Consider the following 50344-nt stretch of genomic DNA (forward strand, 5'->3'; position numbering starts at 1 on the left):
TCCTTCAGGCCGGGGAACATTCCCCAGGCTGAAGGCTTGACCTCACCGACGCTTCGCGCAAGTGCTCGGCTGCACAGACGCCATGCAAAACGCGGTGACCAACGGTGTGCGCCGGTCACCGCGTCAGCGGTTTAGTTCAACAAGTTGTAGGGAGACGGACGCTGCCGCCTACCATCGATGCGTGTGCCCTAACTCGGCCAAGACCAAGGCGCTCATGCGCTTGATTCATACGGGAAATTCTCCCGGTCAGCTGGTCATTCATCCAGCACCATAAATCCGACAAAAGCGGCGCACCGTGACAAGTCCTCCAGGGCCTGGCGCCGCGATGGCGGCCATGATGCCAGCGCCGTGCGCCCAACTGAACCGGCACAGGACCGAAGCGAACAGAAACCGCTTGTGCTCAACGCCTAAGCGGCGCTAAAGTGATATCACTTTGATGCCAACTTGGAGACCCCAATGAGCACCCCCGCGAGCCCCAACAACAAGCCCGCCCTGCAAGAGAAGCGCGCCTGGTCGGCCGACGGCTACCTGATGATCGTGGTCGGTTTGGCGCTGCTGGGCCTGGCCGTCGTCAGCCTGCGCGGCGGCGCCCCGCTGGTGGCCATCCCGGCGCTGATCCTGGGGATCATTGCCCTGGCCGGCCTGTACATGCTGCACCCCAACCAGGCGGCCGTGCTCACCCTGTTCGGCGCCTACACCGGCAGCGACCGCAATGCTGGCCTGCGCTGGGCCAACCCGCTGGCCATCAAGAAGAAGATCTCGCTGCGCGACCGCAACCTGAACGCCCCGGTGCTAAAGGTCAACGACCAGCGCGGCAACCCCATCGAAATCAGCGCAGTGGTGGTGTGGCGCGTGCGCGATTCGGCGCAGGCCATGTTCCAGGTGGACGACTACGAGGCCTACGTGCGCGTGCAGGCCGAAGCCGCCATTCGCCACCTGGCCACCTGCTACGCCTACGACGAGGGCGAGGACATCGATGCCGGCGCCATCACCCTGCGTGGCGGCCAAGAGGCCGTGGCCGAGGCCCTGAAGCAAGAGTTGCAAGCCCGCTTTGGCGACGCCGGCGTGGACGTGCTGGACGCCAAGATCAGCCACCTGGCCTACGCGCCGGAAATCGCCCAGGTGATGCTGCGCCGCCAGCAGGCCGAGGCCATCATCAGTGCACGGGCCAAGATCGTCCAGGGCGCGGTGAGCATGGTGGAGGCCGCGCTGAAGGGCTTGAGCGAGCGCGAGATCGTCACCCTGGACGACGAGCGCAAGGCCGCGATGGTGAGCAACCTCTTGGTGGTGCTGTGCTCCGACCGCGAGACGCAGCCGGTGGTGAACACGGGCACGCTGTACACCTGACATGCGGCGCGCCTTCAGTTTGGGCTGGGCACTGGCGATGCTCGGCCTTCTGCTGAGCTACCCCTTGCTGCCTCCCATGGTGGGTGACCCAGGGAAAGAAGCACCGCGCGCGCTCTATATGGGCATCATGGTGTTCGTCTTGGCACAGACATGGCTTTGCAGCCATCGCTTCATCGCATGGATCGGTCACACCTCTCCCGACCTGCTGAACCTGCCGCACAAGGCCTACTGGATGCACCCCGACCGGCGCCACGATTCCGTCGAACGCATGGCCACCCACGTCAGCGGGCTGGGTTTGCAGGTGCTGACGCTCATGGCAGGGATGCACCTCTACGTTCTCTTCCAAAGCCAGCCCAGTGGGCCGCAAGTGCCGATCGAGGTTTGGTTGGGGTGCGCCGCTCTGCTGGGGCTGGCGTTTGCGGCGTGGATCTGGCGTGCCTTGGCGATGTTTCCCGCGCCGCCCAAAGAGCCAGTCGCCCCGACGGTTCCTCGTCGCCCTCGTCGACCTGGCGAGACGCACTAAGGCGAAGCCATGGCCAGCCCCGAAAAAAAAGCCTTTGCCCTGCGCGTGGACCCCGCGCTGTGGGCCGAGGTCGAACGCCTCGCGGCGCAGGAGCTGCGCAGCGCCAACGCCCAGGCGGAGGTGCTGCTGCGCGAGGCTTTGGCCAAGCGCGGCATCAAGCTCGGCGCCCCCAAGGCACGCCCAGCGCCGACCCAAGCCCCTGCGCAGAACCCGTCGCCCGATTCGGAGTCGTCATGAACCGCACCGCCCTCTCCCGTCGCCGCCTGGTGCAAGCCGGCGCATTGCTTCCCTGCATGCACCTTTCCGCCGTGGTGGCCGCCGTGTCGACGGAAGACATCACCCGCCTGCTGCAGCAGCGCGTGCGCCTCGAGGGCATGGGACTGGCAGTGGCCCGCTTTGACGCCACTGCCATGGATTTGGCCGCCGCCGGCCTGATCCGCCTGGGGGGCGAAGCCATCGACCCGGCGCGACACCGCTTCGAGATCGGGTCGATCACCAAGACCATGGTGGGTGTGCTGCTCGCCGATGCCGTGCTGCGTGGCGAGGTCGCCTTGGATCAAACCGTCGAAAGCCTGTTGCCGGACGGGCTGCGCTTGCGCGACAGCGCCGATGCGCCGATCCGCCTCGTCGACCTGGCCACGCACCGCAGCGGCTTGCCAAGGCTGCCAGGCAACCTCGACCCCACGGCCGTGCCCAACCCGGCCGACCCTTACGCGCATTACGACTCCGCTGCACTGCTGAAGGCGGTGCGCCAGTACCAGCCCACACGGGCGCGCGACGCGCAGTGGGAGTACAGCAACTTTGGCTATGGCCTGCTGGCCTGGGTGCTGGCACGCCAAGCGCAACTGAGCGTGGCCGATTGGTTCCGGCAGCGCTTGTTCAACCCCTTGGGCCTGCAAGGCATGGAGGTGGCCACGCCGAGTGCGGCGGCGGCCGAAGCAACCCAGGGTCACAACCCGTTGGGTCAACCCGTGCCCGGTTGGCATTTCTTGGCGCTGGCAGGTGCGGGCGCGGTGCGTGCCAGCGCGGCGGAGTTGGCCCGCTACGGCCAAGCCGCCTTGGGGGGCTTTGAGCACCCGCTGCTTGCGGCGTTCTCTCTAGCGCTGCAGGTGCACAGCGACCTGGGCCCCGCGCCCAACGCCCGCATGGGCTTGGGGTGGATGCTGGTGCCCAGCCTGAACCTGGCCACGCACGATGGCGGCACTTACGGGTTTTCGTCCTCTTTGTGGCTGAACCTCATAGAGCGCCGTGGCGCGCTGGCGCTGGCCAATGCCATGGTGGTGGTGAACGACTTGGCGCGGCACCTGCTCAACCCCAGCCAGCCCCTGCGCGATGTGGCCGCCGAAAAGCAAGCCCAAGTCGCCGCCCTGCAGCAGCCCGCTGTGACCATCGCGCCCGAAGCCCTGGCCGCCTTGGCGGGCGTGTATGCGCTCAACCCACGTTTCAAGCTCACGGTGCGCGCGCGAGGCGCCGAGCTGTTGGCACAAGCCACGGGCCAGGGCGAATTCGCCCTGTTTGCCAAGGCGCCCAGGGTGTTTTTCGCCCGGGTCACGCCGCTGGAGATCGAATTCGAGGGCGCCGAAGGCCCGGCCCCGGCGCTGGTGTTGCGCCAGGGTGGGCAGGTGCTCCGTTTCGCCAAGGAGTGATCGGCCCCACCGGGCGGGTCTCCGCGCGGTCTGCCCCCGTGGCTTTCAGGGCGACGGCCTCGGCTGCGGCAACATGCGCCCCATGGCCTCCTCTGCTGCATCCTTGTCCTCCGAACGCCCCAAAGCCCAAAGCCCGCGTGCTTTGCGCGGTTTGTTGCCCTTCCTGCGCCCTTACCGGGGGCGCATCGCCATGGCCGGCGTCTTCCTGGTGCTGGCCGCCCTGACCACGCTGCTGTTCCCTGCCGTGCTGGGCCGCCTGATCGACGCCGGACTGCTGCCCCAGAACCGCGAAGACCAGTTGATGGCCTTGCGCCACCACTTCGGGCTGCTGATGGGCGTTGGGGTGGCCATGGGGGTGCTCAGCGCCAGCCGCTATTACATGGTCACGTGGCTGGGTGAGCGCATCACGGCCGATGTGCGCAGCGCCGTTTATGCCCGCGTGATCGGTCACAGTCCAGGCTTCTTCGAGACCACCCGCACAGGGGAAGTGCTCAGCCGCCTGACCACCGACACCACCCTGGTGCAAACCGTGGTCGGGTCGTCTTTGAGCATGGGGCTGCGCAACGCGCTGATGGCCCTGGGTGCCCTGGTGATGCTGATCGCCACCAACCCGGTGGTGATGGGTCAAGTCCTGGGCGTGCTGGCCCTGGTGCTGGCCCCGACGCTGATTTGGAGCCGGCGCGTACGGTCCTTGAGTCGCGACAGCCAGGATAAGGTGGCCGATGCCTCGGCCATCGCCGGCGAAGTGCTCAACGCCATCCCGGTGGTCCAGAGCTACACGCAAGAGGCCCGCGAGGCGGCTCGCTTCAGTCAAGCCACCGAGGCTGCCTTCGACACCGCCAAACGCCGGGCCAAGGTGCGCGGCCTGCTCATCGCCTTCGTCATCGTGGCCAACTTTGCCGCCATGCTGTGGGGGCTTTACCAGGGCACGCAGGCTGTGCTGGCCGGCACCATCAGCGCCGGGCACCTGGCCCAAACCGTGGTGTACGTGGTGCTGCTGCTGGGCAGCGTGGCCGTGCTGGCCGAGGTCTGGGGCGACCTGCTGCGCGCGGCCGGCGCCACGGAGCGCCTGGTGGAGCTCTTGGAAAGCCAGTCGCCTGTGGCCGAGGCCACGCACCCCCAAACACCACCACCCGCAGGGGCGGGCGCCACGCTGCGCGTGCGGGGGGTGAACTTCCGCTACCCCTCGCGCCCGAACACGCTGGCTTTGGCGGACTTCTGTTTGGACCTGGCTCCCGGGGAAACCGTGGCCCTGGTGGGCAGCAGTGGTGCGGGCAAGACCACCGTTTTCCAGCTGCTGCAGCGCTTTTACGAGCCCGAGTCCGGCGCCATCGAACTGGATGGCCTGCCCATCGCTGCGCTGAGCCTGCAGGACCTGCGAGCGCGCATCGGCTTTGTGCCGCAGGAAAGCGTCTTGTTCAGCACCAACGCCCTGGAAAACATCCGCTACGGCCGGCCCGATGCGACCGAAGCCGAGGTCATCGCCGCCGCCCAGGCCGCCCACGCCCACGACTTCATCACCGCCTTGCCCGAGGGCTACAACACCTTCCTGGGCGAGCGCGGCGTGCGGCTCTCAGGCGGCCAGCGCCAGCGCATCGCCATCGCCCGCGCCATGCTGAAGAACCCACCGCTGCTGCTGCTGGACGAGGCCACCAGCGCGCTGGATGCCGAAAGCGAGCGCCTTGTGCAGCAGGCCTTGGACGCCGCGATGCGCGGCCGCAGCACCCTGGTGATCGCCCACCGCCTGGCCACCGTGCAGCACGCCGACCGCATCGTGGTGTTGGAGCACGGCCGCGTGGTGGAGGTGGGCACGCACGCCGAGCTGGTGGCCCGGGGCGGGGCTTACGCGCAGCTGGCGGCCTTGCAGTTCAGCGCTTGAAGGGGGCCGGCGCGCGGCCGGCCTCGATGTCGCGCATCAGGCTGGCGCGCGCCGCCTCGGCGTCGGGCTCGGCGCTGTGCACCTTGCGCGCCAACAGATCGATGCGGATGGCATCCTGGTCGGGCTGTCCATCCTTGCGCGCCACGCTGCGCTCGACACTGGCTTCAATTCCGTTACCTGTCACCAGCCGCGGCTTGGCCAGCACCTCGCCGGTGCTCAAATTGACCACGCCAATCGTCATCTGGATGGAATCCTTGGGGAAGCGCGTCTCGTCGGCAGGCAGGCCGCGCAGTTCCAGCTCCAGCTCCTGACCGTTGGGCATCGTGAAGCGGCGCTTGCTGCTCTTGTCAAAGGCCTCCAGCAACACGACTTCTTCCAGGGCCTGACCGCCGATCGTTAGCTTCACGTCGGTGCGCAGCAAGGGCTGGGATGGCGGCGGCGCTGCGTCTGCGGGCGGTGTTAGCGCCGTCAAAGCCGGCACGGCGGGCGGCGCCTTCGCTTTGGGGCTGGGCCTTGCCGGCGCCGGCTTGGGTGCCGCGGCCGGCAGCACCGGCGTGGCAGCGCTGGGAGCTGCCGGCGCGGCGGCGACCTGCAGGGTGGACACGGCGGGCACGGCAGGCGTCACGGCCGGCTTGGCCGCATAGGCAAAACCGGCCGACACGGCGATCAGCGCGGTAACGCACCAGCGGCGCGGGGTCTGCAGGGAATGCAAGGGCAGCATGCTCAGCCTTTCAAACAGGGGATGGGAGGAGCAGGGGGTGGCGCTCAGGGGCAAACGCGCCGCGAAGCCTTCGGCGCGCAGCAGGGCCTGGCGGTACCTCTTCAATTGCCCGGGATGGCGGCGCAGCAGGGCCGCATCGCAGGCCAATTCCATGTCGGCACGCAGACGGCGCAGCGCCCACCAGGCCAGGGGGTTGAACCATTGCAGCGCCAGCAGGCTGAGCGCGAGCAGCAGCCAGCGCGTGTCGCCGCGCTCGGCGTGCAGGCGCTCGTGCAGCAGGATCAGGCGCCTCTCAGGCGCCGGGAAGCGGCTGCGGAAGTCGGTCGGCAGACGCAGGCGCGGGCGCCAGGCGCCGACCAGGGCGGCGCTGCCCCCCGCGGCCAGGCGAGGCGCGCGCAGCAGACGGCGCTGGCCCTGGCTCCAGACGGCTGCGCAGACCAGGGCGCCGAGCAGCCAGGCGCCCAGCAGCAGGAGCGGCAGCAGCGGCACCGAGGGCTCGGCCAGTGGTGCGGCGGCGGCGACCGGTTCGACCACCGCCGTCAGCGGCGCCGACCAGTCGGCCTCGGGCAGATCGATCTGCCAGCGCAGCGGCCGCTGCGGCTGCAGGGCCGCCAGACCGGCGGCAAGCAGCACGGCCGGCACGAGCAGCCAGAGCTGGTACTGCGCCTGCGCGCCTGCCAGGCGGCGCAAGGGCCAGCGCAGCAGGGCCACCAGCAGCAGGGCCGCGCTCAGCAGCAGCGTGCCCAGGACCAGGCCGTTCAGTAGAAGCAGAAGCAGTAGCTCAGTCATCGCCCTGCTCCCTCAGCAGCTTCTCCAAGGCCGCGCGGTCCTCCGGCGTCAGCTTGCGCTGGCTCGAAAACTGCACCACCAGCGGCGCCAATTGCCCGCCAAACAGGCGGTCCAGCAGGCTGCCCGATTGCTGCGCCACCCAGTCGGCGCGCTGCAGCAGCGGTCGGTACAAAAAGCGCCGGCCGTCTTTGTCGGCCGCCACGGCCTGCTTGCCCATCAGGCGGCCCAGCAAAGTCTTGACGGTGCTGAGTTGCCAATCGGGCGCGTCGGGGCGTTGGGCCAGCCGGTCGGCCACCTCGTCGGCCGACAAGGGCTGCTCCTGCCACAGCACCTCCATCACTTGCGCTTCGGCGTCGCTGATCATGGTTTGACTACGCTTGTAAACAAAATTGCATTTACGAATGTAGTCGACTCCAATACAGCCCCGGGATTCCCCCAACTCGGCAGCAACCCACATAATCCATGCGCATGTTTGCTGGAGGTTTGCCATGCTCCGATTCGACGACGGCCCCAAGCGCGCTACCAACCTGACCCTCAACGCCAAGGTGCTGGACACCGCCAAAGAACTCGGCATGAACATCTCGGCCACCGTGGACGAGTTGCTGGCCGCCGAGGTGCAGCGCCGCTATTGGCAACGCTGGAACGAGGACAACCGCGAGGCGATTGCCGACTACAACGCGCGCATCGAACGCGAAGGCCTGCCCTTGGCGCAGTACCGCAGCTTCGCCAAGGGGCTGTGAGTGGCGCGTTACGACGTCTACCCCAACCCCGAGCCCGGCGAGCGTGCTGTCACGCCCTTCCTGCTGGACCTGCAAAACGACTACATCAGCGGACTGGGCACGCGCGTGATGGCGCCGCTGCGCGCTGAAGGCCTGTTCGGCAAGCCGGCACGCGGCCTGAACCCCATCTTCCTGATCGGCGACACCGCCGTGGTGCTCGACACCGCCGCCATCGGCGCCTTGCCTGTGCAGCTGCTGCGCCAACCGGTGGTGAGCCTGCGCGCGCAGGCCACCGTGATTTCCAACGCCCTCGACACCTTGTTTGGTGGTTTCTGATGACCCGTCTCACCCGCACCACCTTCGAAGACTTCATGCGCTACGTGCACACCACCGGCGTGCCCAAGGGCGACCGCACCGGCACCGGCACCAAGTCGGTGTTCGGCTACCAAATGCGATTCCCGCTGAACGAGGGCTTTCCGCTGGTCACCACCAAGAAGGTGCACTGGAAGAGCATCGTGCTGGAGTTGCTGTGGTTCCTGCGCGGCGACAGCAACGTGAAGTGGCTGCAAGAGCGCGGCTGCACCATCTGGGACGAGTGGGCGCGCGAAGACGGCGAGCTCGGCCCCGTGTACGGCGTGCAATGGCGCAGCTGGCCCACACCAGGCGGCGGTCACATCGACCAGATCAGCGACCTGATCCAGCAAATCAAAGCCAACCCCGACAGCCGCCGCCTGATCGTCAGCGCCTGGAACGTGGCCGAGTTGCCGCAGATGGCCCTGATGCCCTGCCACGCGCTGTTCCAGTTCTACGTGGCCGACGGCAAGCTCAGCTGCCAGCTGTACCAGCGCAGCGCCGACATCTTTTTGGGCGTGCCCTTCAACATCGCCAGCTACGCGCTGCTGACCCACATGCTGGCCCAGCAGTGCGACCTGGACGTGGGCGACTTCATTTGGACGGGTGGCGACTGCCACCTCTACAGCAACCACACCGAGCAGGTAGAAACCCAACTGGCCCGTACGCCCTACCCCTTCCCCACGCTGCGCATCAAGCGCCGCCCCGCCAGCTTGTTCGATTACGAACTCGACGACTTCGAGCTGGTGGACTACCAGCACCACCCCTTGATCAAAGCACCGGTGGCCGTATGACCGAGCTTCGTCTCATCGCGGCCATGGGCCGCCAGCGCGAGGTGGGCGCGGGCAACGCCCTTCTGTGGCACCTGCCTGAGGACCTGGCCCACTTCAAGGCGACCACCCTGGGCCAGCCGGTGCTGATGGGCCGCAAGACCTGGGAGAGCCTGCCCGAGCGCTTCCGTCCCCTGCCGGGCCGGCGCAACCTGGTGATGACGCGGGGCGACGCCGTGCCCGGCGCTGAAACAGCGCGCTCCCTGAGCGACGCCCTGGCCTTGTGTGCCGCGGAGCCCGTGTTGTGGGTCATCGGCGGCGCCGAGCTGTGGCGCTTGGCGCTGCCTCACGCCAGCCAGATCGTGCTGACCGAAGTGGACGAGGTGTATCCGCAGGCCGACACCCACTTCCCTCCGCTGGGCCCAGGGTGGCGGGTCAACGGGCCCGAGGTCTGGCAAACCAGCCGGACGGGGCTGCGCTACCGCATCCGGTCTTGGGTGGCCACCGAGGGCGACACCCACCGCGCGGCGTGAGTCAGGAAGACGCCGATCAGGCGACTTCGTTCAACTGGGTACCCAACGTGCCCGAGGTAGCCAGGGGCGGCGGCGAGGGCAAGGCCTGGATCAACTGAACAGCGCCCGCCGCTTGCATGTCCAGGGACTTGCGCAGAACCATCAGCGCGGCAGCGCCCTGAACGGTGCCGCTGACGGCCGAAGACGCGCTGTTGACCGTGCTGGCGCTGACGGAGGCGATGGAGGACATGGCGAACCTTTCGACGGACGACACCCGTATATCGGTCGGTCTTCCGCCAACTTGAGGCGGTCGGCCTTACCTTGACGGCTCAGGGTTCAACACCTTCGGCACGGCATTGGGCCGCAGGCGGAAGGCGTCGGGCATGCCCGAGCCCAGCAGCGGCCTCAAGTACAGGCGAAAGGCGTCGGTCACGTCGGTGCCGCAGGCAGCGATGAACTCGTCCTCCATGGTGCGCGTCTTGCCGGCCACGGCCTCCAAGGGCAGCAGCTCGTAGTCGGCCGAATAAAAGCCCGTGCGCTTGATGGCCACGGAGCCATCGCGGTCGCCCCACATGGCGAACTGCACGGCCTTCTCTCCCACTTCGCGGGCCTCGCGCTGGTCGACGTCGCTGACGCAGCCCACGAAGCTGCGTTGCAGGTAGCCAAAGGTGTCGCCGCGCACGCGCTTGATCTTCAGCTTGGCCTTGATCTCCTCGCACAGCAGGTCGGCCAGCGCGCCGGTGCCGCTGAGCTGCACGTTGCCGTGCGCGTCGCGCTCCAAGTCCTTGGCCAGCTTGACGAGCATGGGCGTGCCGCTGGCGTCGTGGATGCCCTCGCTCACCGCCACCACGCAGCGGCCGTAGCGCTCCATCGTCGCTTTCACGTCCAGCAAGAAGCGCTCGATGTCGAACACGCGTTCGGGCAGGTAGATGAGGTGCGGGCCGTCGTCGGGGAACTTCTTGCCCAGGGCGCTGGCGGCCGTGAGGAAGCCGGCGTGCCGCCCCATCACCACGCCCACGTACACACCGGGCAGGGCGGCGTTGTCCAGGTTGGCGCCAGCAAAGGCCTGGGCCACGAAGCGCGCGGCGCTGGGGAAACCCGGCGTGTGGTCGTTCAGCACCAGGTCGTTGTCGATGGTCTTGGGAATGTGGATGCAGCGCAGCGGGTAGCCGGCGGCTCGGGCTTCCTCGGCCACGATGCGCACGGTGTCCGACGAGTCGTTGCCACCGATGTTGAAAAAGTGCTCGATCTGGTGCGCGCGCAGCACCTTGAACATCTCACGGCAGTAGGCCAGATCGGGCTTGTCGCGCGTGCTACCCAGCGCGGCCGCGGGCGTGCCGGCCACCAGCTCGATGTTGTGGCTGGTTTCCTGCGTCAAGTCGACGAAGTCTTCGTTGACGATGCCCCGCACCCCATGCCGGGCGCCGTAAACGCGCTGGATGCCGTGGTGTCGGCGGGCTTCGAGCACCACGCCGGCCAGGCTTTGGTTGATGACGGCGGTGGGGCCACCGCCTTGGGCGACGAGGATCTTGCCGGACGACATGGCGGGCTCCTTGGCAGGTTCAGGGCAGGTTCAGGGCAGGTTCAGGGCAATTCGCGGCCACGGGCCGCCTCGAAAAGCGCATACCAGTCTTCGCGGCTCAGCGTCCAACCCGCGGCCTGGGCGCAGGCGCGGATGCGAGCCGGGTCCGCCGTCCCGATGACCGGCTGGATCTGGGCCGGGTGGCGCATCAGCCAAGCCAGCGGCACGGCCTCTGGCGCCACGCCCTCTCGTTGGGCGATGGCCGACACCAGGGCCGCGGCGCGAGCTTGCGCGGGCGTGGCGTCCGCCGAGGCGCGGCCGCTGAAGCGGCCCTGCGCCAGCGCGCCCCAGGCCTGCAACTGGATGCCGGCGCCTTGGCAATGCGCCAAGGTGCCCGGCCATGCCGCGGCGCCCGGGGAGGCAGCGCCTTGTGGGTCGTTGAAGGTGACGTCTGCCTCCAGCCAGTCCAACCGCAGCAGGCTCATCTCCAGTTGGTTGGCCACCAGCGGCAGCCCGAGGTGCTGGCTCAACCCTTGCATTTGCGCTGCATGCATGTTGGAAACGCCAAAGAAACGCACCTTGCCGGCCTGGTGCAAGCGCTGGCAGACCTCGGCCACCTCGGCCGGATGCATCAGCGGGTCGGGCCGGTGGAGCAACAAGAGGTCCAGTCGGTCCGTGTGCAAGCGGGCCAAGCTCGACTCCACGCTGCGCTCGATGTGCGCGCCCGACAGGTCGTAGCGCTTGGGGGCCGACGCATCGGCAAACCGAATGCCGCACTTGCTTTGCAACACCACCCGCTCGCGCAACGAGGGTTGGCGCCGGAACAGCGCGCCAAACGCCTGCTCGGCCTTGCCGAAGGTGTAGATGTCGGCGTGGTCTAGCACCGTGATGCCGGCCTCCAGCGCTGCATCCAAGGCCGCCGCGGCGCGGTCGATGTCGGCTGCCGCCAACGAATCCTGGTTCCAGCCGCCCCCGAAACCCATGCACCCCAGCACCAAGCGGCTGGCGAAGGGCAGGTGAGCTTGTAGCGGGAAGGTCAGCACGCTTGCCCCACTGACAGGCCCCGCAAGAACGCACGCCGCGCCTCGCCCGCCTCGATGGCACGGGCGACGCGCCGCTCTTGGCGCTCGGCCCCGCTGAGCTTGCGCACCCACCCGCGGAAGGGAACCGCCCCTTCCGCCGCGCGCTGCAGCGCTTTGCCCACCTCGGCTTGCCCCTTGTCGGCCGTGCTGGCCGGATCGGCTGGCGGTGCATCCCAGTCAGGCCCCAAAACCTCGTTGAGCTCCTGCACGGCTTGTCGAAGGGCCTCGCAGCGGCGGTCCTCGGGCAGGGCGTAGGGGGCCTGCTGCGCCTTCAGCAGCACCGGAGGCACATCCGCTTTGACGACGTTGAGGTCGCGCAGGGGGGTGGTGGCGGCATCGCCAACGGTGCTGGCCGTGCTGGAGCACGCCGTCAGCAGCAACATTCCGACCAGCATGCTGACGGTGGATGGGAGATGGACAGTCATGCGGCCAGCATACCGGGGGCTTGAGGGATGCCAACCAGCGCGACACGGGCGTGTCGACAATCCTGAGGCACCCGCCGTTGTCGCATCGACACCGACACTGCGCTCACGCTTGTTGCCAGGGAGATTGACATGCACATCACCTTCATCGGCGCCGCGCGCCAAGTCACCGGCTCGTGCTTCTTGGTGGAAAGCAACGAGCTGCGTTTCTTGGTCGATTGCGGCATGTTCCAAGGCGGGCGCGAGGCCCATCAACAGAACCTGCAGGCCTGGCCTTTCGACCCCCGCGAGCTCGACTTCGTCTTGCTCACCCACGGCCACATCGACCACAGCGGCCTGCTGCCCCGGCTGTGCGCCCTGGGGTTCAAGGGTCCTATCCACACCACCCACGCCACGGCCGACTTGCTGGAGGTGATGCTGCTGGACTCCGCCTACATCCAGGAAACCACCTGGGCCCGGGCCCAGCGACGGCAAGAGCGCCGCGCCTTGCCCCTGCTTTACACCGTGGCCCAGGCCCAAGCCAGCTTGCAACAGCTGGAAGGCCACGCCTACGACGAGCCCTTCCAGCCCCATCCCCGCTTGCGGTGCACCCTGCGCGATGCTGGCCACATCCTGGGCTCGGCCATCCTCGAGTTGAGCCTCACCGAGGGGCGCCGCACCCGCACCTTGGTGTTCAGCGGCGACCTGGGCCAGCCGCACCGGCCGATCGTGCGCGACCCCACCCCCATCCGGCACGCCGACGTGCTGCTTGTCGAGTCCACCTACGGCAACCGCCTGCACCGCCCGATGGACGAGACCGTGGACGAACTCACCGAGGTCATCACCGACACCCTGCAGCGCCGCAAAGGCAACGTCATCATCCCGGCCTTCGCGCTGGGGCGGACCCAAGAGCTGCTGCAACTGCTGGCCGAACTGGTGCGCGAGCACCGCCTGCCGCGCTTGCAGGTGTTTGTCGATTCGCCCATGGCCAACAAGGTGACGGCGATCACCTGGAAACACCGCGAGTTGCTGGACGATGCCGCCCGCCAGTTGCTGGACGGTGGCCAAGGCCTGTCCCGCTGGCTGGACCTGCGCTTCACCCAATCGGTGGACGAATCCATGGCCCTGAATCGCATCAAGGCCGGGGCCATCATCGTGTCGGCCAGTGGCATGTGCGACGCCGGCCGCATCCAGCATCACTTGCGCCACCACCTGGACCGTCCGGCCAGTGCCATCGTGATCATTGGCTACCAGGCCGAGGGCACCCTGGGCCGGCGTCTGGTGGACGGCGCCAAGCGGGTGCGCCTGCTGGGCGAAGACCACCGCGTGCGAGCCAGCATCCACACCATCGGGGGCCTGTCCGCCCACGCCGATCGCGACGCGCTGCTCGGCTGGTTGCGCGGGTTCGAGCAAGCGCCCGCCCGCACCTTCGTCGTTCATGGTGAAACCAGCACGGCCCAGGGCTTCGCCAGCACGCTGCAACAAGAGCTGGGCTGGAAGGCCGAGGCTCCAGAGCCCGGCCAGCGCGTGAGTTGGTGAGGTCACGATGGCGCTGCCCCAACCACCCAGCCCGCCCATAGCGCCACCCACAACCCGCGACTGGCACGCGCGCTCAAGCACCCAAGCGCTGAAGGCGCTGGACAGCCATCTCCACGGCCTGTCCGGCGTTCTTGCGCGACACCGACTGGAGCAGCACGGCCCCAACCGAATGCCCGAGGCCCCTGCGCCCAGCGCTTGGCGGCGCCTTGCGCGCCAGTTCAACAACCTGCTGCTGATGGTGTTGATCGCCGCAGCGGCCATCACGGCGCTGATGGGGCACACGCTGGACAGCGCGGTCATCGCCGCCGTTGTGTTGCTCAACGCGGTGATCGGCTTCGCGCAAGAGGGCAAGGCCGAGCGTGCCCTGCAGGCCATCCACCACATGCTGGCACCCCATGCCGTGGTGCTGCGAGACGGCCATCAGCACGACGTGGATGCGTCCGAACTGGTGCCGGGCGACGTCGTGCTCCTGACTTCCGGCGACCGCGTGCCCGCGGACCTTCGGCTGCTGCATGCCAGGAACCTGCGCGTGGACGAATCGGCCCTCACGGGCGAATCGGGTCCGGTCGACAAGCACACCGAGGCCGTGGACGCTGGGGCTGCCATCGGAGACCGCAGCTGTTTGGCCCACGCCGGCACCCTGGTCATCCAAGGGCAAGCCAAGGGCGTGGTGGTGGCCACCGGCGAGCACACCGAGATCGGGCGCATCGGTCATTTGCTCGCCACCGTAGGGCCCGGCACCACGCCGCTGCTGCAGCAGATGGACGCCTTCGGTCGTCGCCTCACCCTGATCATCCTGACCACCGCCGCCTTGCTGTTCGCGTTTGGCACCAGCGTGCGCGGCCTGTCCACGCCCGATGCTTTCCTGGCCGCCATCGGATTGGCGGTGGCCGCCATCCCCGAGGGATTGCCAGCCATCCTGACCATCACCCTGGCCATCGGGGTGCAGCGCATGGCCCGCCGACACGCCGTCGTCCGGCGGCTGCCGGCCGTAGAGACCCTGGGCTCGGTCACGGTCATCTGCTCCGACAAGACCGGAACCCTCACCCGCAACGAAATGACCGTACAAGGGGTGGTGACGGCGGCCGGCTCCATCGAGGTAGACGGTGCCGGCTATGCACCTCAAGGGGCCTTGCGCATGGCCGGGCGGGCGCTGGACCCCAATACCCTGGCTCATCAACACCCGGTGCTGCGGCGCTTGGTTGAGGCCGGCGCCTTGTGCAACGACGCCAGCCTGCATGACACGGACGACGGCTGGGTGCTGGCTGGCGATCCCACCGAAGGCGCCCTGCTCACCCTGGCGCTGAAGGCTGGCCTCAGCTCGACTGCCCTGAACCTGGAACAACCCCGACGAGACGTCATCCCGTTCGAGTCGGAGCACCGATTCATGGCCACGCTGCACCAAGCGCGAGAGGGGCGGGTGTTCGTCAAAGGAGCGCCTGAGCGTGTGTTGGCCATGTGTCACTGGCAGGCCACTGCGCATGGCCCCGAGCCGCTGGAGTCACAAAGGTGGCAAGCGGCGGTGGAGGCTCAGGCCCGAGACGGGCGTCGCGTGCTGGCCCTGGCCGAGCTCGCTTGGCCCCATGAGCGCAGCGACTTGCAACACGCCGACATCGATCAGGGGCTGACCTTGCTCGGCATCGTGGGCATCATCGATCCGTCTCGCGACGAGGCCCGCACAGCCGTGGCACGCTGCCAAGCGGCCGGCATCCGCGTGGTGATGATCACGGGCGACCATGCCGTGACCGCGCGCGCCATCGCCAAGTCCCTGTGTCTGCTGGGCCCCGACGCGACCGACGACGATGCTGCTGTCGTTTCCGGGCCGGATCTCGATCGCTTGGACGATGCTGACTTGCAAGTGCTGCTGCGCCAAGCCCGGGTTTTTGCTCGCGCCAGCCCCGAGCACAAGCTGCGCTTGGTTCGGGCCCTGCAGGCCGGCGGCGAGGTGGTGGCCATGACAGGCGATGGCGTGAACGACGCCCCAGCGCTCAAACAGGCCGACGTCGGCGTGGCCATGGGACGCAAAGGTACCGATGCCGCGCGTCAGAGCGGCGCTGTGGTGCTGGCCGATGACAACTTTGCCTCCATCGCGCACGCCGTCGAAGAGGGCCGCACGGCCTACGACAACCTGCGCAAAACGGTGACTTTTCTGCTGCCCGTCAACGGCGGCGAGTCGCTCACGCTCTTGGTGGCGGTGCTGCTGGGCGTGGCGCTTCCCATCTTGCCCGCCCAGGTGCTGTGGGTGAACATGGTCAGCTCTGTGGCCTTGGCCATGGTGCTGGCCTTTGAGCCCACCGAGAACGATGTCATGCGGCGCCCACCGCGCCCCCCGAAACAGGCCCTGCTGTCGACCTTCCTGGTTTGGCGCATCGCCCTCGTCTCGACCCTGTTCCTGCTGGGCATTTTCGGGACGTACGAATGGGCCTTGCGGCAGGGTGCCAGCACAGAGGCAGCCCGCACTCTGGCTGTCAACACCTTGGTTTGCATGGAAGTGGCTTACCTGTTCAGCGTTCGCTACCTCAAGGCTCCCGCCTTCACGTGGCGGGGTGTTCGGGGCACCCCCCGTGTGTTGGCGGCGGTGGCTGGCGTGCTGCTGCTGCAAGCCCTCTTCACTTGGGCCCCGCCCTTGCAAAGGCTCTTTCAGACCGAGGGCCTGCCGCTGACGTGGACCGTCTTGATCGGCGCTGTGGGCCTGGCCGTGTTGCTGCTGCTGGAGGCCGAGAAAGCGCTGTTGCGACGGTACGAGCGGGCAAAATTCAGGGCTTGATCTTGGGCCCACATGCCGGAAGCCGCCTTGAAACTCGCCACCTGGAACGTCAATTCGCTGGCCGTGCGCCTGCCCCAAGTCCTGGACTGGCTGCAGGCCCAGCCGGTTGACGCCCTGGTGCTGCAAGAGACCAAGCTCACCGACGACAAATTTCCGCTGGCCGACCTGGAAGCCGCTGGCTACGCGGTCAGCTTTTTCGGCCAGAAGACCTACAACGGCGTGGCCCTGCTCAGCCGCGAGCCGCACGACGACGTCGTGATGAACATCCCTGGCTTCAACGACGACCAGGCTCGCGTCATCACGGGCTCGGTGCAGGGCCTGCGCGTCATCGGCGCTTATTTCCCGAATGGCCAAGCCCCCGACAGCGACAAGTTTGTCTACAAGATGGCATGGCTGGAGGCCCTGCGCGCCTTCGTGGCCAGCGAAATGGCCCAGCACCCGCGTTTGGTGCTGATGGGCGACTTCAACATCGCCCCCGAGGATCGAGACGTCCACGACCCCCAGGCATGGGCGGGCCAGATCCACTGCACCGATGCCGAGCGCGCTCAGTTCCAAGCCCTGCTCGGCTTGGGGCTGGTGGACGCCTTCCGACTGTTCGAGCAAGCGCCCAAGAGTTGGAGCTGGTGGGACTACCGCAACCTCGCCTTCCGCAAGAACCAGGGTCTGCGCATCGATCACATCCTCGTCAGCGAGACTTTGCGTGGCGTGGTCACGGCCTGCGAGATCGACAAAACCCCGCGCAAGAACGAACGCCCCAGCGACCACGCCCCCGTGATCGTCACCCTGGACGCCTGACATGCCCACCCCCAGCACCGACACCCTGGCCGACCCCTTGCTGCAATGGTTGGCGGACGAGGAAGCCGTCCGCCAACGCCACCGTGCCCACGCCCAACCCAGCATGGGTGGCGTGGCCTTGCCAGAACAAGTCGCGGGACAAACGGGGCTGGAGGTGCTTGAGGCCATGTTGGCAGGCCGCCTGCCGGCGCCGCCCATCGCGCACACGATGGACTTCATCCTGGTCGACGTGGCCGAAGGGCGGGCGGTGTTTCAAGGCGAGCCGCTGTTCCACCACTACAACCCCTTGGGCACGGTGCACGGCGGCTGGTACGCCACCTTGCTCGACTCAGCGCTGGGCTGTGCGGTGCACAGCACCATGCAGGCCAATGAGAGCTACACGACCTTGGAACTCAAGGTCAATCTCGTGAAGGCGCTGAAGGCCGAGAAGCCGCTGCGCGTGCGCGCCATCGCGCAAGTGCGCCATCGCGGTCGACAGATGGCCACCGCCGAGGCCGATTTGGTGGGCCCCGACGGTGTCTTGTACGCCCACGCGAGCACCACCTGCTTGGTGTTCGCTCGCTGATCGGGCCCCAGGGCGCTCCCTAGAATCGCCGCTTCTCGCGCTCAGCCCCTGTTTGGGGCGCGCCCTGACGCTGCCTGCCATGACCGAACTCGCCAAATCCTTCGAACCCGCCGCCTTGGAGGCCCACTGGGGCCCGCTGTGGGAGCGCGAAGGCCTCTACGCCCCCACGCTGGACGCCAGCAAGCCCTCGTTCTGCATCCAGCTGCCGCCGCCCAACGTCACGGGTACGCTGCACATGGGGCACGCGTTCAACCAGACCATCATGGACACGCTGACCCGCTACCACCGCATGCGGGGGCACAACACCCTGTGGGTGCCGGGCACCGACCACGCGGGCATCGCCACGCAAATCGTGGTCGAGCGCCAGTTGCAGGGGCAAGGCGTCAGCCGCCACGACCTGGGCCGCAAGAACTTCGTCGCCCGCGTGTGGGACTGGAAGCAAGAGAGCGGCAACACCATCACGCAGCAGATGCGCCGCATGGGCGACAGCGTGAGCTGGGACCACGAGTACTTCACGATGGACGAGAAGCTCTCGACCGTCGTGACCGAAACCTTCGTGCGCCTGTACGAGGAAGGCCTGATCTACCGCGGCAAGCGCCTCGTGAGCTGGGACCCGGTCCTCAAGTCCGCCGTGTCCGACCTCGAGGTGGAAAGCGAAGAGGAAGACGGCCACCTCTGGCACATCCGCTACCCGGTGGACGGGTCCACCGAGTCGCTGGTTGTGGCCACCACGCGCCCGGAAACCATGCTGGGCGACACCGCGGTGATGGTGCACCCCGAAGACGAGCGCTACAGCCACTTGATCGGCAAGCAGGTCAAGCTGCCGCTGACGGGCCGCTTGGTGCCGGTGATCGCCGACGCCTACGTGGACAAGGCCTTCGGCACCGGCGTGGTCAAGGTCACGCCGGCGCACGACACCAACGACTACCAGGTAGGCGTGCGCCACGGCCTGCCCATGCTGACCATCTTCGACCTGGACGCCAAGGTCAGCGCCGCCGAGGCCGACGACATCCCTGAGGCCTACCGCGGCCTGGACCGCTTCAAGGCGCGCAAGCAAATCGTGGCCGACCTGGAAGCCCAAGGCCTGCTGGTCGAGGTCAAGAAGCACAAGCTCATGGTGCCTCGCTGCGCGCGCACGGGCCAGGTCATCGAGCCCATGCTGACCGACCAGTGGTTCGTGGCCACCACCAAGCCCGGCAAGAGCGGCAAGAGCATCGCCGACGGCGCCATCGAGGCCGTGGCCTCGGGCGAGGTCAAGTTCGTCCCCGAAAACTGGGTCAACACCTACAACCAGTGGATGAAGAACCTGCAGGACTGGTGCATCTCGCGCCAGCTCTGGTGGGGCCACCAAATCCCGGCGTGGTACGACGATGACGGCCAGGTCTACGTGGCCCGCAACGAGGCCGAGGCCCAAGCGCAAGCCCCGGGCAAGACCTTGCGCCGCGACGAGGACGTGCTCGACACCTGGTACAGCTCGGCCCTGGTGCCCTTCTCCACCCTGGGCTGGCCGGCCAAGACCATCGAACAAGACCTGTTCCTGCCCAGCTCGGTGCTGGTCACCGGCTACGACATCATCTTCTTCTGGGTCGCCCGGATGATCATGATGACGAAACACTTCACGGGCAAAGTGCCGTTCCGTCACGTCTACATCCACGGCCTGGTGCTCGACGCCCAGGGCAAAAAGATGAGCAAGTCGGAAGGCAACGTGCTGGACCCGGTCGACCTGATCGACGGCATCGCCCTGGCCCCGCTGCTGGACAAGCGCACGCAAGGCCTGCGCAAGCCCGAGACCGCGCCCAAGGTCCGCACCGCCACCGAGAAGGAATTCCCCGAGGGCATTCCCGGCTACGGCGCCGATGCGCTGCGCTTCACCTTCGCGGCCATGGCCACGCTGGGCCGCAGCGTCAACTTCGACAGCAAGCGCTGCGAGGGCTACCGCAACTTCTGCAACAAGCTGTGGAACGCCACGCGCTTTGTGCTGATGAACACCGAGGGCGAAGACTGCGGCTTGGTCGAAGGCAGCTGCCCGCCTGGGCACAACCGCTTCAGCCAGGCCGACCGGTGGATCGCCAGCGAGCTGCAGCGCGTGGAAGCCGCCGTGGCCCAAGGCTTCGCTGATTACCGGCTGGACCTGGCCGCCAACGCCGTTTACAGCTTCGTGTGGGACGAGTACTGCGACTGGTACCTGGAGATCGCCAAGGTCCAGCTGCAGGAGGCCAAGGCCGCGGGCGACCTGGCCGCCGCCCGGGGCACGCGCCGCACGCTGATCCGCGTGCTGGAAACCGTGCTGCGCTTGCTGCACCCGATCACGCCCTTCATCACCGAGGCCTTGTGGCAAACGGTGGCACCAGTGGCCGGCCGCAAGACGGTGGCCTACCTGACCCAAGCGCCCTACCCCGTGGCCCAGCCGGAGCGCATCGACCCGGCGGCCGACGCCTGGGTGGCCCGCTTGAAAGAGGCGGTTGGCGTGTGCCGCAGCCTGCGCGGCGAGATGAAGCTCAGCCCGGCCGAGCGCGTGCCCTTGTTGGTCCAGGGGGACGACGGCTTCCTCGCCGAGGCGGCCCCGGTCCTCAAGGCCTTGGCCAAGCTCAGCGAGGTCCGCCTGCTCGACGCCGACGCCTTCGCCGGCGCCACGCAGATGGCCCCGGTGCTGGTGCTGGGCAGCGCCAAGCTGGCGCTGGAGGTGCAAATCGACCTGGAGGCCGAACGCGCGCGCGTGGCCAAAGAGATCGCCCGCTTGGAAGGCGAGATCGCCAAGGCGAACGCCAAGTTGGGCAACGAGAGCTTCGTGGCCCGCGCACCGGCGGCGGTCGTGGCGCAAGAGCGCCAACGCGTCGCCGACTTCGAACAGCAACTCACGCAACAGCGCGCCATGGCGGCGCGTCTGGGGTGACCCCATGAAAGCCACCGTCACCAAGGCCGTGTTCCCGGTTGCCGGACTGGGCACCCGCTTCTTGCCAGCCACCAAAGCGCAGCCCAAAGAGATGCTGCCCGTGGTGGACAAGCCCCTCATCCAGTACGCCGTGGAAGAGGCCTACGCCGCGGGCGTGCGTGAAATGATCTTCGTGACGGGACGCCACAAGCGCCCCATCGAAGACCACTTCGACATGACCTTCGAGTTGGAGGTCGCGCTGGAGCAGGCCAACAAGCGCGAATTGCTGGAGGTCGTGCGCTCCGTCAAACCCGACGACATGGAGTGCATCTACGTGCGCCAAGCCCAAGCCCTGGGCTTGGGCCATGCCGTGCTGTGCGCCCAGCGCCTCATCGGCAACGACCCCTTCGCCGTGCTGCTGGCCGACGACCTGATGGTGGGCGACACACCGGTGCTGCAGCAGATGACCGAGCAGTTCGCCGAGTGGCAGGCCAGCATCCTGGCCGTGCAAGAAGTGCCCGCCGAACACACCCGTCGCTACGGCATCGTGGCGGGCCAAGACGTGAACGAGCGCCTGGTGGACGTGAGCCGCATCGTCGAAAAGCCAGCCCCCGACGTGGCGCCCAGTCGGCTCGGCGTGGCCGGCCGCTACATCCTCACCCCTGGTGTGTTGCGAGAGATCGCGAACCAGCCTCGGGGCGTGGGCGGGGAGATCCAACTCACCGACGGCATCGCCGGCCTGCTGCGGCGCGAAAAGGTGTTCGCGTATCGCTACGAAGGCCGCCGCTACGACTGCGGCAGCAAAGAAGGCTTCTTGGAAGCCAACGTGGAGTTGGCCCTGGCGCACCCAGCGCTGGGCCCGGGCTTTCGCAACTACCTGCGCAGCCTGAGCCTTTGACTCAGTGCACCCGCCGCAGGTGCGGCGGGCGTTTGTTGGGGCGCCGCCAATACAGCATCAAGAGGTAAGCGCCCAGCATGCCGCCCAAGTGGGCAAAGTGCGCCACGCCCGTGCGACCGGTCACGCCCAGCAGCAACTCGATGCCGCCGTACAGCGTCACCAGCACCTTCATCTTCATCGGGATGGGCGGAATCAAAGGCATCACCACCTGCTCCCCGAAAACCAGCCCCATCACCAAGAGCAGTCCAAAAACGCCGCCTGAAATGCCGACCGTCGGCCACAGGCTTTGTGTGGCGAAGGTGACCACCAGTTGCACCAGGGCTGCCGTCAACACGCTGACCGCGACCAGCAGCCCATAGCGACGCTGACCCAGGTACTGCTCCACCTGCGCCCCGAACATGTACAGACCGAGCATGTTGAAAAACAGGTGGCCGAAGTCGCCGTGCATGAGCGCATAGGTCAGCAATTGCCAAGGCATGAAATAGCCGGACTGCAGGGGCCACAGCGCCAACCAACCCTTGATGTCGGGCGCCAAGATGCCGAGGCAAAAGAAGCCGATGCAGGCCAGCATCAAGGCCTTGGTGACGGGTGGCAGGGGGTGCATGCAGGGCGTTGGAATGGACGGCGCGAGCGAGTGTATGCGCGCAGTCAGGCCCCAAGCCTGGAGGGCTGTTCAACCGTTGGTGCCCAGGGCCGGACTCGAACCGGCACACCTTGCGGCGGGGGATTTTGAGTCCCCTGCGTCTACCGATTTCGCCACCTGGGCAGGTTGCTGGACGCGACCCCGTGTGCCGGGGAAACGTCGGCAAGGCAGTGCCTTGCTCGGAGGGCCGCGATTCTGCCACAAGCTCACGGGTCCTTGCGGCGGGGCGGCACAATCGTCGCCATGACCGGCATTCACCCCCCCTACCCCACCCTCGAGGATGTCATCGGCAACACGCCCTTGGTGCGCTTGTCTCGCGTGCTCGGGCCCGAGTTGGCCGACCGCGGCAACGTGCTCCTGGGCAAGCTCGAAGGCAACAACCCGGCCGGCTCGGTGAAGGACCGCCCCGCCATCAGCATGATCCGGCGCGCCGAGGAGCGCGGCGACATTCGCCCCGGCGACACGCTGATCGAAGCCACCAGCGGCAACACCGGCATCGCGCTGGCGATGGCGGCCGCCATCAAGGGCTATCGCATGGTGTTGGTGATGCCCGAGGACTTGTCGATCGAACGCGCTCAAACCATGAAAGCCTTCGGTGCGGAGCTCATCCTCACGCCGCGCAGCGGTGGCATGGAGTACGCCCGCGACCTCGCCGACCAGATGGCTCGGGAAGGCAAGGGGCGTGTGCTCGACCAATTCGCCAACAGCGACAACCCGCGCATCCATTTCGAGACCACCGGACCCGAGATCTGGCGCGACACGCAAGGCCGGGTGACCCACTTTGTCAGTGCCATGGGCACCACCGGCTCCATCACAGGGGTATCGCGCTTTCTCAAGAGCCAGAACCCCAGCGTGCGCGTCATCGGTGCGCAACCCGCCGAGGGCAGTCGCATCCCGGGCATCAGAAAGTGGCCAGAGGCTTACTTGCCCAAAATCTACGACCCCACCGGCGTGGATGAGATCGTCTTGGTCAGCCAAGCCGAGGCCGAGGAGATGGCACGTCGCTTGGCGCGCGAGGAAGGCCTGTTCGCCGGCATTTCGGCCGCTGGCGCCTGCTGCGTGGCGCTGTCCATCGCCCGCACGGTGAGGGACGCGACCATCGTCTTCATCGTGTGCGACCGAGGCGACCGATATCTGTCCACCGGCGTCTTCCCTGCCTGATCACAACCAAGGTCGCCCATGAAGTTTTGTCCAGAATGTGCGACCCCGTTGGCACCGATCGTGCGCGCGGAGGACGGCGGGGATCGGGAACGCCTGCGTTGCCCCGCGTGCGACTTCACCCACTGGAACAACCCCACGCCGGTGTTGGCTGCGGTGATCGAATGCACGGATCGGGACGGCCGCCTGCTGCTGGCCCGCAACGCCGCGTGGCCGGGCCGCTTTTTTGGCTTGGTCACGGGATTCATGGAGGCCGGTGAGTCGCCCGAGCAAGGCATCTTGCGCGAGGTCGCCGAAGAGACGTCGTTGCAAGCCACGCAGCCGCCCAAGCTCCTGGGCGTGTGGGACTTTCAAAAGATGAACCAACTCATCGTGGCCTACCACGTGGCGGCTCAAGGGCCCATCGTTCTCAGCCCCGAGTTGGCCGAGTACAAGCTGTTCGCTCCGCAAGAAGTGCGCTGTTGGCCCCAAGGAACGGGGCAGTCGCTGGCCACCTTCGTGCGTTCGCGGGGCCATGAACCGCTTTGGATGGAAAAACCATGAACGAGCATCCTCACGACCGCGAGATCGACGTGCGTGGCTTCAACTGCCCCATGCCCATTTTGAAGACGAAGAAGGCGCTGGCCGACATGCAGAGCGGTCAAGTGCTGCGCATCTTGGCCACCGACCCCGGCTCGACCCGCGACTTCCAAGCCTTTGCCAAGCAAACTGGCCACCGCCTGCTGGGTCAGAGTGAGTCCGGGGGCGAGTTCACCCACTGGCTGCAGGTGAAGTGAACCTCACCACCCCGACTCGGGAACGGGGTAGCGCAGGCGCATCCGCAGTTCGCGCTTCAGGCGCGCATTGCCGATGCGGCGGCTTTCGCTCAGAAAGCTCATTTGCATCGGGCTCAACACGGCCTCGGCCTCTTGCCGGCTGACCCTGGGCGGCCGAGGCAGGCCCAGCGCGTCGGCCGCCACATCGAAGTGGTCGCCCATCAGGCGCTCGCTGTCGTCCACCACGTTGATGGCTCGCAGCGGCCAACCCAGGTGCAGGGCTCGCCAACAGGCCCGGGCCAAGTCGTCGGCGTGGATGTGGTTGGTGAACACGTCGTCCTCGCGCCGCAACACCGCCCGAGCGGCCAGCAAGCGCTCGCGCGGGTGGCCTTCGCGGTCGGCGGCATAGATGCCCGGCGCGCGCAGCAGGCTCAAGCCCACGCCCTGGCGCACGGCCCAGGCGCGCAACACGTCCTCGGCGTCCACGCGGCGCCGGGCGCGGGGCGTTTGTGCCCGGCGTGCAGCAGTCTCGTCGATGCGCGCACCGCCCCAATCGCCGTACACCCCGGTGGTGGAAACGTAGACGAAGCGCCTGGGCGTGTGCGAGCGGCTCAAGGCTTGCACCAGGGCTCGGGTGCGCGGGTCGGTGTCGCCTTGGGTGGGTGGTGGCGCCAGGTGCATCACGGCATCGAAGCCACCGGCCAGCCGGCGCAGGCTGCGGGGGTCGTCCAGGTCGCCGTGGATCAGCGCCACGCCAAGGTGACGCAGCTTGGCCGGTGTGCGCGCGAGCACGGCCACCGCCACCCCGCGCGGCAAGAGTCGAAGCACGCGTTGACCCACATCGCCACACCCCACGATCAACAGGCGCATTGCATCTCCCTGGGACAATGGCGGCCAGTCTAGAAGCCTCTTTCCTGGTTCACCGCTGTCATGTCCCTCACCATCACCGTTCAGCCTGCTGGTCGCCAATTCTCCGTCGCCCGCGATGGCACCCTCCTGGCCGCCGCCATCGATCAGGGCATTGGCCTGCCCTACGGTTGCAAAGATGGCGCCTGTGGCTCTTGCAAGAGCAAGCTGTTGGAGGGGCGGGTCATCCACGGCGCGCACCAGGCCAAGGCATTGAGCGCCGACGAAGAGGCGGCCGGCTGGGTGCTCACCTGCTGTGCCATTCCGCAAACCGACTGCACGATCGAGGCCCGCAGCGTGCCGGCCGAAGGCGTGCACCCGGTGCTGAAAATGCCGGTGCGGGTCAGCAGCCTGACCCGGGCCGCGCCCGATGTGCTCATCGTCAAACTGCAACTGCCTGCCACGCAAAACTTTCGCTACCACCCGGGGCAATACCTCGAGTTCATCCTGCGCGATGGGTCGCGGCGCAGCTACAGCATGGCCAATGCCCCAGGGGAATCGCCCGAGGCCGAGTTGCACATCCGGCACATGCCGGGCGGCAAGTTCACCGACCACGCCTTTTCGGCCTTGAAAGAGCGGGACATCCTGCGTGCCGAAGGCCCCTTCGGCAGCTTCTTTCTGCGCGAAGGCGAGCAACCGATCGTGCTGTTGGCCAGCGGCACGGGGTTCGCCCCCATCAAGGCGCTCATCGAACAGCTGGAGCAGCAAAACAACCAACGCCCCGCCGTGCTGTACTGGGGCGGCCGCCGCCCGCAGGACCTCTACCTGCACGACTGGGTGATGGCGGCCACCCAGCGCCTGCCCTGGCTGCGTTACGTGCCCGTGGTGAGCGACGCCCTGCCGGAAGACGGGTGGACGGGCCGGACGGGCTTTGTGCACCGTGCCGTGCTGGAAGACCACGCCGACCTGCGTGGGCATCAGGTTTACGCCTGCGGTGCGCCCATCGTGGTGGAAAGCGCCCGGCGCGATTTCGTGTTGGAGGCTGGACTGCCCGACGAGCAGTTTTTCGCCGACGCCTTCACCAGCGAAGCCGACAAGCACGGCGCCTGATGTTCCAACCGCCTTTCACACCGGCTGCGCGTGTTGACGACAGCCTTCGCCAAGCCGGCTATGCCGTGCTCGCCCCCCCGGACACCGCCGCTTGGCTGGGCCAGCCTCTGGACGGGCTGCTGGCCCTGCATCGGCACTGGGACTCGCTGCCGCCCGACCAGCACCTGAAGGACGGCGGCCGCTACCGTCGCCGCCGCCACGGTTGCTGGGTGATCGACGGCCCGCAACTGACCCAGGCCTCACACCGCGCGCATTGGCAGAGCCTGGACTACAACGCTTTGCACGGCGGCATCGAGCGCTGGTTTCAACCCATCGAACCCGCCATGGCCGACGCCCCGGCATGGCGCGCGCTGCTCAGCCGCTTGGGCCGCACCGCCAGCACCCTGCGCGCGCCGCAGCCGTGGTATGCGGAGGCGCACCCGTTTCGCATCGACACCACCGACGGCATCGGACGCCCCACACCCGAGGGCGCGCACCGCGACGGCGTGGACCTCGTGGCGGTCGTGCTCTTGGGACGCCACGGCATCAAGGGCGGTGAGTCGCGCGTGTTCGAGGCCGAAGGGCCCAGGGGCTTGCGCTTCACGCTGACCGAGCCAGGCAGCTTGCTGCTGATGGACGATGCGCGAGTGATCCATGAGACCACCCCGATCCAGCCCGACGGCGTGTCGGTGGGGCACCGCGACACCCTGGTGGTCACGCTTCGCGCCGGCGGCTTCCAAGGCCCCTGACAATGCGGCCCCCCAGCGCCCGGGCCACAAGCTTGGCGCGCTGGTCTTTCCCTGCCACCCGCAACCCACGCAAGGCGTTACCCATGCCCTCTCTTTTCGGTCTGCATCACCAAGCCCCGCACGAACGCGTGCTCATCGCCTCGGACGAGGCCACCGGACTGCGCACCCTCATCGCCGTCCACAACACCGCCCGCGGCCCCGGTTTCGGTGGTTGCCGTTTCTGGGCCTACGAAAACGACCTGGCCGCGCTGCACGATGCCCAGCGCCTCTCTCAAGGCATGAGCTACAAGAACGCACTGGCCAACCTGCCCTTCGGCGGCGGCAAGGCGGTCATCGTCAAGCCCAAGGGCGACTTCGACCGCGAGGCCCTGTTCGCCGCCTTCGCCCGCGCTGTGGACAGCCTGCAAGGCGCTTACATCACCGCCGAAGACGTGGGAACCACCACGGCCGATATGCGCGTGGTGCAGCGCCACACCGCCTACGTCAGCGGCATCCCGCGCGAAGGCGCCTTCGGTGGCGACCCCAGCCCGAAAACGGCTTGGGGCGTGTTTGTCTCCATCCAGGCCGGCGCGCAAGCCGTGCTCGGCCGCAGCGACCTGCACGGCCTGACCGTGGCCATCCAGGGCTTGGGCGCGGTGGGCTGGCACCTGGCTGAGTTCTTGCAGCAGGCCGGCGCCCGCCTCATGGTGGCCGACATCGACCCGGCCAAGACCGCCAAGGCGCAAGAGCGCTTCGGCGCCACGGTGGTGGGCGTGGACCAGATCCTGAGCGCCCCGGCCGACATGCTGGCGCCCTGCGCGCTGGGCGCCAGCCTCAACGCGGCCACCATCCCCACGCTTCAAGCCAAGCTGGTCTGTGGCGCCGCCAACAACCAACTCGCTTTGCCCAGCGACGGGCAGTTGCTCGCTGAACGTGGCATCGCCTACTTGCCCGACTACTTGGTGAACGCCGGCGGCATCATTTCGGTGGCGCGCGAGTACCGCGGCGAGGGCGAGGAACAGGCGGTGATGGCCGAGGTCAGCCGCATCGCCGAGCGTGTCACCGAGTTGCTGGCGCGCATCAAGGTCAGTGGCCGCACGCCGGCGGCCGAGGCCGATGCGTGGGCCCAAAGCCTGCTGGTTCGAGCCTGAGCCCCAGCCCTCCGGGTGGGGCCGATCCCCATGGGTCGGCGGCGTGGCGCCCGCTACGCTGCCGGCCATGATCAAGACCTGGATTCGCCGCCTGGGCTGGCTGTTGCTGGCCCTGCTGGGGCTGGCCTGTGTGGCCCTCGCCATCTACCTGCTGCGGGCGCAGCCGCAACAAAGCGGCCAGCGCGCTGCGTCCGGTTTGGCCGCGGCGGTCACCATCGAACGCGATGCCCATGGCGTGCCCACCGTCAAGGCCGGCTCGTGGCCCGATCTGGCCTACGGGCTGGGGTTTGTGCACGGGCAGGACCGTGCTTGGCAGCTGGAATCGCAGCGCCGCATCGGACGCGGCGAGTTGGCCGAAGCCTTTGGGGCGACCGCCCTGGATGTCGATCGCTTCCTGCGCGCGCTGGGCGTGCGCCGCGCCGCCGAAGCCCGCTGGGCCTGGCTGCAGCGGCAAACCGATGCCGATTCCCAGCGCTCCATCGCCCTGTTGCAGGCCTACAGCCGCGGCGTGAATGCCGGCCGTGCCGCGCAGGCCCGCCCGCCCGAGATGCTGATCTTGAACCTGCCGCTGCACGACTGGACCCCCATCGACAGCTTGGCTTGGGCCCTGATGATGAGCTGGGACCTGAGCGGCAACTGGCACCATGAACTGCTGAGGCTTCGCTTGGCCTTGCAGCTGCCTGACGAGGGCCCGAACGGGCGCAGCGCCCTGGCGCGCATCCACACCCTGATGCCCGCTTACCCCGGCGACCGGCTGCCCGACACGGCCGACTACCCGGCCCTGTACCGCCAACTGGGGCTGGATCCCCAAAGGGCCGAGCACGTTGCCGCCGCCCTGCAGCAACAGGCGCCGCGCTCTGGCGTGGAAGGCACGGGCTCCAACAACTGGCTGGTGGCCGGCAGTCGCAGCGCCACGGGCTCGCCCCTGGTGGCCAACGACCCCCACCTGCATTTGCAAAGCCCGGCCCTTTGGTACCTGGCCCGGCTGGAGGCACCCGGCCTCAAGGTGGCCGGCGGCACCCTGCCCGGCCTGCCCTTCGTCGTGCTGGGCCAGAACGAGCGCATCGCCTGGGCCTTCACCAACACCGGACCGGACACACAGGACCTGTACCTGGAAGAGCTGCGCGAGCTTAACGGCCGCACCGAAATCCGCACGCCCACCGGATGGACCGCGGCCCATGTGCACGAGGAACGCATCCGCGTGAAGGGCGCGCCCGACGAGGTGCTGCGCGTGCGCGTGGGGCGCCACGGGCCCTTGATCTCCGATGCTGGCGTTGGCGCCGACCTGCTGGCCGCCACCGGCAAGCGCTACGGCCTGGCCATGCGCTGGGCCTCGCTGGACCCTGAGAGCGACCCCATCGCCGCCGGCGTGGGTCTCAACCAAGCCGGCAGCGTGGACGCGTTTTTCGGGGCGGCCCGTCGTTTCGCGGCCCCCATGCAAAACATGCTCGTGGCCGACCGCGACGGCCACACGGGCTTCATTGCGTCCGCCCTGGTGCCCGTGCGCGGCCCGCAGCATGACCTGCACGGGCTTGCGCCCGCCCCGGGCTGGGAGGCCCGCTACGACTGGCAAGGCTACCTGCCCCTGGACGCCATGCCGCGCGACAAGAACCCCGCTCGCGGCTGGATCGCCACCGCCAACCAGCGCACCGTGCCCGACGACTACCCCCACCACCTGTCGCACGAGTGGGCCTTGCCCTACCGCCAGCAGCGCATCGAACAGCTGCTGCAGGCCACGCCCAAGCACAGCCTGGACAGCTTCGCGGCCATGCAGGCCGACGTGCACAGCCTGGCTGCGGCCCCGCTGCTGCCCTGGCTGAAGAACGCGCGCAGCGCGCACGCTTTGGCGCCGGCGGCACAAGCCGCGCTGCGCGATTTCGACGGCACCATGCGAGCCGACAGCGCCGCCCCCCTGATCTTCTGGGCGTGGGCTCGCCAGCTCACCCTGGGCGTTTTCCAAGACGACCTGGGCGCTGCGCTCTTCGAGCGCGCCTTCGCCACTCGCTCCTTCCGAGATGCCTTGCACGAGCGCCTCGCCGCCAACGACGCCGCTTGGTGCGACGACCGACGCACACCTAAGGCCGAGACCTGTGCCGACCAAGCCGACGCGGCCCTGACGCGCGCGCTGGACGAACTGCAAGCGCGCTTCGGCCCCGACGTGGGGCGGTGGACTTGGGGCCAGGCCCACGTGGCCAAGGGCGAGCACCGTCCCTTCTCGCACGTGCCGGCGCTGCGGCCGATCTTCGAGCTGCGCACGCCGGTGGGCGGCGACACCTACACGGTCAACGTGTCGAGGGTGGACCTGCACCCCGACTGGGCGGGCGACGTGTACACCGACGACCACGGCCCCAGCCTGCGCACCCTGATGGACGTCGCCAACCCCGCTCGATCGCGCATGGTGCAGTCGACCGGCCAATCCGGCCTGCCTTGGCGTGCCACCTACCGCGACTTGCTGCCGCTGTGGCGGGACGGTCGCTACCTGCCCTTGTGGAGTGCCGAGCCGCCGGCGCACACGCTGGTCCTGCAGCCCCAATGAACAAGCCCGGCCAAGGGCCGGGCTTCTTGGACGAGCGCAGGGCTCACTCGCCCAGGTAAGCGGCTCGCACCTTCGGGTCGGCGAGCAAATCGCTGCCGCGGCCGGTCATCGTCACAGCGCCCGACTCCATGACGTAGCCCCGATTGGCCAGGGCCAAGGCCCGGCTGGCGTTTTGCTCCACCAGCAAGACGGTGACGCCCTTGCCATGGATGTCGTGCACTACCTCGAAGATCTTGTCGACCATGATGGGCGACAGGCCCATCGAAGGCTCGTCCAGCAACAGCACCTCTGGACGGGCCATCAGCGCGCGGCCCATGGCCAGCATCTGCTGCTCGCCACCGCTCATCGTGCCGGCCAGTTGATCCTTGCGTTCGCGCAGGCGGGGGAACAGGCCAAAGACCATCTGCATGTCCTGTGCGATGGCCTCGGTGTCGCGGCGGATGTAGGCCCCCATCTGCAGGTTCTCGGTGATGGTCATGCGCGTGAAGGTGCCTCGCCCCTCGGGCACCATCACCAAGCCCTGCTTGGCCAAGTTCCAAGCCCCCTGCCCCTTGATGGAGCGCCCCTTGAACAGCACCTCGCCCTCGGCGATGGATTGCAGGCCGGTGACGGCCTTGAGCGTCGTGGTCTTGCCGGCGCCGTTGGCCCCGATCAGGCTGACCAACTCGCCACGTCGCACCTCGAAATCGACGCCCTTGACGGCCTTGATGCCGCCGTACGACACCTTCAGGCCGCTGACCTGCAGCAGCACTTCGGCGGGGTTCTGATTCATGCCCGATCCCTCTCGCTCAACCGGCCTCAATGGGCCGCGTGACCGGCGCCCAGGTAGGCCTCGATCACTTTTTCGTTCTTCTGCACCTCGGCCGGCGTGCCTTCGGCGATTTGCTTGCCGTAGTCGAGTACCGTCACCCGGTCGCACAGGCCCATGACCAGCTTGACGTCGTGCTCGATCAGCAAGATGGTGCGGCCGTCGTTGCGGATGCGGTCGATCAGCTCGCGCAGCACCACCTTCTCGGTCTGGTTCATGCCGGCGGCCGGTTCGTCCAACGCGATCAGCTTGGGGTCGGTGGCCAGCGCGCGGGCGATCTCGAGCCGGCGCTGGTCGCCGTAGCTCAGCGTGCGGGCGCGGAACTCGGCGTGCTTGCCGATGCCCACGTAGTCCAGCAACTCCCGAGCCCGCGCCTCGATGGCGCGCTCTTCGGCCTTGAATCCCGGCGTGCGGAAGATCGCGCCCAGCACGCCCGAGCCCGTCCGCACGTGGCGCCCCACCATCACGTTTTCGAGCGCAGTCATTTCCGGGAACAAGCGGATGTTTTGGAACGTGCGGGCAATACCCGCCTTGGCCACCAAGTGCACAGCGGCCGGCTTGTAGGGCTGTCCGCCCAGCTCGAAGATGCCGCCATCGGGCACGTACAGGCCAGTGATCACGTTGAAGAACGTCGTCTTGCCCGCGCCGTTGGGCCCGATCAGCCCATAGACCTGACCTTGCTCGATGGTGATGCCCACCTCGCTCAAGGCCTGCACGCCACCAAAGCGCTTGGAGGCACCCTGGACTTTCAGAACGACGTTGCTCATGCCGCTTCTCCCTTGACCGGCGCGGCTTTGCCGTGCTCGGGGCTGGGCCACAAGCCGCGGGGCCGCACCAGCATGATGGTGATCATGGCCAGCGCGATCAGCATCTGGCGCAAGATGGACGCATCGATGCGCCCGCCGGTCAGGTTCTGGATGTCCCCCGCCACGTAGCGCAGCACCTCGGGCAAGGCGGCCAACAGCAAGGCGCCGAGGATGACGCCAGGCAAGTGCCCCATCCCACCCAGCACCACCATCGCCACGATCATGATGCTTTCCTGGAGGCTGAACGATTCCGGGCTGACAAACCCTTGGAAGCCCGCAAACATGGCCCCAGCCACGCCGCCGAAGGTGGCGCCCATGCCAAACGCCAGCAACTTGAGGTTGCGCGTGTTCAAGCCCATGGCCTTGGCGGCGATTTCGTCTTCGCGGATGGCCATCCAGGCGCGGCCAATGCGGCTGTTTTCTAGGCGCCAGCAGATGAGCACGCTGACGACGACCAAGACCAAGAACAACCAGTAGTACTGCGTCACGCCGGGGATGGACACCGACTCCCAGGTCTTGCCAAACAGGCTGATGTCGCCCAATTCGATGCGGCTCGACAGCGGATAGCCAAAGAGGGTGACGGGGTCGATGGTGCCGATGCCCCGCGGGCCGTTGGTGATGTTGACGGGGTGTTCCAAGTTGTTCAGGAACACGCGAATGATTTCGCCAAAGCCCAAGGTGACGATCGCCAGGTAGTCGCCGCGCAGCTTCAAGGTGGGCGCCCCCAGCAGCACACCCGCCAAGGCCGCCAGCGCCGCCGCCATCGGCAACACCACCCACAGCGGCGAATGCAAGCCGTCGGGGAAGGCGGTGGCGAAGCTCGCAAAGTTCTCCATCAGGTGCGGGCTGGCCAGCAAGGCGAACATGTAGGCGCCCACGGCGTAAAACGCCACGTAGCCCAGGTCCAACAAACCGGCGTAGCCCACCACCACGTTCAGCCCCAGGGCCAACAGCACATACAGCAGGGCCACGGCCATGATGCGGATGGGGCCGTTGCCCATGTCCATCACCTGCACGAACAGGGGCAGGGCCATGGCCAGCACCGCGCACACCCCAAAGGCGGTCATGCGTTGGGCATTGCTCATCGATGAAAACATGCTGCGTCCTCCCTCAGGCGCGGTCGGCCACGCGTTCGCCCAGCAGGCCCGAAGGCCGCAGCGTCAGCACCAGGATGAGGGCCACGAAGGCAAAGATGTCGGCGTAGTGGCTGCCCAAGACACCGCCGGTCAGTTGGCCCAAGTAACCGGCCCCGATGGCCTCGATCAGCCCCAACAGCACGCCCCCCACCATGGCACCGGCCAAATTGCCAATGCCACCCAACACGGCGGCGGTAAAGGCCTTGAGGCCGGGCATGAAGCCCATGCTGTGCTGCGCGGTGCCGTAATTCGCGGCCCACATCAAGCCGGCCACGGCAGCCAAGGCCGCGCCGATGACGAAGGTGGCTGAGATGACGAAGTCGGGCTTGACCCCCATGAGCGCCGCCACCCGAGGGTTCTCGGCCGTGGCGCGCATGGCGCGACCCAGCTTCGTCTTGTTCACCAGGAACATCAGCCCAGCCAACAGCACGCAGGTGGTGGCCAAGATCACCACCTGGGTCACCGAGATCACGGGACCGCCCAGGTTGATGGGCTCCACCGGCAACAGCTGCGGAAAGGGCTTGGGGTTGGGCTTCCAGATCACCATCGCCAGGGTCTGCAGCAGCAGGCTCATGCCCATGGCGGTGATGAGGGGGGCCAAGCGGGGCGCATTGCGCAGGGGTCGGTACGCGATCTTCTCGACCGAAAAGTTCACCACGCAGCACACCACGATGGCGCAAACCAAACCCGTGGCCATCAACAACCAGCCGGGCATGCCACTGCCACCGAGGAAGGTGATCACGGTCCACGCCGTGAGCGCCCCAATCATCAAGATCTCGCCATGCGCGAAATTGATGAGGTTGATGATGCCGTACACCATCGTGTAGCCCAAGGCCACCAGGGCGTACATGCTGCCCAAAACCAGGCCGTTGATGACCTGCTGAAAGAAGGTTTCCAAGCCGTACTCCTACCGCTGCGCCGAAGGCCAAGCGCGTTGGATTATGAGAGGGGCGATCGCCGCCCCTCTCCGTGGGAATACCCGGCCGTCAGAGCACGTTCACATGGGGCAGACCCAGGTCCCGGGCCACGGCGACGTGGGTGACTTGGCCCTCGTGCACCGTCAAACCCGCCGCCAGATGCGGGTCGGCTCGGCAGGCGGCCTGCCAGCCCAAATCGGCCAGCGCCAGCGTGAAGGGCAAGGTGGCGTTGTTCAGGGCAAACGTGCTGGTGCGCGGCACGGCACCCGGCATGTTGGCCACGCAGTAATGCACAACACCATCGACCACGTAAGTGGGGTCGGCATGGGTCGTCGCGTGGCTGGTCTCGAAGCAGCCGCCTTGGTCGATGGCCACGTCCACGATGACGCTGCCAGGCTTCATGCGCGCCAAGTGCGCGCGTCGCACGAGCTTGGGCGCCGAGGCGCCCGGCACCAGCACCGCACCGACCACGAGGTCGGCCCCCAGCACCGCCTCTTCGGTGGCGTCCAGGCTGGCATAGGCGGTGCGCAAGCGTCCGCCAAACACCTCGTCCAGTTGCCGCAAGCGGGGCAGGCTCTTGTCCAGCACCGTCACCTCGGCGCCCAGGCCCATGGCCATGCGCGCAGCATGGGTGCCCACCACGCCGCCGCCCAGCACGGCCACCTTGGCCGGCGCCACGCCGGGCACACCGCCCAACAACACGCCCAGGCCACCGTTGGCCTTTTGCAGGGCCACGGCGCCAACTTGGACGGCCATGCGGCCGGCCACTTCGCTCATGGGCGCCAGAAGCGGCAGGCCGCCGCGGGCATCGGTGATGGTCTCGTAGGCAATGGCGGTGCAGCCGCTCTTCATGAGCCCGGCCGCTTGTTCCGGGTCCGGCGCCAAGTGCAGGTAGGTGAACAGCAACTGGCCGCGGCGCAGCATGGCGCACTCTTGGGGCTGCGGCTCTTTGACCTTGACGATCATGTCGGCCTGCTCAAACACCGACGCCGCGTCCGGCAGGATCCGGGCGCCAGCGGCTTGGTAGGCGGCGTCGTCGCACCCGATGCCAGCGCCAGCGCCGGCTTGCACCATCACCTGGTGACCGTGGTGCACGGCCTCGCGCACGCTGGATGGCGTCATGCCGACGCGGTATTCGTGGTTCTTGATTTCGGTGGGGACACCAAGGCGCATGGGGCTCTCCGGTTGCGGGATGGAATGAAACACCGCCCATCGTCGTCCGAGCCGCGCCGCAGCAAATGGCAAGAAGTGCCTGGGCTAACCCTTGGTTTGCGCAACTTCATGCGAAACGGAGTCGATACTGCGCGTCATGAAAGCCAGTCTTGACCGAATCGATCGATCAATCTTGCGCCTTTTGCAAAGCGATGGTCGACTGAGCAACGCGCAGCTGGCCGAGCGCGTGTCGCTCAGCCCCTCCGCCTGCCTGCGGCGCCTGCAACGGCTGGAAGAAGACGGCGTGATCCACGGCTATCGCGCCGAGTTGAGTGGGAACGCCATCGGTCGGCCCACCACCGTGTTCATCGAGGTCACCTTGTCCAACCAGGGCACGGCCGCCCTCGACGCTTTCGAGCGCGCGGTGGCTGCCTGCCCCGACGTGCTGGAGTGCCACTTGATGAGTGGCGACTTCGACTACCTGCTGCGCGTGGCTGTGGCCGACTTGGCCGACTACGAGCGGCTGCACCGCCACCACCTGGCGGCCTTGCCTCATGTGGCCCGCGTTCGCACCGCGTTCGCCATGCGCGCCGTCGTGCCCAGCCGGGGTTTCCCGCTGTGAGCCCCGAACTGATCGCCCTGGCCGACGGTCTGCACCAAGCCCGCCAAGGTGGGCCCACGCTGCCGCCACATCCTGGGCTCACGTTGGCGGAGGCTTACCACGTGGCCGCCCACAACCACCGACGACGCGTGGCCGCGGGCGATGCCACCGTCGGCCGCAAAGTGGGCCACACCCAAACCGCCAACTGGGCGACGCTCGGCATCCAGGCGCCGAGTTGGGGCTGGCTGTACGCCAGCACCACATGGCGGCAATCGGCACGGCCAGTTGGCGCAGGCTGGCGCGAACCCAAGGTCGAGTTGGAGTTGGTGCTTCGCTTGTGCCAAGCGCCGCCGGCAGACGCCGATGAAGCGGCGCTGCTCCCGTGCATCGAAGCCGTCGCCTTGGGTTTGGAGTTCGTGGATCGACCCTACCCGGCCTGGGGCGGCAGCGTGGCCGATTCGGTGGCCGCTGGGGGCGTGCATGCTGGCCTGTGGATCGGCGAGCCCCAGCCGTGGTCGCACGCCATCGCCGCCGCCCTGCCCCACCTGTCGGCCGAGCTGCAGGTCGGATCGCAGGGCAGCCAGGGCGGCAGCGGCGGGGTCATGGGCAGCCCGCTGCGGGCGCTGGCAGCGCTCCAACGGGTGTTGACGGCGCAGTCCGCCCCAGCGCTGCAGGCCGGTGAGTGGATCAGCACCGGCGCGCTGGCCCCTGCCCTGCCTTACGCCGCCGCCGTGGCCTTGTCGGCCCGCGTGATGGGGCCCGGGTTCAGTCTTTCGGTGTGAGGGCGCGTCGCGCCGCCTGGTTGGCTTCGCGAAGGCGAGCCAGCTTGTCGGCGATCTTGACTTCCAGACCACGGTCGGTGGGCTCGTAGAAGCGAAGGTCATCGGGCACACCATCGGGAAGGTATCGCTCGCCCGCCGCAAAGCCGTCGGGCTCGTCGTGGGCGTAACGGTAACCGTCGCCCATGCCCAGGCCCTTCATCAGCTGGGTGGGGGCGTTGCGCAAGTGAAGGGGCACCGGACGGCTGGCGTCCTTCGCGACCCAAGCACGCACCGCCTTGTAGGCCACGTAGGCGGCGTTGCTCTTCGCCGCCACAGCCAAGTACACCACCGCCTGCGCCAGGGCCAGTTCGCCCTCGGGCGACCCCAGGCGTTCATAGACTTCGGCCGCGTCGAGCGCCAGGCGCAACGCGCGCGGGTCGGCCAGACCGATGTCCTCGCTGGCCATGCGCACCAGGCGGCGCGCCAGGTAGCGGGGGTCGGCCCCGCCATCCAACAGCCGGGCGAACCAGTACAGGCTGGCGTCGGGGTCGCTGCCACGCACGCTTTTGTGCAAGGCCGACATGGCGTCGTAAAACTGATCGCCCCCCTTGTCGAAGCGCCGAAGCTGCGCCCCCAAGGCCTGCTGCAAGTGATCGGTGTCGACCGGACCCTGCGCGGTTCGGGAGACGTTGTCCAGCGCATTCAGCATGCGGCGCGCATCGCCATCGGCGTAGGCAATGAGCGCATCTCGCGCGTCCTCCGTCCAGCGCGTGCCCAACAGGGCACAGCCCCGGTCGAACAAGCGCGCCAAGTCCGGCGGGCCCAGGGGTTCAAGCACGTGGACGGTGGCGCGCGACAGCAAGGCCGAATTCACCTCGAACGAGGGGTTTTCGGTGGTGGCACCGATGAACACGAACAACCCCGACTCCACGTGCGGCAAGAACGCGTCCTGCTGCGCCTTGTTGAAACGGTGCACTTCGTCCACGAACACCGCGGCGCGGCCGTGCAGCTTGGCTTGCTCCACGGCGTCGCGGATGTCCTTCACGCCCCCCAGCACGGCGGAAATCGCGATGAAAGGCAGAGCGCTGGCTTGCACCAGCAAGCGCGCCAGCGTGGTCTTGCCCACGCCCGGCGGCCCCCACAAGATCATCGAATGCAACTGCCCGCGCTCCACCGCCAGCCGCAGCGGCTGGCCCGGCCCCAGCAGCTTGCTTTGACCCACGACCTCGTCCAGCGTGGTGGGCCGCAGGCGCTCTGCCAACGGCACCTGCGCGGTGGCGCTGCCGAAGAGGTCGTCGGTCAAGGCGCTCCGCCGTCCACCACGTCCATGCCGGCTGTAGGCACGAACTGAAAGCGATCGGCGGCCAACGACACATTGACTTCCAAGGGGCCGAAGCTCAGCGTGGACTTCTGGCCGAGCCCGTCGACGATCTCCATCGCGGCCAGCAACTTGCCCTTGAGTCCGATGCGCAAGCGCTGGATGCCGGCGTCCGCCTGCTTGGGCGTGGCCGCCACCCAGGCCACGCCGTTGACTTCGGGGTCCGCCTTGAGCACGAAAGCATCGCCCAGCGACGTTCCCGCCAAGATGGCGACCGGCGTGGCGCTGACGACCTGGCTCATGGGCCGGCTGCTGGCCTGCATCAACTCGGGGTCGATCAACCACACCTTCTTGCCGTCGCCGATCAGCGTCTGCGCCTCGGGCGGCTGGTAGTCGAAACGGAACCGGTTGGGGCGCAGAAATTCAAAGCTGCCCTGGGTGCTGCGGCGCTTTTTTCCGTCGGGCGACACCACCACCTGGGTGAAGCTCACGCGACCCGACTGCACTTCGCGCTGGAAGGCCGCCAATTGCTCCAAGGCGTTCGATTGCGCCCAGGCGGGAGCGGCCACCAGCGCGGCCAAGGTCCATATACAACGTCGCTTCATTCGTCTCGCTTGGGGATGATCAATTCGCGGTTGCCGTTGGTGGCCATGCCGCTCACCAGGCCCGACTTCTCCATTTGCTCGAGCAGGCGCGCGGCGCGGTTGTAGCCGATGCGCAGGTGGCGCTGCACCAAGCTGATGGAGGCCTTGCGATGCTCGAGCACCACCGCCACCGCTTGGTCGTACATCGGGTCGCTCTCGCCGTCGCTGGCGCCCGCACCGGTGGCGCCGGCCTCGCCGCCCTCGCCTTCCAGCACGCCGCCCTCCAGGATGCCCTCGATGTAGTTCGGCTCGCCGCCCTGCTCTTTCAGGTACGCCACCACGCGGTGCACCTCGTCGTCGCTCACGTAGGCGCCATGCACCCGCACCGGCAGGCCGGTGCCGCTGGGCATGTAGAGCATGTCGCCCATGCCCAGCAAGGCTTCGGCGCCCATTTGGTCGAGGATGGTTCGCGAGTCGATCTTGCTGCTGACCTGAAACGACAGGCGCGTCGGAATGTTGGCCTTGATCAGCCCGGTGATCACGTCCACGCTGGGACGCTGGGTCGCCAAGATCAAGTGAATGCCCGCAGCACGCGCCTTCTGGGCCAGGCGGGCGATCAGTTCCTCGATCTTCTTTCCCACCACCATCATCAGGTCGGCCAATTCGTCGATCACCACCACGATGTGCGGCAGGCGGTCCAGCGGCTCGGGCGCCTCCGGCGTCAGGCTGAAGGGGTTGGGGATGGACTGCTCCTTGCCCTTGGCTTCGTCGATTTTCTTGTTGTAGCCCGCGAGGTTGCGCACACCCATCTTGCTCATGAGCTTGTAGCGGCGTTCCATCTCGCCCACGCACCAATTCAGCGCGTTGGCGGCCTGCTTCATGTCCGTCACCACCGGGCACAGCAGGTGCGGAATGCCCTCGTAGACGCTCATTTCCAGCATCTTGGGGTCGATCAGGATCAAACGAACATCACGCGCCTCGGCCTTGTAGAGCAGGCTCAAAATCATGGCGTTGATGCCCACCGACTTGCCCGAACCGGTCGTGCCGGCCACCAAGCAGTGGGGCATCTTGGCCAAGTCGGCCACCACAGGCGCACCCACGATGTCCTTGCCCAGGCCCATAGTCAGCAGGCTCTGCGCATCGGCATACACCTGCGACCCCAACACCTCGCACAACCGGATGGTCTGGCGGCGCGCGTTGGGCAACTCCAACGCCATGTAGTTTTTGCCGGGAATCGTCTCCACCACGCGAATGGACACCAGGCTCAATGAGCGCGCGAGGTCCTTGGCCAGGTTCACGACCTGCGACCCCTTCACGCCCGTGGCCGGCTCGATCTCGTAGCGCGTGATCACCGGGCCCGGGTAGGCCGCCACGACACGCACCTCGACGCCAAAGTCCTTGAGCTTCTTCTCGATCAACCGGCTCGTCATCTCCAGCGATTCCGGCGTCACGGTCTCCACACGCGCCGCCGGCGCATCCAGCAGGTCAATCTGCGGCAACTTGGCGTCGTTGAGCTCCTGAAACAGCGGCTGCTGGCGCTCGGCGGCCACCCGGGTGCTCAATGGCACCTCGACCGGCACGTTGAGCACTGGCGGCTCGATGTGCCGGGGCTGGTGGGTCTCGGCCTCCAGCGCGCGCTCCACCTTGGCCACCTCGACCTCGGCCTCGCGCTGCTCCATGGCCTGCTGACCCAAGCGTTCGTCTTCTCGCACCTCGCGGGCCAAAAGCCGACGATGCCGCGCGGCCTCCAGAGCGGCCCCGATGCGCTCGGCCAGCTGCAGCCAAGAGAAGCCCAGCGCCCAAGCCAAGCCCCACACCAGGAGCACGATGCCCACCAAGCCCGAACCCGCAAAGCCCAACCACTGCATGGCGCGGGGGCCCAGCTCGTAACCCAACACGCCCCCAGCATGGCCTGGCATGCGCGTTTCCCAGCCGTACAGGCGGGTCCACTCCAACAGGCAGCTGGCCAGCAGCAAGACCACCAGCCCCACCGGCACCCGCCAGGGCTGGCTGGGGCCGACGGGGCGAGAACCGTCGCGCCACAACGACGCCAAGGCACCCGCCCAATGGCGCAACGCCACCAGAACCAGCCACCAGGCCGACAGGCCGAAGCTGAACAGAAGAAGATCAGAGACCCAGGCGCCCACGGCCCCGAGTCGGTTCGCCGGGAGGTGGCGGTCGGTGGCGATGGAGAACGCGCTGTCCTTGGCGTCGTGACTGCCCAGCGCCAAGGTCAGCAAAACGATGAGCACCGCCCCCAGCACCAGGGCCAATGGCAACACCCAGCTTCGCGCACCGCCGGATGCGCCCGAAGGCGGGTTCTCGTACGTCAGATCATGGGCCCTCATGGGCCGATTGTCTCAGCCCGCCCCAGCGCGATCACTCGCTTGCATCGTCGTCGTCGATGCGCGACTCGACGTGCTTCAGGACGACCGATCCGTCCTCCAGCGTCTCGATCTGGCCGCGCTCCTCCAAGTCCTTCATCACGCGGCTGACCATCTCACGGGAAGCGCCCACCACCTTGGCCATGTCTTGCCGGGACACCCGACCGCGCACGATCTTGCGGCCGTTGTCGTCTTCCGCCATGTCCATCAAGGTTCGGGCCACGCGTCCGTAAACGTCCAGCAGCGCCAACGACTCGATCTGACGGTCGGCATTGCGCAGCCGGGACACCAAGCCCCTGAGGATGCCGTACGCCATGCTGGCCGGCTCGGGCAGGCAACGCGCAAACTCATGCCGGCCCAAGACCAACACGTCACACGGTGCCTCGCAGCGCACGGTGGCCGACGGCGGCTCGCCGTCGATCAGGCTCATTTCGCCGACGTAATCGCCCGCTTCCAACACTGCCATGATCACTTCGCGCCCGCGCTGATCGGCGGTCAACACCCGGGCTCGGCCGTTGAGCAAGATGAACAGCGCGTTGTTGTGAACGCCCTGCTCAACCAGCAATTCGCCGCGCTTGAAGCGACGCTTGGTCACACTGTCGGCCACCGCCTGAGCCTGCTCGGCGGTGAGCATCGAAAAAAGGCGAACGCGACGGATCAGATCCAAGTTGGACAACATGGCCATGGGCGGCAACTCCTCGAGTGGTTGTCAAGACAGGGGCCAAAGTTCGCCCTCCTAAAATCGGCATTCTTCCTCACTCCTTTCGAGGGAAAGCCCCGGTGCAACCCTGGGAGCCCTCGCTGTTCGAGGCTTTGCCTTCACACTCCACCCCATGAGCCAACACCACCGCCTGATCATCCTGGGCTCGGGCCCGGCCGGTTACACCGCCGCCATTTACGCCGCCCGCGCCAACCTGCAACCCGTCTTGATCACCGGCATGGCCCAAGGCGGTCAATTGATGACCACCACCGAGGTGGACAACTGGCCGGCCGACGTGATGGGCGTCCAAGGCCCCGAGCTGATGCAGCGATTCCAAGAGCACGCCGAACGTTTCAAAACGCAACTTGTGTTCGACCACATCAACGCCGTGGACCTGAGCCACCGCCCGTTCAAGCTTCAAGGCGACAGTGCGGCGTACACCTGCGACGCCCTCATCATTGCGACCGGCGCCTCGGCCAAGTACCTGGGCTTGCCGTCGGAAGCGGCATTCAGCGGCCGGGGTGTCAGCGCCTGCGCAACGTGCGATGGCTTCTTCTACCGCGATCGTGAGGTATGCGTGGTGGGGGGAGGCAACACCGCGGTCGAGGAAACCCTCTACCTCAGCAACATCGCCAGCACCGTGCACCTCATTCACCGCCGGGACAAGTTCCGGGCCGAACCCATCTTGGTGGACAAACTGATGGACAAGGTGGCGGCCGGGAAGGTGGTGCTGCACACCTTCCACACGCTGGACGAAGTGTTGGGCGACGCCAGCGGCGTGACCGGCGTGCGAATCAAGCACACCGACACCGGCGCCACCACGGACATCCCGCTGCATGGCTGCTTCATCGCCATCGGGCACTCCCCCAACACGGGCATTTTCCAAGGTCAGTTGGAGATGAAGGACGGCTACCTGCGCACGCGCTCGGGACTCGACGGCTTCGCCACGATGACCAACGTGCCCGGCGTTTTTGCCGCGGGCGATGTGCAAGACCACGTGTACCGACAGGCCATCACCAGCGCCGGCACAGGCTGCATGGCCGCCTTGGACGCACAACGATTTCTTGAGCAAAGCGACTGATCAGGTTCGCAGGCTATACTCGCGAGCTTGCTTGACGGCAGCGTACGAATTCGGTTCGTCGCCGCCGGTCAGGTGACGGGCCACCGCCACCCGAGCACCCACGATGGTGCGCAATGTTGCAATTGGCGAGGTGAGGCCGCCCCAGCGCCCCTGTCATCAGGGCGGGGGTCGCCGGAAAACATGGAGTGTCGTCATGGCACGCGTCTGCGAAGTCACGGGCAAGAAGCCCATGGTCGGGAACAACGTCTCCCACGCCAACAACAAAACCAAGCGCCGGTTCTTGCCCAACCTGCAGTACCGCCGCTTCTGGGTCGAGAGCGAGAACCGCTGGGTTCGTTTGCGCATCAGCAACGCCGCCCTGCGCCTGATCGACAAGAAGGGCATCGATGCCGTTCTGGCCGATTTGCGTGCCCGCGGTCAAGCTTAATCACTGAAGGAGCGACACCATGGCTGCAAAAGGCGGACGCGAAAAGATCAAGCTGGAGTCCTCGGCGGGCACCGGCCACTTCTACACCACGGCCAAGAACAAGAAGACCACGCCCCAGAAGCTGGAATTCATGAAGTTCGACCCCAAGGCCCGCAAGCACGTCCTGTACAAGGAAGTGAAGCTGAAGTGAGGTCAGGGGCTCGACCCCAACCCACCCATCAACCCGCCCGGCGTCAGCCCGGCGGGTTTTTCATTGGCCTGTCGACCTCGAAGCCGAGGTCACAAGCCTGCAACCAAGGCTCTTGCCCAGCGTTGCAGCATGCGCTCCTCGTGGGCGAGACGACCCGAACCCACCCCCATGGGTGGCGAGTTGAGGTAGGCCATGTCACTGAGTCGCTCCTGTCCGGCCTTCAGTACCGCTTGGCCACGCTTCAGCTCGTAACGAAACTCGATGATGGGCCAGCCGATATCGCGCATCACGCGAATCCGCTTGCCGGAGCGTGTCCACTCCAACTCGCCGGCCAAGTTCACGTCGGTCACCACCACGCCGAGCGAAAGGCCCTCCGGCAGCAGGCTCTTGAGCCCGACGAAGATGGCTGTGAGGTCGGCCACGGCCTGCTCTCGGTCGACAGCGTCCTCGCCCAAGTCGGCGTAGCGCTGCAAATCCCCTTCGAACGTCACCTTCACAAGCCCTGGCGGTGGCGTGACCTGAGGCGTCACGGCCATCGACGGCATCGCCGCGCAGGCCAAACACAGGGTCAACAGATCGCGTCGATGGTGCGGCATGGTGAGGCTCCAAGCGTCAGGGGAACCCCACCATTTTGCGACTTAACCCGCGCCTTTGCAGCGGGTTGCGATGGACGAACTCAGGCGAGGGCCGGCATCGACCGCGAGGCCCGAAGCCGCATCGAGAAGGCCCTCAATTCAGCAATGCCACTGTCTTCGGCGCGCTGGCACCAAGCCTGCAGGTCCTTCACCAGTTGCTCGGCCGAGACGTTGGTGCGGGTCCAGAGTTGGCGGAGCTCTTCACGCATTTGCACGAGAGTGTCCAGGGTGGGCATCGCCTCACGGACGGCCTGCAGTTGGGCCACCAGTTCTGCCGGCACGCGGTCGGCGTCGCGCGGCAACCAACGCTTGGCCAGCTTGAGCTGCCGCCACTGCGCGCTTTGCTTGGCGCCTTCAGACTTCAAGCGCTTGAGCTCCCGACGGCAGGTGGCGCGCATCTCACGACCGAAACGGGCCATGACCTCGTACCGGTTGGCGATGAGGGTCTCCAGCGTTTGCTGGTCGGCAGGCTTGATCTCGCCTTCCAACATTTGGGGCGGAATCTTGCGCGGCTGCGCCAGCCTGAACGCCTGCAACAACCGGATGTAGGCCCAGCCGAGGTCAAACTCAAAGCGCTTGACCGAGAACTTGGCCGATGTCGGGAAGGTGTGATGGTTGTTGTGCAGCTCCTCACCGCCGATGACCACGCCCCATGGCACGAGGTTGGTCGAGGCATCGGGGGCTTCGAAGTTGCGGTAGCCCTTGGCATGGCCCAGTCCGTTGATGATGCCGGCCGCCGTCACGGGGATCCACACCATGGTGACCGCCCACATCGTGGCACCCCAGGCGCCGAACAGCGCCAGCAGGACCACCAACAACAACGAGACACCCAGGGCCGAGTGCGGGGTGTAGACCTTGCGCTCGATCCAGTCGTTGGGCGTGCCATGGCCAAACTTGGCCATGGTTTCGGCGTTCTTGGCTTCGGCTCGGTAGAGCTCGGCGCCGCGACGCAGCACGGTGCTAAGGCCGTGGGTGACCGGGCTGTGCGGATCGTCTGCGGTCTCGCACTTGGCGTGGTGCTTGCGGTGGATCGAAACCCACTCCTTCGTCACCATGCCGGTGGTGAGCCACAACCAAAAGCGGAAGAAGTGCGCTGGCAGCGGGTGCAAGTCCAGCGAACGGTGCGCCTGCGCACGGTGCAGGTACAAGGTGACCGAGACGATGGTGAGGTGGGTCAGCACCAGGGTGATGCCGAGCATCGCCCAGCCACTCAGCCCCAACAAGCCATTCCCAGCCCAGTCGGCCAACAGCGACAACACCGTGTTCAAAAAGTCCATGCGCAACCGCCGGTGTCATTCGGCGTTCTAGAGTGAAGCAAGCGGGCGATTCTAGGTGAACCCCCTCCGTGGCGGGAGGGCTGCCCAGCGGCTTGGGCAAAGCGACCTGCCCATGGGGCACCTCAGCTCACGCTTTGGTCCATACCGCAGCGAAGAAGCCGTCCGTCTGGTGGCGATGCGGCCACAAGCGCAGGTTGCCGTTCTCCACCAGCGCAGGATCGACCAGCGTGGCGGCATCGAGCCGCTGAAAGCCGGGCGCCTCGAAGGCATCGGCCACGGCTTCGTTTTCTGCCTCCAGCAAGCTGCAGGTGGCGTACACAAGGCGCCCCCCCGACTTCACCATGCGCGCGGCTGAAGCCAAGATGTTGCGCTGCAGGGTCACCAACTCAGACACGGCGGCCGGGCTCTGCCGCCACTTCATGTCGGGGTTGCGGCGCAGGGTACCCAGGCCCGAGCACGGGGCATCGACCAGCACGCGGTCCATCTTCCCAGCCAGGCGCTTGACGCGCTCGTCGCGCTCGTGGGCGATCTGCACGGGGTAGACGTTGCTCAAGCCCGAGCGAGCCAAGCGAGGCCGAAGCGCTTCAAGACGATGCCCGGACACGTCAAAGGCGTACAAGCGCCCGGTGCTGCGCATGGCCGCACCCAAAGCCAGGGTCTTGCCCCCCGCTCCGGCGCAAAAGTCCGTCACCATCTCGCCGCGCTTGGCGTCCAACAACAGGGCGAGCAGTTGACTGCCCTCGTCCTGCACCTCGATGGCGCCGCTCTTGAACAAGGGCCATTGGTTGAGTGCCGGCTTGCCGACCAAGCGGATGCCCCAGGGGGAGTAGGGCGTGGGCTGAGCCGCGATACCCTGAGCCTCCAACTCGGCCAGCACGGCCTCGCGTTTGGTTTGCAACACGTTGACCCGCAGGTCAAGCGGCGCGCTTTGCAGCAGACTGTCGGCCAGTGCCGCAAAGTCATCGCCCAGGCGCCGCTGCAGGGGCTCGGCGATCCAGTCGGGCAGGTTGTGTCGAAGCTTGGCAGGCAGGCTGGCGACGTCGATGTGGTTGGCCGCCGCGAGCCATTCCCGCTCTGCGGCATCGGCGGCGGCATCGCGCACCCGCGGCTCGCCCGCCCACCCGAGGAGTACCAGACGACGGTCCATGGGCCCGCGCCCGCTTTGGGCCAAGTGCTGCCACAACAGGCGCCGACGCAGCACGGCATAGGTGGTCTCCGCGAGGGCCGCGCGCTCCCGCGAGCCGAGCTGTCGGTGGGCTCGGAAGTAGGTCGACACGACGGTATCGGCCGGCTGCTCCAAGCGGAGCACGGCACGCAACAGTTCGCCAGCGGCGTCGATCAAAGCGGCAGGGTGCATGTCAGACAAACAGTTGGGCGTGGCCCTGAACGTGGTGAACGCGGGAGCCCTCAATGCGGAGTTGATCTTCGAGGAACCAGCGAACAGCGCGGGGGTACATCTGGTGCTCCAGGACCAAGACACGAGCCGCCAAGCGCTCGGCGTCGTCGTCGGGCAAGACTGGCACCATCGCCTGCGCCACGATGGGGCCGTGGTCCAGTTCAGCCGTTACGAAGTGCACCGTGGCCCCCGCCAAGCGGCAGCCCGCCTCCAGCGCGCGCTCGTGGGTGTGAAGGCCGGGAAAGGCGGGAAGCAAGGACGGGTGGATGTTGAGCAACCGGCCGGCGTAATGCGCGGTGAAACCGGGCGTGAGGATGCGCATGAAGCCGGCCAGGACCACCAGCGCTGGTTCGTGAGCATCGATGACCTGCATCAACTCCGCGTCAAACGACTCACGGCTGGGGTGAGACCGGTGATCGACCACGGCCGTGGCGATGCCTTGCGCCTGAGCAAAACCCAAACCCGCAGCTTGGGGGCGGTTGGCGATGACGGCCGCCACCCGGCCGGGCCAACCCTCGCGCTGGCAGGCGTGGACGATGGCTTCCATGTTGGAGCCCCGGCCCGAGATCAAGATCACGACGTTCTTCATGCGGCCGCAGTGTAGAGAGGCGAGAATCCACGCCCCCATGAATGCCCCCCTCCCCCGCGTCATTTCCGGCATGCGTCCTACGGGCGCCTTGCACCTGGGCCACTACCACGGTGTCTTGAAAACCTGGGTGTCATTGCAAGCCGAGCACGACTGCCGCTTCTTCGTGGCCGATTGGCACGCCTTGACGGGCCCGCAAGCCTTGCCCCACGACGATGCCGTGTACGAGATGGTGGTGGACTGGCTGGCCGCGGGCATCGACCCCGAGCGGGCCACGTTGTTCCTTCAAAGCCGGATGCCGGAGCACGCCGAGCTGTTCACCCTGTTGGCCATGCACACGCCGGTGGCGTGGCTGGAGCGGGTGCCTGGCTACCGGGAGCGTGCTGAAGACCACCCCAGCTATGGGCTGCTGGGCTACCCCCTGCTGCAGGCGGCCGACATCCTGGCGCACAAAGGCGAGTGGGTGCCAGTCGGTCAAGACCAAGCCGCGCACCTGGAATTGACGCGGGAAGTGGCCCGGCGCTTCAACCACCGCGCCGGGCGGGCGATCTTCCCCATGCCCCAGGCGCGTTTCAGCGACGCCCCCCGCCTCACCGGGCTGGATGGCCAGAAGATGAGCAAGAGCGCCGGCAATGCCATCGCCATGCGCGAGGCCCCGGCCAACGTCCACGCCAAGCTGCGCGCCATGCCCACCGACCCCCAGCGCGTGCACCGCCACGACGCCGGCGACCCGGGCCGCTGCCCTGTGTGGGCGCTGCACGAAGTGGTGTGCGATGCGACCGAACGTCAGCCTCTGGCGCAGGGGTGCCGAACGGCGCAAATCGGTTGCCTGGACTGCAAAGGCGTGTTGGCCGATCGCATCGTGGCCCAACAGCAACCTTGGCGCGAGCGCGCCGCGGCGCTGGAGCCCAAGCAGGTGCACTGGCTGGTGGAAGTGGGCACCGAGCGCGCCCGCGCCTACGCCCGCAAGACCCTGCGCGAGGTGCGCGAGGTGCTGTCCTTCCAAGGAGATGCTTGAGGTGGAAGACGCACCGGGCTTGCACATCACCGACTTGGAAGCCGCCATCAACTGGTGGCGCCACCGTTCGCCCTCGCCCGATGGCATCAGCGCCTGCCCCGAAGTGCGGGCCCTGGCCGAGGTCTACGCGCTCATGGTCTACCACCATGAAAACGAGTGGGATCTTCGGCGTCTGAAGCCGCTGGCGGCCGACGCCATCCACGCCTGGTACGCGACCACCCCCGATTCGCCGTGCATCGCCATTTGCTCCACGGCCCAAGGCGACGCGCTGTGCAAAGGCTGTGGCCGCACCTTTGACGAAGTGCGCGACTGGCCCCAGCTCAGCCCCATGGCCAAACGGGCGGTGTGGCGCCGCATCACGCTGGAGGCCACGGCTTGGCGCTTCAACCGTTACGCCGAACGGGCGCAGGCGCCCGAAGGCCAGCAACTCGACTTGAGCCAAGGGGCGGCCCCCTGACCCCGCGTTTCGGCGACAGCGTGCGCCGCCTGCTGCCCTTGGCCTGGCCCGTGTGGATCGGCCAGCTGGCGGTCATGCTCTTCAGCACCGTGGACACCCTGATGCTGGGCCGCGTGGGTGCCCAGGATGTGGCGGCGCTGGCCGTGGGCTCGGCCGCGTACATCACCATCTTTGTGGGGCTCATGGGCGTGGTGCTGGCCGTCGGGCCGCTCGCGGGTCGGCTGTTTGGCGCGGGCGATCGTCCCGCTGCAGGGCAGTTGTTCGTTCAGGCGCAGTGGTTGGCGCTTCTGGTTGCCCTGCCCGGCTGTGTGTTGTTGCTCTGGCCCGAGCCCTTCATCGCCTTGGCCCGTCTCGAACCCGCGCTGGCCCAGCGGGTGACCGACTACACCCGACCGCTGGCGCTGGCCCTGCCCTTTGCCCTGCTGACCACCGCCTTCCGGGGCTTTGCCAACGCGGTGAGCCGGCCCAAGGCGGTGATGGCGCTGCAGATGGGAGGCTTGGCGCTGAAGGTGCCCCTCAATGCGCTTCTGGTGTTCGGCTGGGGCCCCATCCCGGCACTGGGCGTGGCCGGATGCGCCTGGGCCACCACCCTGGTGATGGTGTTGCAGGCCGCTGTGGCGCAGGGCTTGCTGCGGGGCGACCGCTTCTACCGGCCGTTCCAGGTGCCTCACCTGTGGGACACCCGCCCCAAGGCCGCCGCCCTGTGGCAACAACTGCGCTTGGGCCTGCCCATGGGCGGCTCCATCTTGGTCGAGGTGACAGGCTTCACCTTCATGGCCTTCTTCATCGCCCGCCTCGGCGCCACCGCTGTCGCCGGTCACCAAATCGCCGTCAACCTGGTGGCCATGATGTTCATGATGGCCCTGGCCCTGGGCACCGCTGGCGGCACCTTGGTGGCCCAGCACTTGGGCGCCCAACAGGTGAAGGAGGCGCAGGCCGTGGGACGGCATGTGCTGTGGCTGTGCGGAGGTTTGGCGGCGGCCCTGGGCGGATTGGTGGCGTTGGCCCGTCAGCCCATCGTGGCGCTCTACACCAACGATGCCACGGCCGCGCAGGCCGCCCTGCCCTTGCTGGTTTGGATTTGGTTCTTTCACTTGGGGGACGCGCTGCAGACGGTTTCCGCCTCGGTGCTGCGTGCCCACCACGTGGCCACCGCGCCGATGGTCATTTACGTGCTGGCGCTGTGGGGCGTGGGCATCGGCGGCGGTTACTGGCTGGCCTTTGGCCCGGCCCAATGGGGGGCTGTGGGCTTTTGGTCGGCGGCCACGGCCGGGCTCTGCGTGTCCGCCGTCTTGCTGGTGGGCCTGCAGACCTGGGTCGAGCGCCAGGCCAGCGTCGACGCCTGCCGCCTCAACTCGGCAGGCTGATCACGAAAACGCTGCCTCCGCCCTCCCGGGCTTCGCAGCGCACACTGCCCCCGTGGGAACGCGCCACTTGCCGCACCAGGGCCAAGCCCAGCCCCACGCCGCCGGCTTGCTCCGCGTGCCCAGGGAGGCGGAAAAAGGG

Annotated in this window: 52 protein-coding genes and 1 tRNA gene; 30 read left to right on the plus strand and 23 right to left on the minus strand. The window is 67.4% G+C overall.

Annotated features, from left to right (window positions below; translation table 11 throughout):
- The first annotated feature begins 456 nt into the window (after positions 1-456).
- The 5 genes from O9335_RS01295 to O9335_RS01315 all read left to right on the plus strand — a co-directional run bounded on the left by O9335_RS01295 (position 457) and on the right by O9335_RS01315 (position 5395).
- Positions 457-1347: an SPFH domain-containing protein gene (locus O9335_RS01295; protein WP_298382359.1), complete on the plus strand. Its 891-nt coding sequence runs from the start codon at positions 457-459 to the stop codon at positions 1345-1347.
- Between the two features lies 1 nt (position 1348).
- A complete protein-coding gene (locus tag O9335_RS01300; RefSeq protein ID WP_298382361.1) occupies positions 1349-1870 on the plus strand; it encodes a hypothetical protein in 522 nt (173 codons plus the stop codon).
- Positions 1871-1879: 9 nt separating this feature from the next.
- Positions 1880-2107 (plus strand): hypothetical protein, encoded by a 228-nt coding sequence (locus O9335_RS01305; RefSeq protein WP_298382365.1) that lies wholly within the window; start codon positions 1880-1882, stop codon positions 2105-2107.
- Positions 2104-3516: a serine hydrolase gene (locus O9335_RS01310; RefSeq protein ID WP_298382366.1), complete on the plus strand. Its 1413-nt coding sequence runs from the start codon at positions 2104-2106 to the stop codon at positions 3514-3516. The genes O9335_RS01305 and O9335_RS01310 overlap by 4 nt, the downstream gene beginning before the upstream one ends.
- Positions 3517-3598: 82 nt before the next feature.
- Positions 3599-5395: an ABC transporter transmembrane domain-containing protein gene (locus tag O9335_RS01315; RefSeq protein WP_298382368.1), complete on the plus strand. Its 1797-nt coding sequence runs from the start codon at positions 3599-3601 to the stop codon at positions 5393-5395.
- On the opposite strand, the gene O9335_RS01320 is transcribed toward O9335_RS01315, so the two are convergent.
- Together O9335_RS01320 and O9335_RS01325 are read right to left on the minus strand one after the other, a co-directional pair.
- Positions 5385-6905 (minus strand): M56 family metallopeptidase, encoded by a 1521-nt coding sequence (locus O9335_RS01320; RefSeq protein ID WP_298382371.1) that lies wholly within the window; start codon positions 6903-6905, stop codon positions 5385-5387. The two genes, O9335_RS01315 and O9335_RS01320, sit on opposite strands and share 11 nt — an antisense overlap.
- A complete protein-coding gene (locus O9335_RS01325) occupies positions 6898-7269 on the minus strand; it encodes a BlaI/MecI/CopY family transcriptional regulator (protein WP_298382373.1) in 372 nt (123 codons plus the stop codon). The genes O9335_RS01320 and O9335_RS01325 overlap by 8 nt, the downstream gene beginning before the upstream one ends.
- Before the next feature lie 124 nt (positions 7270-7393).
- On the opposite strand from O9335_RS01325, the gene O9335_RS01330 reads away from it, so the two are divergent.
- The 4 genes from O9335_RS01330 to O9335_RS01345 are packed head-to-tail and all read left to right on the plus strand — an operon-like array spanning position 7394 to position 9278.
- Positions 7394-7645, plus strand: a complete 252-nt coding sequence (locus tag O9335_RS01330; protein WP_298382374.1) for a type II toxin-antitoxin system CcdA family antitoxin — start codon at positions 7394-7396, stop codon at positions 7643-7645.
- Entirely contained in the window at positions 7646-7960 is a 315-nt protein-coding gene (locus O9335_RS01335) for a CcdB family protein (protein WP_298382376.1), read from the plus strand. It begins immediately after the preceding gene.
- Entirely contained in the window at positions 7960-8769 is an 810-nt protein-coding gene (locus tag O9335_RS01340) for a thymidylate synthase (RefSeq protein WP_298382379.1), read from the plus strand. Before O9335_RS01335 ends, O9335_RS01340 begins: the two co-directional genes overlap by 1 nt.
- Positions 8766-9278, plus strand: a complete 513-nt coding sequence (locus O9335_RS01345) for a dihydrofolate reductase (protein WP_298382382.1) — start codon at positions 8766-8768, stop codon at positions 9276-9278. Before O9335_RS01340 ends, O9335_RS01345 begins: the two co-directional genes overlap by 4 nt.
- 16 nt (positions 9279-9294) lie before the next feature.
- On the opposite strand, the gene O9335_RS01350 is transcribed toward O9335_RS01345, so the two are convergent.
- The 4 genes from O9335_RS01350 to O9335_RS01365 all read right to left on the minus strand — a co-directional run bounded on the left by O9335_RS01350 (position 9295) and on the right by O9335_RS01365 (position 12286).
- Complete coding sequence (locus tag O9335_RS01350; RefSeq protein WP_298382386.1) at positions 9295-9507, minus strand: putative motility protein; 213 nt, start codon at positions 9505-9507, stop codon at positions 9295-9297.
- 66 nt (positions 9508-9573) lie between these two features.
- Positions 9574-10800: a 6-phosphofructokinase gene (locus O9335_RS01355; RefSeq protein ID WP_298382390.1), complete on the minus strand. Its 1227-nt coding sequence runs from the start codon at positions 10798-10800 to the stop codon at positions 9574-9576.
- A 41-nt stretch (positions 10801-10841) separates the two neighbouring features.
- The gene (locus tag O9335_RS01360; RefSeq protein WP_298382393.1) at positions 10842-11822 is read right to left on the minus strand and encodes an aldo/keto reductase; all 981 of its coding nucleotides are present in this window, start codon (positions 11820-11822) and stop codon (positions 10842-10844) included.
- Entirely contained in the window at positions 11816-12286 is a 471-nt protein-coding gene (locus O9335_RS01365; protein WP_298382396.1) for a hypothetical protein, read from the minus strand. Before O9335_RS01365 ends, O9335_RS01360 begins: the two co-directional genes overlap by 7 nt.
- 129 nt (positions 12287-12415) lie before the next feature.
- Here O9335_RS01365 and O9335_RS01370 point away from each other — a divergent pair, with 129 nt between their 5' ends.
- The 6 genes from O9335_RS01370 to galU all read left to right on the plus strand — a co-directional run bounded on the left by O9335_RS01370 (position 12416) and on the right by galU (position 21698).
- Positions 12416-13801, plus strand: a complete 1386-nt coding sequence (locus tag O9335_RS01370; RefSeq protein ID WP_298382399.1) for an MBL fold metallo-hydrolase — start codon at positions 12416-12418, stop codon at positions 13799-13801.
- Between the two features lie 7 nt (positions 13802-13808).
- Positions 13809-16568 (plus strand): HAD-IC family P-type ATPase, encoded by a 2760-nt coding sequence (locus tag O9335_RS01375; protein WP_298382402.1) that lies wholly within the window; start codon positions 13809-13811, stop codon positions 16566-16568.
- 27 nt (positions 16569-16595) lie between these two features.
- Complete coding sequence (gene xth / locus O9335_RS01380; protein ID WP_298382406.1) at positions 16596-17363, plus strand: exodeoxyribonuclease III; 768 nt, start codon at positions 16596-16598, stop codon at positions 17361-17363.
- A gap of 1 nt (position 17364) precedes the next feature.
- A complete protein-coding gene (locus tag O9335_RS01385; RefSeq protein WP_298382409.1) occupies positions 17365-17928 on the plus strand; it encodes a PaaI family thioesterase in 564 nt (187 codons plus the stop codon).
- 79 nt (positions 17929-18007) lie between these two features.
- Positions 18008-20821, plus strand: a complete 2814-nt coding sequence (locus O9335_RS01390; RefSeq protein WP_298382412.1) for a valine--tRNA ligase — start codon at positions 18008-18010, stop codon at positions 20819-20821.
- Positions 20822-20825: 4 nt separating this feature from the next.
- On the plus strand, positions 20826-21698 hold the full coding sequence (galU, locus tag O9335_RS01395) for a UTP--glucose-1-phosphate uridylyltransferase GalU (protein ID WP_298382415.1): 873 nt from the start codon (positions 20826-20828) through the stop codon (positions 21696-21698).
- A 1-nt stretch (position 21699) separates the two neighbouring features.
- Here the strand turns inward: galU and O9335_RS01400 are convergent, their stop codons facing one another.
- Positions 21700-22302: a rhomboid family intramembrane serine protease gene (locus O9335_RS01400; RefSeq protein ID WP_298382418.1), complete on the minus strand. Its 603-nt coding sequence runs from the start codon at positions 22300-22302 to the stop codon at positions 21700-21702.
- Positions 22303-22379: 77 nt separating this feature from the next.
- A tRNA-Leu gene (locus O9335_RS01405) sits at positions 22380-22464 on the minus strand.
- 120 nt (positions 22465-22584) lie between these two features.
- On the opposite strand from O9335_RS01405, the gene cysM reads away from it, so the two are divergent.
- Genes cysM through O9335_RS01420 form a run of 3 tightly spaced genes read left to right on the plus strand, consistent with a single transcriptional unit; the run spans position 22585 to position 24275 of the window.
- The gene (gene cysM / locus O9335_RS01410; RefSeq protein WP_298382421.1) at positions 22585-23502 is read left to right on the plus strand and encodes a cysteine synthase CysM; all 918 of its coding nucleotides are present in this window, start codon (positions 22585-22587) and stop codon (positions 23500-23502) included.
- An 18-nt stretch (positions 23503-23520) separates the two neighbouring features.
- The gene (locus O9335_RS01415; RefSeq protein WP_298382424.1) at positions 23521-24042 is read left to right on the plus strand and encodes an NUDIX hydrolase; all 522 of its coding nucleotides are present in this window, start codon (positions 23521-23523) and stop codon (positions 24040-24042) included.
- Positions 24039-24275, plus strand: coding sequence for a sulfurtransferase TusA family protein (locus O9335_RS01420; RefSeq protein WP_298382427.1), 237 nt, complete (start codon positions 24039-24041; stop codon positions 24273-24275). The genes O9335_RS01415 and O9335_RS01420 overlap by 4 nt, the downstream gene beginning before the upstream one ends.
- Before the next feature lie 3 nt (positions 24276-24278).
- Here O9335_RS01420 and O9335_RS01425 read toward each other — a convergent pair whose 3' ends face one another.
- Positions 24279-25124 carry an NAD(P)H-binding protein gene (locus O9335_RS01425; protein ID WP_298382430.1) on the minus strand — a complete coding sequence of 282 codons (846 nt, stop codon included), beginning with the start codon at positions 25122-25124 and terminating at the stop codon, positions 24279-24281.
- Between the two features lie 60 nt (positions 25125-25184).
- Here O9335_RS01425 and O9335_RS01430 point away from each other — a divergent pair, with 60 nt between their 5' ends.
- From O9335_RS01430 to O9335_RS01445, 4 genes are all read left to right on the plus strand, one after another.
- Positions 25185-26210, plus strand: a complete 1026-nt coding sequence (locus O9335_RS01430) for a CDP-6-deoxy-delta-3,4-glucoseen reductase (protein WP_298382433.1) — start codon at positions 25185-25187, stop codon at positions 26208-26210.
- Complete coding sequence (locus O9335_RS01435) at positions 26210-26938, plus strand: 2OG-Fe dioxygenase family protein (protein ID WP_298382437.1); 729 nt, start codon at positions 26210-26212, stop codon at positions 26936-26938. The genes O9335_RS01430 and O9335_RS01435 overlap by 1 nt, the downstream gene beginning before the upstream one ends.
- An 83-nt stretch (positions 26939-27021) precedes the next feature.
- Positions 27022-28068 carry a Glu/Leu/Phe/Val dehydrogenase dimerization domain-containing protein gene (locus tag O9335_RS01440; protein ID WP_298382440.1) on the plus strand — a complete coding sequence of 349 codons (1047 nt, stop codon included), beginning with the start codon at positions 27022-27024 and terminating at the stop codon, positions 28066-28068.
- Between the two features lie 67 nt (positions 28069-28135).
- Positions 28136-30604, plus strand: a complete 2469-nt coding sequence (locus O9335_RS01445; protein WP_298382466.1) for a penicillin acylase family protein — start codon at positions 28136-28138, stop codon at positions 30602-30604.
- Between the two features lie 43 nt (positions 30605-30647).
- Here the strand turns inward: O9335_RS01445 and O9335_RS01450 are convergent, their stop codons facing one another.
- The 5 genes from O9335_RS01450 to ald form a co-directional block, all read right to left on the minus strand.
- The gene (locus O9335_RS01450) at positions 30648-31376 is read right to left on the minus strand and encodes an ABC transporter ATP-binding protein (protein WP_298382469.1); all 729 of its coding nucleotides are present in this window, start codon (positions 31374-31376) and stop codon (positions 30648-30650) included.
- A 26-nt stretch (positions 31377-31402) separates the two neighbouring features.
- Positions 31403-32179: an ABC transporter ATP-binding protein gene (locus tag O9335_RS01455; protein WP_298382472.1), complete on the minus strand. Its 777-nt coding sequence runs from the start codon at positions 32177-32179 to the stop codon at positions 31403-31405.
- Positions 32176-33303 carry an ABC transporter ATP-binding protein gene (locus O9335_RS01460; protein WP_298382524.1) on the minus strand — a complete coding sequence of 376 codons (1128 nt, stop codon included), beginning with the start codon at positions 33301-33303 and terminating at the stop codon, positions 32176-32178. Before O9335_RS01460 ends, O9335_RS01455 begins: the two co-directional genes overlap by 4 nt.
- Positions 33304-33328: 25 nt before the next feature.
- On the minus strand, positions 33329-34252 hold the full coding sequence (locus tag O9335_RS01465) for a branched-chain amino acid ABC transporter permease (RefSeq protein WP_298382475.1): 924 nt from the start codon (positions 34250-34252) through the stop codon (positions 33329-33331).
- A gap of 88 nt (positions 34253-34340) precedes the next feature.
- A complete protein-coding gene (ald, locus tag O9335_RS01470; RefSeq protein WP_298382477.1) occupies positions 34341-35444 on the minus strand; it encodes an alanine dehydrogenase in 1104 nt (367 codons plus the stop codon).
- 136 nt (positions 35445-35580) lie between these two features.
- On the opposite strand from ald, the gene O9335_RS01475 reads away from it, so the two are divergent.
- The gene (locus O9335_RS01475; protein ID WP_298382480.1) at positions 35581-36045 is read left to right on the plus strand and encodes an Lrp/AsnC family transcriptional regulator; all 465 of its coding nucleotides are present in this window, start codon (positions 35581-35583) and stop codon (positions 36043-36045) included.
- Positions 36042-36806 carry a hypothetical protein gene (locus tag O9335_RS01480; protein WP_298382483.1) on the plus strand — a complete coding sequence of 255 codons (765 nt, stop codon included), beginning with the start codon at positions 36042-36044 and terminating at the stop codon, positions 36804-36806. The genes O9335_RS01475 and O9335_RS01480 overlap by 4 nt, the downstream gene beginning before the upstream one ends.
- On the opposite strand, the gene O9335_RS01485 is transcribed toward O9335_RS01480, so the two are convergent.
- The 4 genes from O9335_RS01485 to O9335_RS01500 are packed head-to-tail and all read right to left on the minus strand — an operon-like array spanning position 36790 to position 41756.
- The gene (locus O9335_RS01485; RefSeq protein ID WP_298382485.1) at positions 36790-38088 is read right to left on the minus strand and encodes a replication-associated recombination protein A; all 1299 of its coding nucleotides are present in this window, start codon (positions 38086-38088) and stop codon (positions 36790-36792) included. The genes O9335_RS01480 and O9335_RS01485 overlap by 17 nt on opposite strands.
- Entirely contained in the window at positions 38085-38708 is a 624-nt protein-coding gene (gene lolA, locus O9335_RS01490; protein WP_298382488.1) for an outer membrane lipoprotein chaperone LolA, read from the minus strand. The genes O9335_RS01485 and lolA overlap by 4 nt, the downstream gene beginning before the upstream one ends.
- Complete coding sequence (locus tag O9335_RS01495) at positions 38705-41035, minus strand: DNA translocase FtsK (RefSeq protein WP_298382491.1); 2331 nt, start codon at positions 41033-41035, stop codon at positions 38705-38707. Before O9335_RS01495 ends, lolA begins: the two co-directional genes overlap by 4 nt.
- A 31-nt stretch (positions 41036-41066) precedes the next feature.
- Complete coding sequence (locus O9335_RS01500) at positions 41067-41756, minus strand: Crp/Fnr family transcriptional regulator (RefSeq protein WP_298382493.1); 690 nt, start codon at positions 41754-41756, stop codon at positions 41067-41069.
- A gap of 148 nt (positions 41757-41904) precedes the next feature.
- Here O9335_RS01500 and trxB point away from each other — a divergent pair, with 148 nt between their 5' ends.
- The 3 genes from trxB to rpmG all read left to right on the plus strand — a co-directional run bounded on the left by trxB (position 41905) and on the right by rpmG (position 43469).
- Positions 41905-42852, plus strand: a complete 948-nt coding sequence (trxB, locus tag O9335_RS01505; RefSeq protein WP_298382498.1) for a thioredoxin-disulfide reductase — start codon at positions 41905-41907, stop codon at positions 42850-42852.
- A 193-nt stretch (positions 42853-43045) separates the two neighbouring features.
- Complete coding sequence (gene rpmB, locus O9335_RS01510; RefSeq protein ID WP_022979438.1) at positions 43046-43279, plus strand: 50S ribosomal protein L28; 234 nt, start codon at positions 43046-43048, stop codon at positions 43277-43279.
- A gap of 19 nt (positions 43280-43298) precedes the next feature.
- Positions 43299-43469: a 50S ribosomal protein L33 gene (gene rpmG / locus O9335_RS01515; RefSeq protein WP_298382501.1), complete on the plus strand. Its 171-nt coding sequence runs from the start codon at positions 43299-43301 to the stop codon at positions 43467-43469.
- An 89-nt stretch (positions 43470-43558) separates the two neighbouring features.
- Here the strand turns inward: rpmG and O9335_RS01520 are convergent, their stop codons facing one another.
- The 4 genes from O9335_RS01520 to purN all read right to left on the minus strand — a co-directional run bounded on the left by O9335_RS01520 (position 43559) and on the right by purN (position 47366).
- Complete coding sequence (locus O9335_RS01520; protein ID WP_298382503.1) at positions 43559-44065, minus strand: DUF3016 domain-containing protein; 507 nt, start codon at positions 44063-44065, stop codon at positions 43559-43561.
- A gap of 80 nt (positions 44066-44145) precedes the next feature.
- Entirely contained in the window at positions 44146-45381 is a 1236-nt protein-coding gene (locus O9335_RS01525) for a fatty acid desaturase (RefSeq protein ID WP_298382506.1), read from the minus strand.
- Between the two features lie 127 nt (positions 45382-45508).
- A complete protein-coding gene (locus O9335_RS01530) occupies positions 45509-46738 on the minus strand; it encodes an RsmB/NOP family class I SAM-dependent RNA methyltransferase (protein WP_298382509.1) in 1230 nt (409 codons plus the stop codon).
- A gap of 1 nt (position 46739) precedes the next feature.
- A complete protein-coding gene (purN, locus tag O9335_RS01535; protein ID WP_298382512.1) occupies positions 46740-47366 on the minus strand; it encodes a phosphoribosylglycinamide formyltransferase in 627 nt (208 codons plus the stop codon).
- Between the two features lie 37 nt (positions 47367-47403).
- On the opposite strand from purN, the gene trpS reads away from it, so the two are divergent.
- Genes trpS through O9335_RS01550 form a run of 3 tightly spaced genes read left to right on the plus strand, consistent with a single transcriptional unit; the run spans position 47404 to position 50205 of the window.
- The gene (gene trpS / locus O9335_RS01540; RefSeq protein ID WP_298382515.1) at positions 47404-48381 is read left to right on the plus strand and encodes a tryptophan--tRNA ligase; all 978 of its coding nucleotides are present in this window, start codon (positions 47404-47406) and stop codon (positions 48379-48381) included.
- Between the two features lies 1 nt (position 48382).
- Entirely contained in the window at positions 48383-48838 is a 456-nt protein-coding gene (locus O9335_RS01545; protein WP_298382518.1) for a DUF3717 domain-containing protein, read from the plus strand.
- Between the two features lie 20 nt (positions 48839-48858).
- A complete protein-coding gene (locus tag O9335_RS01550; RefSeq protein WP_298382521.1) occupies positions 48859-50205 on the plus strand; it encodes an MATE family efflux transporter in 1347 nt (448 codons plus the stop codon).
- On the opposite strand, the gene O9335_RS01555 is transcribed toward O9335_RS01550, so the two are convergent.
- Positions 50189-50344, minus strand: a 156-nt coding sequence (locus tag O9335_RS01555; protein ID WP_298382527.1) for an ATP-binding protein, incomplete at its 5' end; no start/stop codon positions are given. The genes O9335_RS01550 and O9335_RS01555 overlap by 17 nt on opposite strands.

The sequence above is a fragment of the Inhella sp. genome (assembly GCF_027532025.1).
GTDB lineage: Bacteria > Pseudomonadota > Gammaproteobacteria > Burkholderiales > Burkholderiaceae_C > Inhella.

Bases quoted from the DNA above. Each gene is read 5' to 3' on its own strand.
- purN (WP_298382512.1), bottom strand. From the start codon at position 47,366: ATGAAGAACGTCGTGATCTTGATCTCGGGCCGGGGCTCCAACATGGAA.
- ald (WP_298382477.1), bottom strand. From the start codon at position 35,444: ATGCGCCTTGGTGTCCCCACCGAAATCAAGAACCACGAATACCGCGTC.
- rpmB (WP_022979438.1), top strand. From the start codon at position 43,046: ATGGCACGCGTCTGCGAAGTCACGGGCAAGAAGCCCATGGTCGGGAAC.
- O9335_RS01495 (WP_298382491.1), bottom strand. From the start codon at position 41,035: ATGAGGGCCCATGATCTGACGTACGAGAACCCGCCTTCGGGCGCATCC.
- O9335_RS01390 (WP_298382412.1), top strand. From the start codon at position 18,008: ATGACCGAACTCGCCAAATCCTTCGAACCCGCCGCCTTGGAGGCCCAC.
- O9335_RS01375 (WP_298382402.1), top strand. From the start codon at position 13,809: ATGGCGCTGCCCCAACCACCCAGCCCGCCCATAGCGCCACCCACAACC.
- O9335_RS01530 (WP_298382509.1), bottom strand. From the start codon at position 46,738: ATGCACCCTGCCGCTTTGATCGACGCCGCTGGCGAACTGTTGCGTGCC.
- rpmG (WP_298382501.1), top strand. From the start codon at position 43,299: ATGGCTGCAAAAGGCGGACGCGAAAAGATCAAGCTGGAGTCCTCGGCG.
- O9335_RS01450 (WP_298382469.1), bottom strand. From the start codon at position 31,376: ATGAATCAGAACCCCGCCGAAGTGCTGCTGCAGGTCAGCGGCCTGAAG.
- O9335_RS01430 (WP_298382433.1), top strand. From the start codon at position 25,185: ATGTCCCTCACCATCACCGTTCAGCCTGCTGGTCGCCAATTCTCCGTC.
- O9335_RS01300 (WP_298382361.1), top strand. From the start codon at position 1,349: ATGCGGCGCGCCTTCAGTTTGGGCTGGGCACTGGCGATGCTCGGCCTT.
- O9335_RS01440 (WP_298382440.1), top strand. From the start codon at position 27,022: ATGCCCTCTCTTTTCGGTCTGCATCACCAAGCCCCGCACGAACGCGTG.
- O9335_RS01520 (WP_298382503.1), bottom strand. From the start codon at position 44,065: ATGCCGCACCATCGACGCGATCTGTTGACCCTGTGTTTGGCCTGCGCG.
- O9335_RS01305 (WP_298382365.1), top strand. From the start codon at position 1,880: ATGGCCAGCCCCGAAAAAAAAGCCTTTGCCCTGCGCGTGGACCCCGCG.
- O9335_RS01345 (WP_298382382.1), top strand. From the start codon at position 8,766: ATGACCGAGCTTCGTCTCATCGCGGCCATGGGCCGCCAGCGCGAGGTG.
- O9335_RS01320 (WP_298382371.1), bottom strand. From the start codon at position 6,905: ATGACTGAGCTACTGCTTCTGCTTCTACTGAACGGCCTGGTCCTGGGC.
- O9335_RS01460 (WP_298382524.1), bottom strand. From the start codon at position 33,303: ATGAGCAATGCCCAACGCATGACCGCCTTTGGGGTGTGCGCGGTGCTG.
- cysM (WP_298382421.1), top strand. From the start codon at position 22,585: ATGACCGGCATTCACCCCCCCTACCCCACCCTCGAGGATGTCATCGGC.
- O9335_RS01420 (WP_298382427.1), top strand. From the start codon at position 24,039: ATGAACGAGCATCCTCACGACCGCGAGATCGACGTGCGTGGCTTCAAC.
- lolA (WP_298382488.1), bottom strand. From the start codon at position 38,708: ATGAAGCGACGTTGTATATGGACCTTGGCCGCGCTGGTGGCCGCTCCC.
- O9335_RS01385 (WP_298382409.1), top strand. From the start codon at position 17,365: ATGCCCACCCCCAGCACCGACACCCTGGCCGACCCCTTGCTGCAATGG.
- galU (WP_298382415.1), top strand. From the start codon at position 20,826: ATGAAAGCCACCGTCACCAAGGCCGTGTTCCCGGTTGCCGGACTGGGC.
- O9335_RS01445 (WP_298382466.1), top strand. From the start codon at position 28,136: ATGATCAAGACCTGGATTCGCCGCCTGGGCTGGCTGTTGCTGGCCCTG.
- O9335_RS01475 (WP_298382480.1), top strand. From the start codon at position 35,581: ATGAAAGCCAGTCTTGACCGAATCGATCGATCAATCTTGCGCCTTTTG.
- O9335_RS01425 (WP_298382430.1), bottom strand. From the start codon at position 25,124: ATGCGCCTGTTGATCGTGGGGTGTGGCGATGTGGGTCAACGCGTGCTT.
- O9335_RS01340 (WP_298382379.1), top strand. From the start codon at position 7,960: ATGACCCGTCTCACCCGCACCACCTTCGAAGACTTCATGCGCTACGTG.
- O9335_RS01415 (WP_298382424.1), top strand. From the start codon at position 23,521: ATGAAGTTTTGTCCAGAATGTGCGACCCCGTTGGCACCGATCGTGCGC.
- trpS (WP_298382515.1), top strand. From the start codon at position 47,404: ATGAATGCCCCCCTCCCCCGCGTCATTTCCGGCATGCGTCCTACGGGC.
- O9335_RS01350 (WP_298382386.1), bottom strand. From the start codon at position 9,507: ATGTCCTCCATCGCCTCCGTCAGCGCCAGCACGGTCAACAGCGCGTCT.
- O9335_RS01455 (WP_298382472.1), bottom strand. From the start codon at position 32,179: ATGAGCAACGTCGTTCTGAAAGTCCAGGGTGCCTCCAAGCGCTTTGGT.
- O9335_RS01365 (WP_298382396.1), bottom strand. From the start codon at position 12,286: ATGACTGTCCATCTCCCATCCACCGTCAGCATGCTGGTCGGAATGTTG.
- O9335_RS01310 (WP_298382366.1), top strand. From the start codon at position 2,104: ATGAACCGCACCGCCCTCTCCCGTCGCCGCCTGGTGCAAGCCGGCGCA.
- O9335_RS01295 (WP_298382359.1), top strand. From the start codon at position 457: ATGAGCACCCCCGCGAGCCCCAACAACAAGCCCGCCCTGCAAGAGAAG.
- O9335_RS01330 (WP_298382374.1), top strand. From the start codon at position 7,394: ATGCTCCGATTCGACGACGGCCCCAAGCGCGCTACCAACCTGACCCTC.
- O9335_RS01355 (WP_298382390.1), bottom strand. From the start codon at position 10,800: ATGTCGTCCGGCAAGATCCTCGTCGCCCAAGGCGGTGGCCCCACCGCC.
- O9335_RS01400 (WP_298382418.1), bottom strand. From the start codon at position 22,302: ATGCACCCCCTGCCACCCGTCACCAAGGCCTTGATGCTGGCCTGCATC.
- O9335_RS01525 (WP_298382506.1), bottom strand. From the start codon at position 45,381: ATGGACTTTTTGAACACGGTGTTGTCGCTGTTGGCCGACTGGGCTGGG.
- O9335_RS01435 (WP_298382437.1), top strand. From the start codon at position 26,210: ATGTTCCAACCGCCTTTCACACCGGCTGCGCGTGTTGACGACAGCCTT.
- O9335_RS01370 (WP_298382399.1), top strand. From the start codon at position 12,416: ATGCACATCACCTTCATCGGCGCCGCGCGCCAAGTCACCGGCTCGTGC.
- O9335_RS01500 (WP_298382493.1), bottom strand. From the start codon at position 41,756: ATGGCCATGTTGTCCAACTTGGATCTGATCCGTCGCGTTCGCCTTTTT.
- trxB (WP_298382498.1), top strand. From the start codon at position 41,905: ATGAGCCAACACCACCGCCTGATCATCCTGGGCTCGGGCCCGGCCGGT.
- O9335_RS01325 (WP_298382373.1), bottom strand. From the start codon at position 7,269: ATGATCAGCGACGCCGAAGCGCAAGTGATGGAGGTGCTGTGGCAGGAG.
- O9335_RS01315 (WP_298382368.1), top strand. From the start codon at position 3,599: ATGGCCTCCTCTGCTGCATCCTTGTCCTCCGAACGCCCCAAAGCCCAA.